A 57,671-nucleotide genomic window follows, 5' to 3' on the forward strand; every position below is an offset into this window, starting at 1 on the left:
GCCACCCGCCACTCGCCACTCGCCATCCGCCATCCGCCACCCGCCACCCGCCACTCGCCACTCGCCGCTCGCCACTCGCCGCTCGCCACTCGCCACTCGCCACTCGCCACTCGCCACTCGCCACTCGCCACTCGCCCGGCGGCCGCTGCCGCGGCCGCCGGCATGCGGTTGGTTGATCCTCGTCAAGCCGCCGGCGTCGCGGTGCGCGATGCTGGATCCGGTGCGGCCAGACGCCGATCGCCCGCCCGGCGACCGGCATGCGGCAGACGGGAGACCGAGACATGAAATCCGATGCGGCACTCAAGCAGGATGTCGAGCAGGCGCTGTTCTGGAATCCGGCGATCGATGCGCGCCGGATCGATGTCGACGTACGCGACCGGATCGTGACGTTGCGCGGCACGGTCGACAGCTGGGCCCAGAAGCTCGAGGCGCAGAAGGCGGCGCTGCATGTCGAGGATGCGCGCGCGCTGGTGATGGAACTGACCGTCACGCCGCCGGAGAGCGCCTGCGCGGATCTGGAGCTGGCGATCGCGATCACGTTCGCGCTCGGCTGGCAGGAGGCGCTGCGCGACCACCGGATTCGCGTCGAGGTCGATCACGGCTGCGTGACGCTCGACGGCGAAGTGGAGCATGCGTTCCAGAGCCGGGCGGCGGAAGCGATGGTGAGCCGGATGATCGGCGTCGTCGGCGTTGCGAATCGCATCCAGGTGCGGGCCGACCGGACGGTGCCCGACGTCGGCACCCGGATTGCCGAAGCGCTCGCGCGGCGCGCGCAGCGCGAATCCGCGGGGATCTCGATCGACGCCGACGACGGCGTCGTCACGCTCACGGGCACGGTCGCGTCGCTCGCGGAGCGGCGCGCGGCGTGCGGCGCGGCCGCGTCGGTCAGGGGCGTGCGCGAGGTCGTCGACCGGCTGACCGTCGCCTGAGCGGCCCGTCGTGCGCCGGATGCCATGAAGAAACCGTTCGACTACGCGGGGCTGCTGATCCCGCTCGCGTTCGCCGTCCTGGTCGCGTATCAGTGGCTGATGGCCCAGCCGGCGACGACCACGATCTCGTACAGCGATTTTCACCGGCTGGTCGACGCGCGGCTCGTCGACGATCTGGACATCGGCCAGGCGTCGATCTCGGGCGCGCTGCGCATGCCCGAAGCCGGCGCGCTGCTGCCGGCCGCCGACGCGGCGGCCGTGAAGAAGGCGGGGCCGCCGTGGCGCTTCACGACCAACCGGGTGGCCGACGATCGACTCGTCGCGGCGCTCGCGGCCGCCGGCATCCGCTATCGCGGTGCGCCGGATTCGGGCTGGCCCGGCGCGCTGCTGGCGTGGGGGCTGCCGCTGGTCGTCATGGTGCTGTTCTGGAGCTTCATGATGCGCCGGCCGGGCGGCATCCGGGATCCCGGCAGCATGGGGAAGAGTCAGGCCCGCGTGTACGTGCAGCAGGAAACCGGCATCACGTTCGACGACATCGCGGGTATCGACGAGGCGAAGGCCGAGTTGCAGCAGATCGTCGCGTTCCTGCGCAATCCCGAACGGTATCAGCGGCTGGGCGGCAAGATTCCGAAAGGCGTGCTGATCGTCGGCGCGCCGGGCACCGGCAAGACGCTGCTCGCGCGCGCGGTGGCCGGCGAGGCCGCCGTGCCGTTCTTCTCGATCAGCGGCTCGGCGTTCGTCGAGATGTTCGTCGGCGTCGGCGCGGCGCGGGTGCGCGACCTGTTCGAGCAGGCGCAGCAGAAGGCGCCGTGCATCGTGTTCATCGACGAACTCGACGCGCTCGGCAAGGCGCGCGGCGTCGGCCTGATGTCCGGCAACGACGAGCGCGAGCAGACGCTCAACCAGTTGCTCGTCGAGATGGACGGCTTCCAGGCCAACTCGGGCGTGATCATCGTGGCCGCGACCAACCGGCCGGAAATCCTCGATCCCGCGCTGCTGCGCCCCGGGCGGTTCGACCGCCACATCGCGATCGACCGGCCCGACGTGAACGGCCGCCGGCAGATCCTCGGCGTGCACGTGAAGCGCGTGAAGCTCGCGGACGACGTCGATCTCGGCGAGCTGGCGCAGCGCACGCCGGGCGTCGTCGGCGCGGATCTCGCGAACGTCGTCAACGAAGCGGCGCTGCATGCGGCCGAACTCGGCAAGGCGGCGATCGGCATGGCCGACTTCGACGAGGCGATCGACCGCGCGATGACGGGCATGGAGCGCAAGAGCCGCGTGATGAACGAAGAGGAAAAGCGCACCATCGCGTATCACGAAGCGGGGCACGCGCTCGTCGCGCAAAGCCGCGTGCACTGCGATCCGGTGAAGAAGGTGTCGATCATCCCGCGCGGGATCGCCGCGCTCGGCTATACGCAGCAGGTGCCGACCGAGGATCGCTACGTGCTGCGCAAAAGCGAGCTGCTCGACCGGCTCGACGTCCTGCTCGGCGGGCGGGTGGCCGAGGAGATCGCGTTCGGCGACGTGTCGACCGGCGCGCAGAACGACCTGGAGCGTGCGACCGCGCTGGCGCGGCACATGGTCATGCAGTACGGGATGAGCGCGAAGCTGGGCCTGGCGACGCTCGACGACGCATCGGCGCGGGGCGGTTCGCCCGGCGTATGGACGCCGGGCGACGGCCGCTGCAGCGAACACACGGCCCGGTTGATCGACGAAGAGGTGCGCGCGCTGCTCGAGGCGGCCCACGGGCGGGTGGCGGCGACGCTCGGCGAGCATCGCGACGCGCTCGACCGGATCGCGCAGTGCCTGCTGCAGCACGAGTCGATCGATCACGACCGGCTGGCGGCGCTCGTAGCCGCGCCGGACGCGGCGGGCGGCCCCTCCGGGCCGGTGCGGGACACCGCCGAGACGACGAGCGACGCGTCGGCTTGAACGTGCCGGCGATCGTGTCGGTCGGCGGCCGATGCGGGCGTCGCCGTCGCGCGGTTGTGTCGTGTCGTCGGCCGCGCTCGCGAGCGGGTGGACGAAGCCGTTGATCGTCGTGCCATCCGTCGCCGCGCCGGCGTGCGAGGCGAGGTGGCCGGTGACGATCGCGCCGCACTGCAGGTTCCGAAGGAACGTAAGCTCGGACGCGGCGCGCCGCTCTGCCTGCTCGGCGAGCGGCAGCGGGCTGGCCGCGCGCGGGCCGCGTACTGGCGGCGCGACGGACGACGGCCGCGCGGGACGCTTCGCCCGCGTACGCAGGGTGTTCGGCGAACAGGGCGGCGCACGGCGGCTGCTCGCCCATGGCGGCGTTCGACGATGGCGGATGTTCGGCTGCGGGAGCAAGCCTGCTCGCGTCACGGATCGAGCGCGATCCGGCGCGGTCGCGGCATGGCTTGACGGTCGTCAACGCCGTACGAACCGTCGCACGTAAGGTGGAGCCAGTGCCGGCCCATACCGGTTGCCGGAAACGGCCACGCGGGCGTTCGCCGCGCCGGCCGCGCATCTCACTGCCCATCGACCACGCACCATGACCGATATCGTTACCGTCACATTGAATCCGGCCGTTGACGTCGCGACGTCGGTCGCGCATCTCGTCGACACGCACAAGCTGCGCTGCGCGCGGCCACGGCGCGATCCCGGCGGCGGCGGGATCAACGTCGCCCGAACCGTCCACCGGCTCGGAGGCGACTGCGTCGCGTTGTACCTCGCGGGCGGGCCGACCGGCGACGTGCTGGCGTTGCTGCTCGAAGCCGAACGCGTGCCCGCCGTGCGGATCCGGATCGCCGGCGAGACGCGCGAGAACGTCTGCGTGACCGAGACCGCGACGGGGCGCGAGTACCGTTTCCTGATGCCGGGGCCGTCGGTCACGGAACGCGAATGGCGCGACTGCGCCGCCCGCATCGCGCGCCTGCAACCCGCGCCGCGCTATCTCGTGCTGAGCGGCAGCCTGCCGCCGGGCGCGCCGGACGACCTGTATGCGACGCTCGCGCGGGCGGCGGCGGCGAACGGCAGCCGGGTGGTCGTCGATGCGTCGGGCCCGGCGCTGCGCGCCGCGCTCGACGCCGGCGTCCATCTCGTGAAGCCCAGCCTCGACGAACTGAGCGCGCTGGCCGGCGAGCCGCTCGACGAAGCATCGGCGTGCCGGAAGGCGGCCGAACTTGTCGCGCAAGGGCGCGCGGACATCGTCGCGTTGACGCTCGGCGCGCGCGGCGCCTGGGTCGTGACGCGCGAGCGCGCGCTGCGCCTGCCCGGCAGGCCGGCGGCGGTCGCCAGCACGGTGGGCGCCGGCGACAGCTTCGTCGGCGGGATGGTCTGGGCGCTCGCGCGCGGCGTGCCGTTCGACGATGCGTGTCGCTATGCACTGGCGGCGTCGGCCGCGTCGGTCGAGCATCCCGGCACCGCGCTGTGCACGCGCGACGACGTCGAGCGGATTCATGCCGAACTGGTTGCGCATGCGAGCGCTGCGGCCCGTGCCGCCGGGGCGGCGTGACCTCGCGCCGGATCGTTCGCCGGCCGACGTCGCGGGGCCGGCTGCGGGCGTTCTCTTGCGTGCGACCGATGGCGTCCGGTAGATCGTCCGTATCGTGACGGCGCCCCCGGCGTAGGCGCGCCCGCGTGCGAATCGATGCGCGCTGTCGCCGCGCACCGGAATGGCAAAATATGCCAATTCATGCTGTTTTGTGGTTTTTCACGCGGATGTCACGGCGCGTCGCGATAGTGCGGTGTGGCGCAACGGCGCGGGAACGGGCGCGCCCGAAGCAGGCTCGTTCGCGCCGTCCCGGGCCATCCGGCCGCATGAGGCGGCGCGCGCCTATTCGACAGAAGGAAACTGCAATCGTGAATGTCATCCCAACGGCGGACGCCTACGACGTGATCGTCGTCGGCGCGGGCATCGTCGGCCTCGCGCATGCCTATACGGCGGCGCTCCGCGGGCTGCGTGTCTGCGTGATCGAGCGCGATGCCGCGTGCGTGGGCGCGTCGATCCGCAATTTCGGCTTCGTCACCGTTACCGGGCAGCGGGCCGGGCACAGCTGGCGGCGCGCGCGGGCGAGCCGCGAGGTCTGGGCGGACGTCGCGCCGCAGGCCGGCATCGGCGTGCTTCACGAAGGGCTGCACCTCGTCGCGCGCCGCCCCGAGGCGATGGCGCTGGTCGAGGCGTTCATGCAGACCGGCATGGCGGACGGCTGCCGGGTGATGACGCCCGGCGAGGCCGCCGCCGTGGCGCCGGCGCTGCGGCTGGACGGCGCGCAGGGCGTGCTGCACAGCCCGCACGAGCTGCGCATCGAGCCGCGTACCGCGATCGGGTTGCTGGCGTCGTGGCTGGCCGAGCGCCACGGCGTGCGGTTTCGCTACGGCGAGCTGGTGCACGAGGTGCGCACGCCGTCCGTGCGCACCTCGCGCGGCGTGCTGCATGCGGAGCGCGTGGTCGTCTGCGGCAATGCCGACAGCCGTCATCTGTACGGCGACTGGTTCGCGCGGCACGAGGTGCGGCTGTGCCAGTTGCAGATGCTGCGCGTGCGGCCGCGCCGCCCGCTGGCGCTGCGCGCCGCGGTGATGAGCGACCTGAGCCTGGTGCGTTACCAGGGCTTCGCGGCGCTGCCGGCGGCCGCCGCGTTGCGCGCGCGCCTGCAGGCGGAGGAGCCCGTCTGCCTCGGCTACGGCATCCACCTGATCGCGGTGCGGAGCGCCGACGGCAGTCTCGTGGTGGGCGACTCGCACGAATACGGCGCCGCGCCGCCGCCGTTCGCGACCGAGGCGATCGACGCGCAGATCCTGCGCCTGCTGCAGGAGACGCTCGACGTGCCGGACCCGGACATCGTCGAACGCTGGACCGGCAGCTATCCGTCCGCGGCCGATGCCGATTGCGTGATCGAGGCGCCGGACGACGGCACGCGCGTCGTCGTGGTCACGAGCGGGGCCGGGATGAGCACGGGCTTCGGGATCGCGCGCGACGTGTTCGACGCGTGGTGACGGCATGGGCGCCCGCGCCGGGCGGGCGCGACGCGGGGCGCCGGCGGCGATGACGGCCGTTGCCGCTGGCCGGCGCGGCCGGCAGGAGAGAGGCCGGTCGCGCGGCTGGCACGCGTGACGGCGGTACGGCCACGCGACCGACAGACCACGCGACCGACGGACTACGCGACCGACAGACCACGCGACCGACAGACCACGCGACCGACAGACCACGCGACCGACAGACCACGCGACCGACAGACCACGCGACCGACAGACCACGCGACCGACAGACCACGCGACCGACAGACCACGCGACCGACAGACCACGCGACCGACAGACCACGCGACCGACAGACCACGCGACCGACAGACCACGCGACCGACAGACCACGCGACCGACAGACCACGCGACCGACAGACCACGCGACAATCGTTCAGGATACCTGAGCGTACCGATTGGCCGGGTACGCGATCCCGAGATGCTCGCGCAGCGTCGCACCTTCGTAATCGCGCCGGTACACCCCGCGCTCCTGCAGGATCGGCACGACCTGCGCCGCGAATTCGGTGAAGGCGGTGGGCGTGCCGCCGCGCACGATGAAGCCGTCGGTGGCGCGCGCCTCGACCCATGCCTGCAGCCCGTCGGCCACCTGCTCGGGCGTGCCGGCGAAAGCGGGGCGCGGCGTGGCCGCCTCGAGCGCGACCTCGCGCAGCGTGAGGCCGCGCTCGGCCGCATCGCGCTTGATCGTGTCGGTGGTGCTGCGGAACTGGTTGCCGCCAAGTTCGCCGAGATCGGGGAACGGCGCGTCGAGCGCGTATTGCGAGAAGTCGTGATGGTCGAAGTAGCGGCCGAGATAGTCGAGCGCGTTGTCGATCGTCACGAGTCGCGCGGTGTCCTGGTATTGCGCCTCCGCGTCGGCGGCCGACGCCGCGACGATCACGCTCGTGCCCTGGAAGATCTTCAGGCTCCCCGGTGCGCGGCCGTGCGCCTCGAGCCGCTGCTGCACGTCCGCATAGAACGCCTGCGCGAGCGGGATCGTCTCCTGGCGCGTGTAGATCGCATCGGCATGCTCGGCCGCGACGGCCTTGCCGTCGTCGGACGCGCCGGCCTGGAACAGGATCGGGCGCCCCTGCCGCGAGCGCCCGATGTTCAGCGGCCCGGCGACCGAGAAGAACTCGCCGACGTGATCGAGCGCATGCAGCTTGTCCGGATCGAAGAACACGCCGCTGGCCTTGTCGCGCACGAACGCGTCGTCTTCCCACGAGTCCCACAGCCCCTTCGTCACGCCCAGGAATTCCGACGCGATCCGGTAGCGCAGCGCGTGCTCCGGATGGCGCTCGCGCGAGAAATTCTTCGCGGAACCTTCGAGCGGCGACGTGACGACGTTCCAGCCGGCGCGCCCGTCGCTCAGGTGATCGAGACTCGAGAACTGCCGCGCGACGGTGAACGGATCGCTGTACGACGTCGACAGCGTGCCGACCAGCCCGATCCGTTCGGTGACGAGCGCGAGCGCCGACAGCAGCGTCAGCGGCTCGAAGCGGTTCAGGAAATGCGGGATCGATTTGGCGTTGATGTGCAGGCCGTCGGCGACGAACAGCAGGTCGAATTTCGCGGCCTCGGCCTGCCGCGCGAGCGCGCGCACGAAGTTCACGTTGATGCTGGCGTCGGCGACCGCGTCCGGGTGCCGCCACGCGGACATGTTGCCGGACGCGCCCTGGATGATGGCGCCGAGATGGATCTGACGGGGCGTTGCGGAAGTCGATGAGGGCATGGCGGGCGGGAACGGGGGCGAAGAGGAATCACGCGAGCGCGGCGCGCGCGGACGGCGGGCGCGCGGCGGGCAGCGTGGGCAATGCGTCGAGCAGCGACGCGGTGTACGGATGCGACGGCGCGTCGAACACCGCGCCGACCGGGCCGCTCTCGACCACGCGCCCGCGGCGCATCACGAGAATCCGGTCGGCGACGTGATGCACGACGCCGAGATCGTGCGAAATGAACAGCATCGCGGTGCCGTGCTCGGCCTGCAGGTCGGCGAGCAGGTCGAGCACCTGCGCCTGGATCGACACGTCGAGCGCGCTGACGGGCTCGTCGGCGACGAGCAGCGCCGGATTCGGCGCGAACGCGCGCGCAATCGCGACGCGCTGCCGCTGGCCGCCGGACAGTTCGCGCGGATAGCGGTCGATGCAGCCCGCGCCGAGCCGCACCTCGTCGAGCAATTGCAGCACGCGGCGGCGGCGCGCGTCGCCGTGAACGCCGACCGCATCGAGGCTCTCGCCGATGATCTGGCCGACCGAATAGCGCGGATCGAACGAACTGTAGGGATCCTGCGCGATCAGTTGCAGCCGTGCGCGACGGGCGCGCCGCACGGCTTCGGGCACGCCGCTCCACGGCGCTCCGTCGAGCGCGACCGTGCCGCTGTCCGGCTCGATCAGGCCGAGCACGATCCGCGCAACCGTCGATTTCCCGGAACCGGATTCGCCGACGATGCCGAGCGTCTCGCCGCGCGCCAGCGCGAACGACACGCCGTCGACCGCGGCCGGCGCGTTGCCGCCGCCGTAGCGTTTCGTCACGCCATCGACGGCGAGCACCGGCGCGCCGGACGCGATCCGCTTGGGCGGCAGCGGGATGCGGGCGGCCGCGGCATCGGCCGGCGGGTCCGCCGCGAGCCGGAACCCGCGCGACGCGGGGGTCGGAATCGCGGCGAGCAACTGGCGCGTATACGGATGCGCGGGCGCGGTCAGCACGTCGCGCGCCGGCCCTTGCTCGACGACCTGGCCGGCCCGCATCACGAGCACGCGATCGGCGAGTTCGGCGACGACCGCGAGATCGTGGCTGATCAGCAGCAGCGCGTCGCCGGCCTCGCGGCGCGCGCGCAGCAGCGACAGGATCTGCCGCTGCACGGTCATGTCGAGCGCGGTGGTGGGCTCGTCGGCGATCAGCAGCGACGCGCCGCCGGCGAGCGCGGTGCCGATCAGCACGCGTTGCCGCAGGCCGCCCGACAACTGGTGCGGATACTGCGGCAGGCGCCGCTCGGGCTCGTCGATGCCGACCGCGCGCAGCAGGTCGGCGCTGCGCGCGTGCAGGTCGCGCCGCCGCGTATCGTGCAGCGCTTCGGCGACGAGGTCGCGCACGCGCCACAGCGGATCGAGCGACACGAGCGCGTCCTGCAGCACGTAGCCGATCCGGCGGCCGCGAACGGCGCGCCAGTCGCGTTCGCGATGGCGGCGCGCATCGGCGCCGGCGATGTCGAGGCGGTCGGCGTCGACGACGGCGTGCGGACCGTTCAGCCCGACGAGGCTGCGCGCGGTGACCGACTTGCCGGAGCCCGACTCGCCGACGAGCGCGACGCATTCGCCGGCATGGACGGCGAGGTCGAGCGGCCCGACGACGGGCCGCGTGCCGTGCGGGCCGCGGAAGCCGATCGTCAGGCGTTCGACGTGGACGATGGGGGCGGCGTGCGACGCCGGTGCGCGGGCCGTCATGTCGTCTCCCGGCGTTCGAAGCGGGCCTGCCAGTAGCCGCCGAGCGCATTCACGGCGACGACGGCCGCGGTGATCGCGAGGCCGGGCCAGACCGCGATCCACCATGCGTGGTACAGGTAGTTGCGGCCTTCGGCGAGCATCAACCCCCATTCGGCGGCCGGTGGCTGCGGCCCCATCCCGAGGAAGCTCAGGCCCGAGGTGCCGATGATCGCGGTGCCGAGCCCGACGGTCGCGAGCACCGGCACCTGCGCGATCGCGTGCGGCAGCACGTGGCGCCACACCAGCACCGCGGGCGCGAGGCCGAGCGTGCGCGCCTGCTCGACGTAGCCGGAGCCGGCCACGACGAAGGTCTGCGCGCGCACCACGCGGGCGAAGCGCGGCACCGACGCGATGCCGAGCGCGAACACGAGATTCACCGCGCCCGGGCCGGTAAACGCGATCAGCATCAGCGCGAGCAGCAGGTCGGGGAACGCGGACACCACGTCGAGAAAGCGCGTCACCAGTTCGTCGAGCCAGCCGCGCGCGAGGCCCGCGCACAGCCCGAGCGCGGTGCCGAACAGCGTCGCGATCGCGATCGACGCCGCGCTGATCGACAGCGAATAGCGGGCGCCGTAGACGACCCGCGCGAAGATGTCGCGGCCGAGCGCGTCGGTGCCGAGCCAGTGCTCGGCGCTGCTGCCGAGCTGCGCGGCCAGCGGATCGGCGGCCAGCGGGTCGTGGTGCGTGAGCCAGCCTGGCGCGACGATCGCGATTGCGTTGAGCAGCAGGTAAAGGGCCGCGAGCGCGAGGCCGGGATGGCGGCGCAGCCAGGCGGCCGCGTCGAGCGGCGCGCGCGGGCGCCACGACAGGTCGAGGGGCGTGGACATCGGTTTCTCCGGTTCAATGCCGCGCGCGGCGTTCGCGCAGGCGCGGATCGATGAGCAGGTAGAGCAGGTCGACGGCGGTGCTGAGCGCGACGTAGATCGCGGCCGACAGGATCGCGATCGCGAGGATCACCGGCATGTCCTTCGACAGCACCGCGTCGACGGTGATCTTGCCGAGGCCGGGCCGGCCGAACACCTGCTCGGTGATCACCGCGCCGCTCAGCAGGCCGCCGACGAGCCAGCCGGCGAGCGTGACGGCCGGCAGGGCCGCATGGCGCAGCGCGTGACGCACGCGCAGCGCGAGCCCGCCGATGCCCCACGAGCGCACCGTCAGCGCATACGGCTCGTCGAGCGCGCGCTCGATGCCCTGGCGCAGCACGCGGCCGATCACCGCGCCCTGCGCGAGCCCGAGCGACAGCGCCGGCAGCACGAGCGACGCGAAGCCGCGATCGCCGGCCACCGGGAACAGCTTCAGCGTGAAGCTGAACACGAACAGCAGCATGATCCCGAGCCAGAACGACGGCGTCGACGCGAGTAGCAGCTCGACGCCGGATGCCGCGCGCCCGGCCCAGCGGCGCCCGGCCGTCAGCACCGCGAGGCCGACCGCGAACACGAGCGTCACGACCAGCGCCGCGCCGGTCAGTTTCAGCGTCGGCCACAGCTGGCCGAGCACGAGCGGCGCGACGTCGGTGTTGAGGATGTACGAGCGGCCGAAGTCGCCGTGCAGCACCCGCCACAGGTAATGCAGGTACTGCAGCGGAAGCGGCTCGTCGAGCCCCCATTCCCGACGGATCGCGGCCTCGATCTGCGGCGTGCTCAACTGCTCGCCGATCAGGATGCTCACGATGTCGCCGGGCGCGAGATGCACGGCCGCGAACGACAGCGTGACCGCGGCCCACAGCACGAGCGCGCCGGTCGCAAGCCGCGTCGCGACCGGCGAGCGCAGCACGCGGCGCCACGCCGCGGGCGATGCCGGCGCCGGCTGCGCGGCGTCCTGGACGGAAGCGGAAACGGGAACGGCGCCCGGATGGTTCATGATCGGTTTCTCCTGCCGGTGTCGCGCGCGGCGGCCCCGGCGTTGCTTACTTCTTCACCCACACGTCGTACGGGTTCTCGGGCATCTGCGCGAACGGGCGGAAGCGCAGGCCATGGACCGCCTTCGCGGCGGCGATCTGGTCCTCCGGCTCGTACAGCGGCACCGCGTACGCCTGCTCGTTGATCGCGAAGTGCTGCAGCTCGCCGTACAGCTTCTTGCGCTCGGCCGCGCTCTGCGTGCGCGCGGCCGCCTGCAGCCAGCGCGTCAGTTCCGGCGCCGCCGCGCGGCTGTAGTTCAGCGCGCCGCCGCGATCGACCGGCAGGTAGTGGCCTTCGATGTCGATGCCGTCCGGCGGCGTGTTCGAATTCGCGATCGAGCCGAACTTGCCGCTCTTGCGCGCCTCGGCATACGTGCCGTCGTCGACGTACTGGATCTTCAGGTCGACGCCGAGCCGCTGCCGCGCCTGGGCCTGCAGCGCCTGCAGCAGCACGTCGCGCTGGTCGCGCACCGTTGCCTGCGCCTGGATCACCGCGATCGTCAGGCGTTCGCCGTTTTTCGTGCGGTAGCCGCCGCCGTCGCGCGCGCTCCAGCCGGCTTCGTCGAGCAGCTGGTTGGCGAGCTTCGGGTTGTTGCCGTAGGTCTTCTCGATGCGCGCGTCGTAGAGCGGATCGATCGGCGACGTGATCCCCCACGCGCGCGTGCGCTCGCCGCGATAGATCGACTGCACGATGCCGGTGGCGTCGAGCCCTTCGAGCAGCGCGCGGCGCACCTTCACGTCCTGGGTCGGGCCGTAGGCGACGTTCAGGAACAGCGAGTACGGTGTGCCGGTGTTCAGCGCGTGCTGGTACGTGAAGTCGGGGTTTCCTCGGATCAGCGCGGCGTCGTTGCCGGATACGCCCTCGATCACGTCGACCTGGCCGGACAGCAGCGCGCCGGTGCGCACCGACGATTCCGGCAGGAACCGGTAGACGATCCGGTCGAGATACGCGGGGCCCTGATGGCCGGCCGTCGGCGGCGCCCAGCGATAGTCGGGGTTCTTCGCGAACTCGATTTCCTGACCCTTCACGTAGCGGCGCAGGATGAACGGGCCGGTGCCGGCGATGTCGGGGCCGCCGGCTTTCACGCCGGGCCGGTCGAACGCGTTCGGCGACAGCAGCGCGAAGCGCCCGGCGAACGTCAGGAACGGCGTGTACGGCGCGTCGAGCGTGATCACGACGGTGCGCGCGTCCGGCGTCTTCACGTCCGCGACGTGCAGGATCTGCGCGGCGAGCTGGCTGCCGCCCGAGTACGCCGGGTTGCGCGCGTTCAGGAAATTGCGCGCGACGGCCTGCGCGTCGAGCGGCGCGCCGTCGCTGAACTTCACGCCGTCGCGCAGCGTGAACGTGTAGGTCCTGCCGTCGGCGGACACCTTGTAGCCGGTCGCGAGCCACGGCACGAAGCTGCCGTCGGGCCGCCGCGCGAGCAGGCTCTCGTAGACGTTGCGCAGCAGCAGTTCGACCTTGTCCTGGCCGTTCAATTGCGGATTCAGCGTGCGCGGCTCGGATTCGACGCCCCACGTCAGCGTGCCGCCCGCGACGGGCGTGGTCTGCGCGAATGCCGCGGGCGGCAGCGCGAGCGCGATCAGCAGCGTGGCCGATGCCGTGCGGCGCGACGCGCGGCGAGCGAAATCCGGAAAAGCGAATGTCATGCGGGGCAGTCCTTCACGAGAGGCGTAGCGGGTGGAATACGGTATGGCGACCGGGTTCGGGAACGGGCCGGGAGGCGGCGCGCGTCACGCGCCGGCGGCGACGCGTTCGCCGTCCGGGGCGGCATCGGCCGCCGGCGGATCGGGGTAGAGCGCGGGGATCAGGATTTTCCGCAGCCACACGAGCGGCGTGCCCAGCGCGTTCGTCGAGCGGTCGAACGCGACGTAGCCGCGCTTCTCGTAGTACGGCTGCAGCCAAGGATGGCGGGTCGCGGTCGCGAGATAGGTCGCGGGCGCCTTGACCTGCTCCGTCAGGAACCGCGATTCGACGTGGTCGATCAGCGCCTGGCCGAGCCCCAGCCGCTTGAACGCGGGCGCGACAGCGAACCAGTGCAGGAACGGATACGGCGTGCGATGACGTTCGCCGGACACCCACGGGAACCGCACGGTGAGCGTCGCCGCGAGCGCCGCGCGGCCGTCGGCGTCCGTGCGTTCCAGCACGAAGGTCGTCTCGCGCGCGACGGTCTGCGCGACGCGCTCGATCGGCGAGCGCGTGATCGTGAAGAGCACGCCCTGCTGCTCGAGCGGCGCATACGCGTCCTGCAGCAACGCATAAAGGGCCGGCACGTCGTCGGCGCCGGCAACGCGGATCGCATCGGTCATCGCGCGGCGCCTTCGAGGTCGGGTTGACGCGCGACGTCGATCGCGCGTGGCGTCGGTTCCGCTTCGCCGGCCGCGCGGCTGACGTCGCCGGCCGGTGAGCCGGCCAGCAGCCGCAGCGACGCAATCCGCGGCGCGGCGTCGGCGAGCGGCGTGTCGACGACGAATTCCGCGATGTCGTAGCGGCGATGCAGCGCGTCGAGTTCGCGCAGCACGTCGTCGCGCGTGCCGTGCACGATCCGCGTCTCGCGCGCATCGATGCGGTGCGGGCCGTTGCCCGCCTGGCGGATGTAGGCGTGCGCCTGTTCGAGGCTGCCGACGTTGACCGCCGGCGCATCGCCCACCTGCACGCGAAAGCCCTGATGGCCGCTCGCGAGCCGCGCGGCCGCGTCGCGCGTGGCGGCGACGATCACGGAGACGGCGAGCAGCGGTGCGCGGCCGCCGGACGCACGGCGATACGTGTCGAGCGCCCGTTCCAGATCCGCGGTGGCGGCGTTGAGGTGGGCGGCGTAGACGAATGCCCAGCCGAGCTGCGCGGCCAGCGCGGCGCTGTCGGCGCTCGCGCCGAGCAGGAACGGTTGCGCGGCGGCGGGCGGCAGCGGTGTCGCGTGCAGCGTGGCGGCGTCGTGTCCCGCATCGTCCGGCGGCGCGCCGTCGCCCTGCAGATGGCGCTTCAATTCGGCCGCGAGTGCGGCGAACGACGCGCGCCGCGCCGGATCGTAGCCGGCCTGCAGCGCCTGCGTCGACAGCGGCAGCCCGCCCGGCGCCTTGCCGATGCCGAGATCGACGCGATCGGGCGCGAGCGTCGCGAGCAGGTTGAAGTTCTCGGCGATCTTGTACGGGCTGTAGTGCTGCAGCATCACGCCGCCCGATCCGACGCGAATCCGCCGCGTCCGGGCGAGCACGTGCGCGATCAGGATTTCCGGCGACGGGCAGGCGAGCGCGGCCGTGTTGTGATGCTCGGCGAGCCAGTAGCGGTGATAGCCCGCGTCGTCGGCGAAGCGCGCGAGCGACACGCTGCGCGCGAGTGCGTCGGCGGCGGTTTCGCCCGGTGCGACGGGGCTCTTGTCGAGCACGCTCAGACGGAACGGGAGGGCGGACAGTGCGGCAGCGGAATGAGGGGCGTCGGACGTCATGAGGAGGCGATCGGCGCAGGTCGCCGCGGCACGATCAACAGGTTAGGCATGCCGGATTATTTTGCGTCGCCGTTCGCACGGTCAAACAATCAAGAAGAATATCGAAAGCCGAAAATATTCGTTCCGGCCCATAGGGGGCCCCGCGTTATCGTGGGTGGCTGCGCGCACCGCGGCGTGCGCATGGACCTTGCCGGACGCCCGGCGCGCGACCGTCTGCCGGCGCGCGGCGACCGACCGGAAACATCAGGAGCACGGATGAATCAGCGAAACGCTTCAATCGACCGACACGCGGCCCTTGCGGGAGCCGCATCATGAGCGGCGCCCGCAGGCGGCTGAAGACGCTCGTCGGCGCGGCGAGCGTGCTGTATGCGCCGGGCGACGCGGATGCCGCGCAAGGCGTCCGTCGCGCGGCGGCGCTCGCGCGCAAGGCGGAAGCCGAGAAGATCACCGGCCTGTTCACGGCCGACCTGCTGCAGGCCGATCCGGCCGGGCTCGCCGGCAGCACCGGCAGCCAGGAGCCGATCGTCGCGCTGGCCGCGCTGAGTCAGGCGACTTCGGCGATCGGGCTCGTCGCGACGGTGTCGACGACCTATCACCACCCGTACAACCTCGCGCGGCTGATCGGCACGCTCGATCACGTGAGCGGCGGTCGCGCCGCATGGAACGCGGTGACGTCGTCGGTCGGCGAGGAAAACTTCGGCGACGCCGCGCTGCCCGACCCGGAGCAGCGCTATGCGCGGGCCGCCGAATTCGTCGAGGTCGTCAACGCGCTGTTCGACGCGAACGATCCCGGCGCCGCACGGCGCACGGCGAGCGGCGGCGTGTCGGTCGATCCGCTCAAGCTCGGGGCGATCGGCTACCACGGCGCGCACTTCCAGGTGCAGGGGCCGCTGAACGTGCCGCCTTCGCCGCAACGGCGCCCCGTGCAGTTCCAGGCGGGACAGTCGGCGAGCGGCGTGACGCTCGGCGCGCGGTTCGCGGAAGTGGTCTACACGTCGCAGCCGACGCTCGACGACGCGCGCGCGTTCGTCGCCGAACTGCACCGGCAGGCGGCGGCGTTCGGCCGCGCCGGGCGGCTGCCGTTCGTGATGAACTCGTTCCATTCGGTGATCGGCGAATCCGATGCCGACGTCGCGCGGCGGCTGCGCGACAAGCACGAACGCATCGACTACGAGCAGGGCCGGCTGAAGCTGGCCGACATGCTCGGCGGCGGCGTCGACCTGCGCGACCTGCCGCTCGACCAGCCGTTGCCGGGATCGCTGCTGCCGGCGATCGACAGCGTGCATCGCCGGCGCGGCCGTGTCGCGATCTTCGTCGGCTATGCGCGGCAGCGGCTGACGCTGCGCGAGCTGATCGTCCGCGCGCAGGAGACCGGCCACTGGTTCGTTGCGGGCACGCCCGAACAGCTCGCCGATGCGATCGAAACGCGCTATCGCGCGGGGCTCGTCGACGTGCTGTCGTTGCACGGGCTCGGCCAGCCGGACCAGGAGGATCTGCTGCTCAACGGGTTGCTGCCGGAGTTGCGCCGGCGCAATCTGCTCGACACGGATTATCCGGGCGACGATTTCCGCGCGAACCTGGAACTGCCCGCATTGCGGCGCGAGTCGTTAGCGGCGTGAGCGTGTGAGGTCCGCGTCGCGCGGTTACGTGTTGCCGGTATCGGGGTTCCAGCGGGGAACCGGCCGGTAGGGGGACAACCCGGTGCCGTCGTCCATGCCGACGATTTCGTTTCCAAGGCATTCGATCAGCGCGACCAGACTTCCCGTTCCGCCATACGGATACGCGAATGGATGGAACGAGAGGGCGGGATGTGCGTCATCGCCGGTGACGCCCCCGATCTCGTATTCTCCGTTTGCCAGCGCGTCCACGAACGAACCGAAGTCCCACGGAGGCTGCGGCATGTCCGCCGAGTGGCGTTGCGGCAGCGGCGTGGCGAACCAGAGTGCGTTGTACCGCTTCATCTCCTCCGCGGTCAGCTTGCGGAAATACGCGCGTTGCGCCGGGGTGAAGCACGACTCGACGTCGGCCTCGTCGAGCGCGCCGCGTCGTTGCATGTCGGCGAGGCGTGCGACGCAATCGCGCGTGTTCGGCAGGGACGCCGGGTTTCGCGGCCTGAACAGGATGTAACAGTCTTGCATGCAGATTCCGGTGGGGGATCGATATGGGCCGATTCAGCGGTCCGGTCTTGAACCGGGGTGCGTTGCATTCCCTTCCCGGACCGCGAACCGGGCGCGGCGTAATCGTAGCGCCGTATCGGGGAGCGAGTGTCCGTCGTCGAGCACTCTTTTGGCGTCGGTCCGGCGTCCGGGCGGGGTGACGCCGGTTCTGCCTCCCGGGCCGGATCGCGCGGCCTTGCCTGCATTGGCCCACGGCACGGCCGCGAGTCAAAGTTAAATGAATCGTGACCCCTTGCCGCCGCAAAATTCTGCACAATGGCAGCAACGCGGCCCGTTGCCGCGATTCGCCCCGGCGAACCCGGCCAGCCGGCCCGGGGCCGGCCCGAACCGTCATTGCGCATCGGCACCGACGTGCCGCCGCCCACCGCCATGGACCAACCGAAACGCATCCTGATCGTCGAGGACGACGCCGACATCGCCGACGTGCTGAGCCTGCACCTGCGCGACGAGCGCTACGAGGTCGTGCACAGCGCGGATGGCGCGGAAGGGCTGCGCCTGCTCGAACAGGGCGGCTGGGATGCGCTGATCCTCGACCTGATGCTGCCGGGCGTCGACGGCCTCGAGATCTGCCGGCGCGCGCGCGCGATGACGCGCTACACGCCGATCATCATCACGAGCGCGCGCTCGAGCGAGGTGCACCGGATCCTCGGTCTCGAACTCGGCGCCGACGACTACCTGGCGAAGCCGTTCTCGGTGCTCGAACTCGTCGCGCGCGTGAAGGCGCTGCTGCGGCGCGTCGACGCGCTCGCCCGTGATTCGCGGATCGACGCGGGCACGCTCGACGTCGCGGGGCTGGCGATCGACCCGATCGCGCGCGAGGCGAGCGTGGACGGTGCGCGCATCGACCTCACGCCGCGCGAATTCGACCTGCTGTATTTCTTCGCGCGCCATCCGGGCAAGGTGTTCTCGCGGATGGACCTGCTCAACGCGGTGTGGGGCTACCGGCACGAAGGCTACGAACACACGGTCAACACCCACATCAACCGGCTGCGCGCGAAGATCGAGGCCGATCCGGCCGAGCCCGTGCGGATCCTCACCGTGTGGGGGCGCGGCTACAAGCTCGCCGCGCCGGGCCAGCGGGACGCATGATGAAGCTCACCCTCACCCAGCGGCTGTCGCTGGTGTTCTCGATCCTGCTGCTCGCGTGCTCCGGCGCGTCCGCGTGGCTGCAGATCCGCGCGAACGGCATGCGCGAGCAGGAGGTCGTGCAGGGGCTGTCGCGCGACCTGGCGGCGAACATCGTCAACAGCGTCACGCACGGCACGCCGCTGACCGACGCGAACGGGCTGCGCCCGGATGCCGTGCGCACGCTGTTCGGCCAGTTGATGGGCGTCAACCCGAGCGTCGAGGTGTACCTGCTCGACAACGCGGGGCGCATCCGGGGCGACGATGCGCCGCCCGGCCACGTGAAGCGCGAGCGCGTCGATCTCGCGCCGGTGCAGCGCTTCATCGCGGGCGAGCCGCTGCCGATCCTCGGCGACGATCCGCGCAGCCCCGACGCGCGCAAGGTGTTCAGCGCGGCGCCGCTGCAACGCGCGGGGCAGCCGCCGTCGGGCTACATCTACGTGGTGCTGCTCGGCGAGGCGCACGACCGGCTGGCCGCGCGCGTCGACGCCGGCAACGTGTTGCGCACGACGCTGTGGTCGATGGCGCTCGTCGCATTGCTCGGCCTGCTCGCGGGCCTCACCGCGTTCAGCTTCATCACGCGCCCGCTGCGCCGGCTGACGGACGCGATGCGCCGCTTCGACGCGAACGGCGCGCCCGACACGCAGCCGCCGGTGCCGCGCTCGCCGCCCGGCCGGCGCGGCGACGATATCGTGGTGCTCGAATCCGCGTTCGCGCAGATGGCCGACCGGATCGGCGACCAGTGGCGCGCGCTGACGCGCCAGGACCAGCAGCGGCGCGAGCTGATCACGAACATCTCGCACGACCTGCGCACGCCGCTCACGTCGCTGCACGGCTATCTGGAAACGCTGTCGCTGAAGTCCGACACGCTCGCCGAGGACGAACGGCGGCGCTACCTGTCGATCGCGCTCGCGCAGAGCGCAAAGGTCGGCCGGCTCGCGCAGGCGCTGTTCGAGCTTGCACGGCTCGAATCGGGCGGCGTGCAGGCCGAGCGCGAGCCGTTCTCGCTGGTCGATCTCGTGCAGGACGTGTTCCAGAAATTCGAGCTGACCGCGCAGGCGCGGGAGGTCGTGCTGCATGCGCGGATCCCGCCGCGCGTGCCGGTCGTGTCGGCCGATCTCGGGATGATCGAGCGCGTGCTGACCAACCTGCTCGACAACGCGCTGCGGCACACGCCCGCGCACGGCGAGGTCGAGATCGCGCTGGAGCCGCGCGGCGGCTATGTGGTCGTGACGGTGTCGGATACCGGGGAGGGCATCCCGGCGGCGCGGCGCGAAGGGCTGTTCCAGCGCCCGCAGCGGCCGATGAGCGGCGCCGCGGTGACGAGCGGCGGGCTCGGGTTGCTGATCGTGCACCGGATGCTGGCGCTCAACGGCAGCCGTATCCGGCTGGTCGACCGGGCCGGGCGCGGCGCGGTGTTCGAGTTCGCGCTGCCGGTCGTGGCGCCGGCGGGCGGCGACGGCGCGCGCTGAGCCGCGCGGCGCGGGAAATATTTAATGGGGCGCGAACCAGATGGCCGCGTGCGGCCCTCTTGGCGGGCGAGAGGACTTCTCTCGACAACCTGAAGAGGCTCCCGATGTTTTATGTGAAGAATGTTCCCGGCCGGGAACGCGCGGTGCGGATCGCGATCGGCATGGTCGTCGCCGTGCTGGCGCTGGTGTCGATCAAGGGCATTGCCGGCGTCGTCGTGGCCGTGTTGGCCGCGGGGCTCGTCGTGTCGGGGCTGGTCGGCTTCTGTCCGGCCTGCGCGATGGTCGGCCGCCGTCTCGACAAGTCGCTCAAGTCGAAGGGCTGACATGCCGACCGACGAGCAACGGCTGAGCGCGATCGAGGCCGCCCGCACGGGCGACCCGCGCGCGCTCGAACGGCTGCTGCGCCTGTGCCAGCCCGATGCGCGCCGCTACGCGCAGCGCAACTGCTTCATTTCCGATGTCGACGACGCGGTGCAGGAAGCGCTGCTGATCGTGTCGCGCAAGGTCGCCTCGGTGCGCACGCTCGCGGCCTTCTCGGGCTGGCTGTTCAGCGTCGTGCGCCGCGAATGCCGCCGGCTCGGCCGCAAGGCGCTGCACTACGATCCGTACGACGAGGAGACGGTCGACCGGTGGCTGGCAAGTCGCGATACGGACGCGTTGCGGCGCGAGCTGGTCGACGCGCTGGAGTCGCTGCCGCAGGACTATCGCGACATCCTGCTGATGCGCGATTTCGAGGCGCTGACGATTGCGGAGATCGCGGCGCGCACCGGCGTGTCGCCCGCCGCCGCGAAAAGCCGCCTGCATCGCGCGCGCACGCTGGCGCGCGAGTATCTGCTCGCGTAGCCGCGCACGGGGCGGTGCGGCCCGTGCGGCCCGTGCGGACCGCTACCCGCCGTGCTTGCGCCGCACCTCGCTCGGCGTCATGCCGGTCCAGCGCTTGAACGCGTGGCGAAAGCCCACCGCGTCGCTGAAGCCGAGCGTCAGCGCGATGTCCTCGGTGCCGAGCGTGGTCGTGGTGAGGTAGTCGATCGCGAGCGCCTTGCGCACGCTCGTCAGCAGTTCGCTGTACGACGTGCCTTCGGCTTCGAGCTTGCGGCGCAGCGTGCGCGACGTGATGCACAGGATCGCCGCGATCGCGTCGATATCCGGAAACTGCCCGGGCGTGCGCGTGAGCTCCTGATACACGCGCCGCGTGACGCCGCTCTGGCTGCGCAATGCGTCGAGCAGGCTCGCGCAATGCGACGACACCTGCGCGGCGGTGATCGGGTTCGCGAGCTGCGGCGCGCGCGCGAGCCACGCGGCCGGATAGCTGAGCACGTGATGCGGCTGGTCGAACGCGATCGGGCATTCGAGCGCGGCGGCCAGCATGGCCGCGTGCGCCGGCTGCGGTTGCGCGAACTGCGCGCGCGCCGGCACGCACCACGCACCCATCACGTCCTTGATGATCGTCACGTGCAGCGCGAACTGCATGTCGACCAGGAACCGGTACAGCGGCACGTCGAGATCGGGCAGCCCGACCTCGTGCCGGTCCGGAAACAGCCACGATGCGGTGTCGCCCTGTTCGACCCACCGGATCGCGAGCATGCCGTTCGCGAGCCGGTGATATTTGACGGCGGAATCGAACGCCTGCGCGAGCGACTCCGAGCACAGCATCGCGTAGCCGTACATCCCGTAGCTCGACGCGTGCAGCCGGTGGCCGACGCGCACGCCGAGATCGGCGCCGTCGTACCGGCCGACCGCGTTGCGCGCGGCCGTCAGGAACTGCAGCGGCGACGTGAGCGTGAACGGGTCCGCGACGGCGGCCGGCGTGAGGCCGGTGCCGTCGAGCACGGCGAGCGGATCGAGGCCGGCCTGCGTCGCCACGTCGAGCAGCACGGCGAGCTTGGCCGGCGTGAAGCGTTCCTCGCGCAATGCGTGGGCGGACCACGCGTCCGGCAGGCGGGCTGCGCGGGCGGCCGTCGGGTTCAAGAGCGCACTGCGCGGCATGGGAGAGTCCTGCGTCCGAATCGATATCGTTTACGGCACGCAATTCTGCGCGGGAACGGTTCCGTGCGCCATGGGGTTCACCCTGATAGGCGAGCGGGCATCGTCCGGCGCGGCCGGCGGCCGGAATCGCCCGGTTCCGGCCGTTGCCCGTGCGGGCAGGACGATACGCGATCCGCGCGTGCGTCAGCCGCGAGCGTCGTCGCGCGCGCGCAGGATCGCGTCGGCGAACTCGACGAATCCGCTGCCGCCCGGGCCTTGCGTGATCCAGCGCGGCGGGACCGGCAGGTGCCGCAGATAGTCGACCACGGTGCTCATGCCGGCCGTGTGCGTGAAGTAGCCGAACATCGGCGCGTCGTTCGTGGAATCGCCGGAATAGGCCACGCATCCGGTCGCGGCGTCGGCGTCGATGCCGAACGCGTCGGACAGCACGCGCAACGACATCGACAGCTTGTCGTACCCGCCGACCCAGCCGATGATCCACAGGTTGTTGATGGTGGCGTCCGCGCCGGCCTCGCGCAGCGCGTCGCGGATCCGGTCGTCCTGCTCGCCGCCGGTGCGGGCGTACGCGAGCGACGTCAGCCTGAAGTCCTGGTCGTCCGCGTGGCGTGCGGCGGGCACGGCCGTCGCGACCTGCCGCGCGATGCGCCGGAGTGCGTCGTGCGCATCCGCGCGCGCATCGTCCGCATGCCAGTAGCGGCGTTCGACGCCGTGCCCGTCGGGGCTGCGCCGGAGAAACAGCCCGCCGTTCTCCGCGATCACGCCGTCGACCGGCCACATGCGCGCCATCTGGTCGCACCAGCCCGCCGGCGCGGCGGTCACGGGAATCACGCGGATGCCGCGCGCCTGCAGGCGTTCGAGCGCCGCGTAGGTTGGCGCGGCCAGACGGCCGCGATGGGTCAGGGTCTCGTCCATGTCGGTCAGCAGGAAGCGGACGGACGAGAAGCTGTCGGCGGGGGCCAGGGCAAGCGGCTGCATCGTGATGGCGAATCAATGACGATCGTCGATTATGAAGAACGGCGCGGGGCCGCGCCACGCTGCTTTCAGCTTAGCAATTCGCGCCGGGGAATATGCGTGCGCCGCGCCGGCGGGCGAAGTTGTCTGGACAAGTGTGTACGCGCCTGTCCGTTTCGATCATCTTTTCGGCCACCGGGATCATTTGCAACGCGCGCCGCGCGGGCGATAGTCACCGGTCAGGCGACGGTCCGCGCCCCCGGGCGTGCAGACCGCCGTGCGAACGGCGCGCGGCTGGCGTGCCGTCCCCCGAGGAGTGAGACATGACACAGAGACACTGGACCGGGTCGTACGGCTCGATCCCCGCCGAGATCGACCCCGATCGCCATCCTTCCGTAACCGCGCTGCTGGAAGACGCGATGCACCGCTTCGCCGATCGTCCGGCGTTTCATTCATACGGCCGCACGCTGACCTATGCCGACGTCGATCGCCTGTCGACCGCGCTGGCCGCTTATCTGCAGCAGGTCGTGGGGGTCCGCAAGGGCGATCGCGTGGCCGTGATGCTGCCCAACGTGCTTGCGTTTCCGGTCGCGTTCGTCGCCGTCGCGAAGCTCGGCGCCATCCAGGTCAACGTGAACCCGCACTACACCGCGCGCGAACTCGAGCATCAGCTCAACGACGCGGGCGTCGAAGTCGCCGTGGTGTGCGGCGGGTCGATGGGCACGTTCGCCGAGGTGGTCGGCGGCACCCGCGTGCGTACCGTGCTGAGCGTGGGGCGCGGCGATCTCGGCGTGGTCGATGCGCCGGCCGGCGCGTGCGACGCGCTGCCGCCCGGTTCGATCCCGCTCGCGGAAGCCCTCGCCGCCGGCGCGTCGCTCGCGTGCGAGCCGGTCGTGCTGGACGGCGCGGACCTGCTGCTGCTGCAGTACACGGGCGGCACGACCGGCCTGTCGAAGGGCGCGGCGCTGTCGCACCGCAACCTCGTCGCGAACATCGAGCAGTTCTCCGCGATCGTGCCGGGCGCGCGGCGGCCGGGCGAGGAGGTGGTCGTCACGGCGATCCCGCTGTATCACATCTTCGCGCTGACGGTGAACTTCCTGTCCTACTTCGCGATCGGCGCGCAGAACTGGCTCGTCGCCAACCCGCGCGACATGGACGGCTTCATCGACGTGCTGAAGGCCGCGCGGCCGACCGTGTTCGTCGGCGTGAACACGCTGTACGCGGGGCTCGCCGGCCATCCGCGCCTGCCGGAAGTCGACTGGTCGCGGCTGAAGCTGTCGGCCGGCGGCGGCGCGGCGGTGATCGACGTGATCTCGGCGCGCTGGAAGGCGGTGACCGGCAGCTTCATCCGCGAAGGCTACGGGCTGTCGGAGACGTCGCCGGTCGTGTCGTTCAATCCGCAGTCGATCGACGCTTTCACCGGCACCACGGGCTTGCCGGTGCCGTCGACCGACGTGAAGCTGCTCGACGAGCAGGACAACGAGGTGGCGATCGGCGGCGCGGGCGAGATCTGCGTGAAGGGGCCGCAGGTGATGCACGGCTACTGGCAGAAGCCGGACGCGAACGCGGCCGCGTTCACGGCCGACGGCTATTTCCGCACCGGCGACGTGGGCGTGTTCGACGAAGCCGGTTTCCTGCGGATCGTCGACCGCAAGAAGGACATGATCATCGTGTCGGGCTTCAACGTGTACCCGAACGAGGTGGAAGCCGTCGCGACCGCCGTGCCGGGCGTGGCCGAATGCGCGTGCATCGGCGTGCCGGACGCGCGCACGGGCGAGGCGGTCAAGCTGTTCGTGGTGCTGGCGCAGGACGCGTATGTGACGGAGGCGCAACTCGTCGCGCACTGCCGCGAGAGCCTCGCGGGCTACAAGGTGCCGAAGCTGATCCGCTTCGTCGACCGGCTGCCGAAGTCGACCGTCGGCAAGATCCTGCGCCGCGAACTCAGCCGCACCGACTGATGGCCGCCCCGCGCCGCGCGGCCCACGCGGCGCGGCCGGCCCCGAAGGCTCCGCGCGGGCCGCTCAAGTACAATGCGAGCGGTTCGATCGACGGGGACGCGATGACCGGTTCAGATTCACCTTCCGCCCGGCCCGGGCGTGCGCTGCCGTCGCCGAGCGCGACGGTGCCGATCTCGCTCGTCAACGGCTTTCTCGCGAGCGCGGGCGTGCAGCGCGACGTGGTCGAACGCTACCTGCGCGGGGCCGGCATTCCGATCGAGCTGCTCGGCGAGCCGCATGCGCGCGTGACGGAGGAGCAGTTCTCGACGCTGTACCGCACGCTCGCGATCGATCTGGACGACGAGATGCCCGGCATCTTCTCGCGCCCGCTGCGCGGCGGCACGCTGAAGTACCTGTGCCTGAGCCTGCTCGACGCGCGCAACCTCGAGACGGCGCTGCACCGTTTCGGGCAGTTCTTCCATATCCTGCTCGACGATTTCTTCGTCGAATCGAGGCGCGACGGTCTCGTCGCGCAGGTGCTGCTGCGCCCGAACGACGCCATCGGCCCGATCGGCGCGCTCGGCCAGGAACTGATGCTCAAGCTCGTGCACGGCGTGTGCTCCTGGCTGATCGGGCAGAAGATCCCGCTGCTGCAGATCGAGTTCGCGTGCCCGCGGCCGCGCCACGCGGTCGACCACCTGTACTTCTTCACCGGCGCCGTGCAGTTCGATTGCGAACGCACGCTGATGCGTTTCAGCGCGGATTATCTCGAAGCGCCGATCCGGCAGAGCAAGCGCAACCTGCGCAAGTTCCTCGCGCGCGCACCCGGCGACTGGATCTTCGAATCGTTCAGCGAACAGCTCGTGTGCCACCGCGTGCGGCAATACCTGTCGGCCGCGTTGCCCGACCTGCCCGTGATCGACCAGGCGGCCGAGCACCTGCATTGCTCGGTGCGCACGCTGAGCCGCCACCTGGCCGCAGAAGGCACGACGTTCCAGGTGCTGAAGGACGAGTTGCGGCGCGACATCGCGATCCAGCGGCTCACCGATACGCCCGACACGATCGCGGCGATCGGCGCGGACATCGGCTTCGACGATCCGAGCGCGTTCCATCGCGCGTTCCGGCACTGGACGGGGAGCACGCCGGGGACTTACCGGCGGCGCGCGTAGCGCGCGGTTTCGGCGCGGCCGGCTCCCATGGCCGGCTACCCGTGCACGCGTACGTGGCCGCCGTGTCCGGCCGCACGCCGCTGACGACGCCCCGGGATGCGGCGACACATGCGGCGACGCGTGCGTCGGGCCGCCCGGGCAGCGGCGAGGCCGGCCGTCGCCGGTGGCAAGCGACGGCCGGCGGTCGGCGCGCGATCAGCGCCAGTGAGTCTCCACCCATTCGCGCACGCGCTGCCACGCGGCGGAATTGATGTACGCGCGGGTTTCCTGCTCCATCTCCGGCACCTTCTCCCACTCGTCCAGGCCGATCGGTTGTCCGAGCAGGAAATTGCCGCGCTGATAGCCGCCGCCCAGTATCTGTTCGACCTGGTTCGCGGCGATCGCCGCCGTGGTGTCCATCGTCAGCCCGAGCAACGCCGCGGCCGGCACGTTCCCGCTCGCGAACGGCCACAGCCACGTCGAGACGCCCCAGTTCAACGGATTGCCGACCGCATCGGGCGGAATGCCCTGCGGGCTCGTTCCGGTGCCGAGCGACAGCAGGCGCACGTCGTTCAGGCTGCCCGCGAGCCCGTTGCCCAGTGCTTCGGCAATGGCGGCCACCGACGGGTTGTTCGCGAACACGCCGCCGTCGGCGAAGTAGCCGAGGCCGGCGATTTCGTAGGGCGGGAAATAGGTCGGCGCGGCCGACGTCGCAAGCGCGGCATCGGACAGGCGGATGTTCCGGTACGGGTTCCTGGCGCCGTTGGAGAACGTGCAGGGCGTCCAGCTTTTCGTGGACGGATCCCACAGGCGCGCCGAGTTGATCGCGACGAAGCGGGACAGGTCGGTCAGCGTGGCAGTGCCGAGCAACTTGTTCGCGATCTGCTGAACCCCGGTGTTGACATACTCGCACGCGCGCAGGCCGGGCCCGGCCTGCACGGCGCCCTGCTCGAACGCTTGCTGCTGTTCCAGCCACACGCCGTTTTTCTTGAAGATCGTCGCGCCCTGCGTGCGGTAGATGTCGACGATCTCCGCAATGGGCGCGCCCCGCGCGAGCCCCAGGGCGATCAGGCCGCCCGTGGACGTGCCGGCGAAGCCGTCCGCTTTCGCGACGATCCCGCTTCGCTTGTCGAGGTCCTGGATGAGCAGCGCGGTGATCAACCCGCGAATGCCGCCGCCGTCGCAACTGAGAATCCTGAAGGTCATCGTGTTTCTCCTGGTCCTGGTGGAAGTGATACCCGTGCCGCTTCGCGTCGGGTCGCGCACATCGCGCGACCGCTTACTGGTGTTCCTTTTTCCAGGTGACGTCGTGAACCTTGCGCCCGCTGACCCATGTCTGCCGCACGCTGATATCGCGCAACTGATAAGGATTGCCGGGTACGACCTGCAGCGGATCGCGCTCCAGGATCACGAGGTCGGCCTGCTTTCCCTCCTTCAGGGAACCGACCTGATCGTCGAGGTGGCATTGCCACGCCGCGTCGATGGTCACCGCGCGCAGCGCCTCGGGCGCGCTCAGGCACTCGGCCGCGTTGAGCGTCGCGAGTTCCGGGTCGGCTTCCATCGCCCGCCACATGGCCTGGTCCATATAACGCAACGGCCCCAGCGGCGAGACGAAGTGATCGCTGTGCAGGCTCACGCGCAGGCCCTCGCGCAGCGCCGACTTGCATCGGTCGAGCTTCTGCGCGCGGTCTGCGCCGAGAATGGTGTTCCGGAACGCGCGCCCCCAGTAGCCCACGTGGCCGATCAGGAAACTGGGCGAGATGCCCAGCCGCTTCATGGTGCGCAGATCGTCGTCGTCGAGCAGCGATGCATGCTCGAGCCGATGGCGCAACGGTTCCGGTTGCGCATCCGGCGCGGGCGCGGACGAAGCGGGCTCGGGAACCTTGCTCAGCACCAGCTGGTAGGCGGCCAGTACGTTGGCGATCCCCTCGTCGCCGTTCGCATGGACCAGGATCGGCCAGCCCGCGGCATCCACCTGCTGCATGATCTGCGCGAGCGAATCGATCGGCGTGAAATTGAACAGGCCGTTGGGCCCGACGCCGGGCACGCTGTGCTCGGCGCAGCACTTGTACGGCGCGCTTTGCAGGCCGGTCAGGCCCTGGTTGGAACCATCGGCGATCAGCTTCATCGCGCGGATGGTGAACAGCGATTCGGGCGGGCTGTTCAGTTGCGGCTTGAACTGGTTGAGCCACAGCGGCGCGAGGTCGTTGTTGCCGAACAACGCGCCACCCATGCGCACCGTCATCCACGGCGTGCTCGCCAGCGCCTGCAACAGGACCACTTCATAGAACCCCAGCCCCATTCCCACGCCGGCATCGAACAGGGTGGTGATGCCGCGCTCGTTCGCATTCGACATCACCTTCCGCAAGGCGGACAGCAACGCGATCGGCGTCGGGCGCGGGACGGTGTTCGTCATCAGCGTGACCTGCGATTCGGTCAGCACGCCCTTGGGGAAACTGGCCTCGAGGCCGGCGGCCTTCAACGCGGCGCCGTTGGCATAGCCGAGATGCCCGGAGGCATTGATCAGGAACAGGCATACATCCGTGCTGATCTGGTCCAGCCATTCGCGGTCGATATCCACCCACTTGACCATCAGCGACGGGTCGACGCCGCTGCCGCACACCCACTTTTCGCCATTTTTTCCATTGGGCAGCGCTTGGTCGGCCAATTTCCTGAGCTTCTCCCCGATGGCCTCGGCACTGTAGGCAGGATCCAGTTTCTGTTCGACGAACGGCGACAGTGCGTGCCACGGCTCGGTGAGGAACACGGCGCTGGGCAGCAGATGCGCGTGCGGTTCGATCAGGCCGGGCAGCAAGGTATGGCCCGAATCGAGCGCCTGCTCGCGCGCGTGGGGAATGCGCCGGCGCACCTCGTCGAGCGTACCCGTGGCGACGACCTTGTGGTCGGCGATACCGAGCGCTTCGACGCGCGTGTTGCAATCCTCCGGGTCCGGGTAGATCAGCCCGCCGTGAAAGATGACGGCCTCGGGCGCGCCGGGCGCTTCGAGCTGGCTCAATTCCTTGAGCAGGTCCTGCCATTCGGTCTCGCTCTGGCCGAGAGCGCCTGCCAGCAAATGCGGGCTGCAGCATGCACATCCGAGCTGGTTTCGATGGAACATGGTCCGATCCTTTTCAGTTTTTATTGCATTGATCGCGATTGTTTTAAAAAGGAACATCAGGTCGACCGGCGAGGTCGTACACGGAATCCGTGAATCGTGATGATGCGCAGGCAGCCGCGAAGCCGATGCTTGCGTGCGGATCGGTTTCGCGGGGATCGCGGTATGGCGTCGCCGTCGATATCCGCTGCGGATCGTTTCGGAAATCAAAACGCCGCGCGGGATAATGCGTCGAACAACGTGATACGGGAATCGTGAGGCTGGCTTCATGAAACGATGCGGCGGCATGATGCGGATGCCGAATCGATGCGACGGTGCGAATCGGGTGAAACGTCCGGGCGCAATCCAATGTATATGCGCTGCACGGAGCGGGTGCAAGCCCGGAATCCGGAGGAAAGTGACGTGAGTCAATCCGTCGCGAAACGTCGCGAAAGACGATTCATGCCGGACGCATGAACGCATCCGGCAAGCGATCGACGGCCCGGCGAGACCAGACCGGCCGAGAACCGTTACCGCGAGGTCCGGGTGCCGCGCACCAGTCCGGCGAGATCGACGAGCGCCCGAACCAGTCCCGCGAGCAGCAGCGCCGCGAGCACCAGGTAGTCCGGCGTCTCGCGGATCACGGCGGCGAGCGTGTGGTCGTTGACGGCGGACGAGACGATCGCGACCAGCCCGTAGACGACGAACCCGCCAGCCGCGATCGTCAGCGCGACGGCGGCCGTCAGCAGGCCGAATACCCGCGCCGCGCGCGGCCGCGCGTCGCGACGCGCATTCATCGGCTGCTGCGCAGCCGGTAGCCGATGCCGCGCATCACTTCCGGCGTTCCGGACGCGCCGGCGCCTTCGAGTTTCTTGCGCAGCCGGCTGATATGGCTGTCGACGGTGCGTTCCAGCGCATCGACGTCGGCGAGGCACGCATCGATCAGTTCGCCGCGCGTGAACACGCGGGTCGGCGAGCCGGCCAGGTGCGCGAGCAGCCGGAATTCGGTCAGCGTCAGCGAGACGATGGTTTCCCCGGTGTCCGTGCGGACCGTGGTCAGATAGCTTTGCGTATCGATTTCAAGGTTGCCGACCTTGATGAAGCGCCCCGACGTGGCCGTTTCGAAGCGGCGCAGGATCGCCCGGATGCGTGCGACCACCTCGGCCGGATTGAACGGCTTCGTGATGTAGTCGTCCGCGCCGAAGCGCAGCCCCTGCAGGCGATCGATTTCGCGGTCGAGCGCCGTGATGATGACGATCGGCGTGTCGCCGCGGCGTCGCAGTTCGACCAGCACTTCCCAGCCGTCTTTCTTCGGCATCCTGACGTCGAGCAGGATCAGGTCGGGTTTCAGCACCGGCTGCACGTCGAGCACGGCCTGGCCGTGGTCGACGCGATAGGTGCGGAAACCGTCGTGCGCGAGATAGGCGTCGAGGATCTCGGCGATTTCGGGATCGTCTTCGGCGATCAGTATCAAAGGGTTCATGGGTTTCACCGGAAGTGAACGTGGCCTGTCGGCGGGCCGGCGGCGCGACACCTGCGCCGCCGGCCCCGGCCGTGCTTTCGGTCGTCGCGCGCGCAGCGGCGGCGACGCCGGGGCTCAGGGTGCCGCCACGCTGCTGGCGGGCGGGACGTCGGTGTCGACCAGGCCGCCGCCGAGCGCCTTGTAGAGCGCGACCGCGTTGCCCAGTTCGGCGCTGCGCAGATCCAGCAGCGACTGGCGCGCGGCGTACAGTTGCCGCTGCGAGTCGAGCAGTTCCAGCCGATCCTCGATGCCGGCGCGATAGCGCAGGTTCACGAGATCGGTGCGGCGCTCGGCGCTCCTGACCACGCGGTTTTGCGCATCGATCTGGCGGCTGAACGTCTCGCGCCCGGCGAGGCCGTCGGCCACTTCGCGGAACGCGGTCTGGATCGCGCGTTCGTACTCGACGACCGCGCTGGACTTGCGCACTTCCGCGAGGTCCAGCTCGGAGCGCAGCCGGCCGCCCTGGAAGATCGGCAGCGTGACCTGCGGCGCGAAGCTCCACACGTTCTGGCCGCCGGCGAACAGGCTGCCCAGCCCCGGGCTCAGGAAGCCGATCGACGAGGTCAGCGACAGGCGCGGGAAGAACGCCGCGCGCGCCGCGCCGATGTCCGCGTTGGCGGCGACGAGGTTCTGCTCGGCCTGCTGGATGTCCGGCCGGCGGTACAGCAACTCCGACGGCAGGCCGGCCGGCAGTTGCGTCATCACCGGCTGGCGTTCCAGCGACAGCGGTTCGGGCAGGTCCTTCGGCAGGTCGGTGCCGACCAAGAGCCGCAGCGCGTTGCCCGCCTGCTCGACGGCGCGCGAACGCGCTTCGAGATCGGCGCTGGCGCTCGCGACCTGGCCTTCGGCCTGCGCGATGTCGACGCCGCTCGCCTGGTCCGCGAGCTTGAGCCGGCGCGCGAGATCGAGCGACTGGCGCCAGTCGTTCAGCGTGCGCTCGGACAGCGCGCGCTGTTCCTGCGCGAGCCGCTCGGCGAAATACGCGTTGGCCACGGAGCCGACGAGCGCGATCTGCACCGCGCGGCGGCCGTGATCGGTCGCGAGGTAACGCGCGAACGCCGCGTCGGACAGCGACTTCACGCGGCCGAACAGGTCGATCTCGAACGCGCTCACGCCGACGTTCACGCCGTACTGGTTCTGCGTCGTCTCGAACACCGGCGGGTTCGACTGTGAATCGGCCGGCGTGCGCTGGCGCGTGAAGCTCGCGCCGGCGCCGATCGACGGCAGGCGCGCGGAACGCTGGATGCCGTACTGCGCTTCGGCGGCCTGCACGTTCAGCGCGGCCAGGCGCAGGTCGCGGTTGTTCTCGAGCGCGAGCTCGATCAGGCGCTGCAGGCGACGGTCGCCGAACATCGTGCGCCAGCCGAGATCGGCCGCGTTCGCATGCTGGTCGGCCGCGGCAGCGGTCGTATAGGCGGTCGGCACCGGCATCTCGGGCTTGACCAGCTTCGGCGCCATCGAGCATGCCGACAGCGCGAGCGCGGCGGAAACGGCCGCGGTAAGAATGAGCAATCGCATGGCGTCAACCTTGTTGTTCGTGAGTCACGGTGGCGGGCTTCTTGCGGGATGCCTGCCAGGCCGCGATGCGTTCCTGGATGCTCATCACGAACACGAAGAAAACCGGCACGAAGAAGATGGCCAGGACGGTGGCGGTCACCATGCCGCCGAACACGCCGGTGCCGATCGCGTGCTGCGTCTCGGCGCTGGCGCCGGTCGCGATCATCAGCGGCACGACGCCGAGGCCGAACGCGAGCGAGGTCATCAGGATCGGGCGCAGGCGCAGTTTCGAAGCCTGCACTGCTGCTTCGATGAGCCCCTTGCCTTCCTCGCGCAACTGCTTCGCGAACTCGACGATCAGGATCGCGTTCTTGGCGGACAGGCCGATCACGGTGATCATCCCGACCTTGAAGAACACGTCGTTGGGCAGGCCGCGCAGCAGGACCGCACCGATCGCGCCGATCAGGCCGAGCGGCACCACCAGCATCACCGACAGCGGGATCGACCAGCTTTCGTACAGCGCGGCGAGCACCAGGAACACCACGATCATCGACAGCGCCATCAGCATCGGCGCCTGCGATGCCGACTGGCGTTCCTGCAGCGACTGGCCGGTCCACTCGACCGCGAAGCCCGGGGGCAGTTGCGCGGCCAGACGCTCCATCTCGGCCATCGCGGCGCCGCTCGACTGGCCGGGGGCGGCCGTGCCCGAGATCCGCGCGGACGGATAACCCTTGAAGCGCACCATCTGCAGCGGCGTCTCGGTCCACACCGGGCGAACCACCTCGGACAGCGGCACCATGCCGCCGGCCGCGTTGCGCATGTACAGCTTCATCACCTTGTCGATCTGCATGCGCGCCGGCGCATCGGCCTGGATGATCACCTGCTGCATGCGGCCCGCGTTCGGGAAGTCGTTCACGTAGGTCGAACCCATCGCGGTCGACAACGTGTCGCTGATCGTCGTGAACGAGACGCCGAGCGCCTGCGCCTTCGCGCGGTCGATCTCGAGCCGGATGCTCGTGCCGGCCGGCAGGCTGTCCGGGTACACGCCGGTCACGACCTTGCTTTGCGCGGCGAGTTCGAGCAGCTTCGCTTCAGCCGCCTTGAGCGCCGCCGTGCCCTGGTTGGCGCGGTCTTCCAGGCGCATCGAGAAGCCCGAGCTGTTGCCGAGTTCGTCGATCGCCGGCGGCAGCAGGCTCATCACCGTGCCTTCGGTCACACCGGCCATCGCCTGCTGGGCCAGCATGCCTTCCTCGAGCGTCGACGAGTCGCCGCGGTCCTTCCAGTCCTTCATCACGGACCAGTTGATCGCCGCGTTCGGGCCCTGGCCCGAGAAGCCGTAGCCGATCACGGAAATGCTCGACCGGATTGCCGGACGCGAAGCAAGATGCTTCTCCAGCGTTTTGACCACGTCATGCGTACGCTCGGCGGTAGCGTCTCCGGGCAGCAGAAAGCTGGTGATGAAGTAGCCCTGGTCCTCGTCCGGCAGGAACGACGACGGCAGGCTGCGGAAGCCGAATACCAGCGCGCCCGAAATCGCGACGAACACGAGCATCACGCGACCCGTGCGGCCGACCAGGCGGCCGACGCGCGTTTCGTACCATTTCGTCAGGCGATCGAAGCGGCGGTTGAACCAGCCGAAGAAGCCGCGCTTCTCGTGGTGGCCCGGTTCGAGCGGCTTGAGCATCGTCGCGCACAGGGCCGGCGTGAGCGTCAGCGCGAGCAGCGCCGAGAACAGGATCGACACGGCCATCGACATCGTGAACTGCTTGTAGATCACGCCGACCGAGCCGCTTGCCATCGCCATAGGCAGGAACACCGCGGTCAGCACCAGCGTGACGCCGACGATCGCACCGGTGATTTCCTTCATCGCCTTCGACGTCGCGTCCTTCGGCGACAGTCCTTCCTCGGCCATCAGGCGCTCGACGTTCTCGACGACCACGATCGCATCGTCGACGATGATGCCGATCGCGAGCACCATGCCGAACATGGTCAGCACGTTGATCGAGAAACCCGTCAGCAGCATCACCGTGAACGTGCCGAGCATCGCGACCGGCGCGACGATGGCCGGGATCAGCGTATAGCGCACGTTCTGCAGGAACAGGTACATCACCAGGAACACCAGCACCATCGCTTCGAGCAGCGTGTGCAGCACCTTCTCGATCGAGATCTTCACGAACGGCGACGTGTCGAGCGGGATCGAGTAGGTCATGCCCGACGGCATCGACTTGCTCAGTTCGGCCATGCGAGTGCGGATCGCGTCCGCGGTCTTCACCGCGTTGGCGCCCGGTGCGAGCTGCACGCCGACGAGGGTGGCCGGCTTGTTGTTCTCGCGGCTCACGAACGTGTAGTTCTGCGAGCCGAGTTCGACGCGCGCGACGTCGCCGAGCACGACCTTCGAGCCGTCCGCGTTCGCACGCAGCACGACCTTCGCGAACTCTTCCGGCGTCGTGAGCTGGCCCTGCGCGGTGAGCGGCACGGTCACGCGCTGGCCCTTCAGCGCGGGCAGCGCACCGAGGCTGCCCGGCGCGATCTGCACGTTCTGCTGGCCGATCGCGGTCGTCAGGTCGCTCATCGACAGCCCGAAATTGATCAGCTTCTGCGGATCGACCCAGATGCGCATCGCGCGTTCGGAGCCGAACTGCAGCACGCGCCCGACGCCGTCGACGCGCCGCAGCTCCTCGGACACGCTGCGCGCCATGTAGTCGGCGAGCGCGCCTTCGTCGAAGCGGCCGTTGTCGGAGCGCAGGCTGACGATCATCAGGAAGCCGGACGACGCGGATTCGACGATCAGCCCGTTCTGGCGCACGGCCGCGGGCAGGCGCGGCTCGACCGACTTGATCTTGTTCTGCACGTCGACCTGCGCCAGCGCCGGATCGGTGCCGGGCTTGAACGTCACGGTGATCTGCGCCGAGCCGGACGTATCGGCCGACGATTCGAAGTACAGCAGGTTCTTGACGCCGGACAGCTCGCGCTCGATGAGGCTCAGCACGCCGTCGTTCATCGTCTGCGGCGTGGCGCCCGGGTAGTTCGCGGTGATCGTGACGGACGGCGGCGCGACCGACGGGTAGCGCGCGACCGGCAGTTGGGGGATCGCGATCAACCCGGTCAGGATGATGAAGAGCGCGATCACCCAGGCAAACACCGGGCGGCGGATAAAGAATTCAGCCATGACTGGATGCTCCTCGTGGCTCAGTGCGCGGACGCGGTGGCGGCCGCGTCAGGCGACTTCCAGTCGGTCGCGGCGGCCGGCGCGCCGTCGACCAGGCGTTCCATGCCTTCGACGACGACCTTCTGGCCGGTCTGCAGGCCCGACTTGATGCGGTAGCTGCGGTTCGTCAGCTCGCCGACTTCGACGGCCTTCAGGTGCGCCGCGCCCTTCGCGTCGAGCACCCACACCTGCGGCTTGCCGCCGGCGCGCACGACGGCCTGTTGCGGCACCATCAGCGCGTTCGCGTAGTGCGCGCGCGGAACGCGGGCGCGCACGTACATGCCCGGCAGCAGCTCGCGCTTCGGGTTGTCGACCAGCACGCGCAGCAGCACGTCGCCGGTGCCCGGATCGACGTTGACGCCCGAGAACAGCATGCGGCCCTTCACGTCGTAGCGCGTATCGTCGTCGCGCAGCACGTCGACCGGCAGGCCGTTGCCCGCGGTGTCCGGCTTTGCCGCGAGCGCGCCGCGCAGCGATTCGAGCGACGCGGCCGGCTGGCGCACGTCCACGTAGACCTGGTCGATCTGCTGGATGCGAGCCATCGGCTGGCTGTCGCTGCTGGCGACCAGCGCACCCTCGGTCACGAGGGCCTGGTCGATGCGGCCCGCGATCGGCGCTTCGACGGTCGCGAACTTCAGGTCGAGCTGGCGCCGTGCGAGCGTCGCGCGGGCCTGCGCGACGTCGGCGGCGGCCTGGTCGCGTTGCGATACCGAATCGTCGTAGACCTGCCGGCTGATCGCGTCGGCTTCGACCAGCGGCTTCAGTCGCGTGGTCTGCACCTTGGCCCGTGCGAGCGCGGCTTCCGCGCGTTGCAGAGCCGCCGCTGCCGTATCCATGTCGGCCTTGAACGGCGCCGGATTGATCTGGAACAGCGGCTGGCCGGCGCGGACTTCGGTGCCTTGTTCGAACAGGCGGCGCTGCACGATGCCGCTGACCTGCGGCCGGATTTCGGCGATCCGCACGGCCGCGACGCGGCCAGGCAGGTCTTCGCTCACGTCGAGCGGCGTGGCGGCCACGGTCATCGCCGCAACCGGGATGGCCGGCGCGGCGGCCTGCTGTTCGGTGGGCCCGCAGCCCGCCAGCATCGCCGCCACCAGCGCACACACGGCGCTGGTGCAGGCTCGTTTCTGATTCTTCATGTGGACTCCATCGGACGCAGGCTCCCAACGGCCCGCATTGTCGGAACGCAGTGTGCGTGCGCCCGATGGAGGTTTTTGTATGGAAAGATGGAGATTCGATGGAGGGAGAAAGACGGGAGCGATGCGCGAGCGGGGTGGATGCCGGTCTGGGCGCTCCCATGGCCGGCAACCTTTGCGTGCTCCCATGAACGGCTCCCTTCGGCGATTCCGGGGGCGGGAAGCGCCGCGGCGGGCAATGTGTCGCGTGCTGCGTGCTACGTGCGGGCCGTGACGCCTATCCGGTCGTGACGCAGGCTGACGCGCCGCGCGCCGCCGTGGCCTGCAGGTGCCGGTCCCGGTCGGCCAGCCAGTGATCCCGCTCGCCGCGCCAGCCGACCGCGTGGATCCGGTCGATCTGGCGCGCGGCAATGGTAGCCGCGCAGGCCGCGCCGGAAAGCGGGATGTCCAGCAGATGCCAGTTGCCCGCATGCGGCGTCTCGACCGCACGGAACGGCCCCGCGGCCGGCGCCAGCGACGCGGGCGTGGCGCCGTGCCCGGCTCCGCATGCGTTCGAGAGGCTGTCCAGCCGAAGCCGGTCGCGGAACGCCGGATCGGCGAGGGTGCCGGTCTGCGCGATGCCCAGCCCGAGCGGGCCGGCGGCGATCGCGATGACGATCCAGATGCCGGCGTGGCCGACCACGACGTCGAGCCCGTCCAGCAGATCGCAGTCCGCGATCGCGAGATGGCTGGCGTCGCGCTCGATCAACGTCAGTGCGTCGGCCGCGCGGCCGGCCAGCGTGCCGAGGATCATGCGCAGGGCCGATCGGCTGATCGCGAACCGGCGGCCGTGCGCGCGATTGGGATGCGTCCTGGCGCGCCGCAGTTCCGACTTCGACAGGCACAGATGGCCTTGCTCGCTGGAGAGGAGCTGCCATTCGCCGCGCAACCGCCACAACAGGATCTCGCCCGGATCGGGGCGGCGCGACGGACAGGACGCGAGCGTGTGCGAGCTCGCGATCGTCAGGGATGGGTAGCGCATGCCGGCCCTCGTGTCGGTGGCGGATGCAGCGCGGGCCGGGTCATGCCTGCCGGCCGGCCTGCGCTGCGTCGCTGCCCGGGTGCGGCCGCGTGAGCCGCTCGGCAAGCGACACGGCCTGCTCGAACGACGCCACCGCATGATGCGGAATCCCGAATGCCTTGACGGCGACCTCGCCGTGCTCGGCCACTTCCGCGCGCCGTTCAGGATCGGGTTCGACGCTGATGAGCGCCTTGCATACGGCGCCCAGCTCGGCCTTGTTCTGCTTGAGCCAGATCGCGCGGTGCTTGCGGTCGTCCTGCGATTCGTCGGTAGCGAGTTCGACGTAGACGACGACAAACGGTTCGCCGTGGCGCATCAGCGTGTCGATCTCGCGTTCCCAGCGGAGCGCGTAGCCCGGCGTCGCGTGTTCGGCGCGGAACACGCAGACGGGAAAGCGCTGGATGTCGTGTAACGCGAAGGCGTTCGGATCGAGAGCGGGCATCGAGGTATCTCCAGTGGATGAGCGACGCCGAAGCGTCGCGGCGTCGGGGCGGGGTTCAATGCGGGGCCGCCGGCGGTGCGTCGGCCTGCGCGACCGGCGGCGCGGCGCGCCAGCCGACGCCGAGCGACTTGTAGAGCGCGATCGCGCCTTGCACCTGCGCGAGCCGGCTGAGCGCGAGCGCATCGCGGGCGCGGTACGTCGCGCGCTGCGCGGTGAGCACCGACAGGTATTCGCCGAGGCCGTTGCGGTACAGCCGCGTCGCGCGCGATTGCGCATCCTGGCTGCTGTCGACCGCCGCGGCGAGCATGGCCTGCCGGTCGCGCGCGGCGCCGATCGCGACCAGCGCGTCCTCCACCTCGCGAAACGCGATGCGGATGCGCTGCTCGTATGCGAGCCGTGCGGCTTCGGCCGCCGCGCGCGCGGCGTCGACGCCGGCTTTTGCGCGGCCGCCGTCGTACAGCGTCTGGGTGCCCTCGAGCGCGATCGACCACGCGACGCTCGCGCCCGAGAACAGGTCCTGCACGAGGCTGGCTGTCGTGCCGAGACTGAGCGGAATCGCGAAATGCGGAAACTGTTCGGCGCGCGCGACGCCGATTTGCGCGGTCGCGGCGGCGAACCGCCGTTCGGCGGCGCGGATGTCGGGCCGCTCGCGGATCACGTCCGACGGCAGCGTGACGGGCAGCGCGGGCGCGACCGGCAGTGTCGCGCCGGGCGCGCCCAGCGTGTCGCGCAGCGTCTCCGGGAAGCCGCCGACCAGCACGCCGATCGCATGCGAGAGTTGCGCGACGTCGCGCTGCAGCGGCGGCAGCGTCGCCTGCGCGAGCTGCAGTTCGGCACTCGCCTGCGCGACCGCGAACGACGTGCCGAGGCCGCGCCGGTTCGAGCGCTCGGTGAGCTGCCGCGTGGCGTCGAGGCTCGCGACGTTGTCGGTCGCGATCCGCAACCGCTCCTGGGTCGCGCGCAGCTCCGCGTAATCCGACGCGAGCTCGGCCAGCAGGCTCACGAGGATCGCGTGGCGATCGTCGTCGAGCGCATCGAGCTGCGCGTCCGCCGATTCGATCGCGCGCCGTGTGCCGCCGAACAGGTCGAGTTCCCACGACGCGTCGAAGCCGAGCCGGTAGGTGCGCGACTGCCCGATCCCGGGCGGCCACTCGAGCGAGCGCGACGAGCGCAGCGCCTCGGCGTTCCCGCCCGCGGTGGCGGTCGGGCCGAGGCGGCTCGCGATCTGGTCGCGTTCGGCCCGCGCCTGCAGCAGCCTTGCCTGCGCGATCGCGAGATCCTGGTTGTGCGCGATCGCCTGGGCGACCAGCGCGTCGAGCTGCGCGTCGCCGAACGATCGCCACCAGTCCTGCAACTGCGCGGGATCGGCCGGCACCGTGTTGCGCGGCGCGGCCCAGGCGGGCGGATGCGCGGGCTGCGGTTTCACGTAATCGGGGCCGACGGTCGTGCACGCGGCGAGCGCGCACGCGCAGGCGACGACGAGGGCGGTGGCGCGGCGCGGCGCGCGCAACGGGGGAAACGGGCGTCGCATCGTCGCCTCCCTCACATCCATCCGTGCAGCCAGGCCGCGAGCCGGCCGCGCGGCGTGCGCTCGCGCCCGTGTTCGCCGACCTCGACGCTGCACGTCATGCCCGCCGCCAGCAGCACGCCGGCCGGCACCCGGTCGATCTCGATGCGCACCGGGATGCGCTGCGCGAGCCGCACCCAGCTGAAGGTCGGGTTGACGGCCGGCAGGCCGAGCTCGTCGAGCGTGCCGTTCTCGTCCGCGATGCCGCGGCCGATGCTCGTCACGTGCCCGCTCAGCAGCGGATCGAAGCCCATCAGCCGGATCGTCGCGGGGGCGCCCGTCGCGATGCGGCGCAGCTTGGTCTCCTCGAAATAGCCGGTGATCCAGAAGCTGTGCGCGTCGAGCACCGAGATGCCGGGCTTGCCCTCGACCGCGTAGTCGCCGTGACGCAGGCGCAGCTGCGTCACGTAGCCGTCGACCGGCGAACGCAGCGTCGTGCGCTCGAGGTCGAGCTTCGCGACGTCGAGCGCGGCCAGCGCCTTGCGATGCTCGGCCTGCGCGATCGCCACCGCGCGGCTCGAACGCTGGATGTCCTCGCGCGGCACGAGATCGTCGAGGCCGGTGCGCCGCCGCGCTTCGTCCTGCTTCTGGCGCACCGTCTCGGCGGTCGAGGCGACCTGCGCCTCCGCCTGTTCCACCGCCAGCGAGAAGCGCTGCGGATCGATCCGGTACAGCACGTCGCCTTTCGCGACCCGCTGGTTGTCGACCACGGCGACTTCGACGACGGTGCCGGACACTTCGGGCGCGATCCGCACGACGTGCGCACTGACGCGCGCGTCGCGCGTCCACGGTGCGAGGACATAGGCATGCCAGAGCGCGGCGACCAGCACGATCGCGACGGCCACCGTGGCGAGCGTCAGCAGGGAGCGGGTGAGGGGTTTGAGCGACATGACGCGATACGTTTCGACGTGAAATTACACATAGAGGATGAGCGTGGCGACAAGCACGAGCGAAATCGCGAACTCGAACAGCGCCGGGTGCCACACGCGGCGCAGCACGCCGAGCCGGGCGAGCAGCGCGCGCACGGCCAGGTAGAGCGGCACGGTGGCGCACGCATAGACGAAGAACGGCGGCAGGTAGATGCCGGCCAGCGGGAATTCACTGAGCATCGCGGGCGCGCTCCGGAACGGCGGTGAAATAGGCGGCGTACGTGTGCAGCAGCACATGGACGTCGGCAAAGGCGGCCATCAGCCCCTTCAGGTCGGTGTTGCCCGGCTGCGCGGCGGCGAGGCCGGCGAGGGCGTGCGCCGCGCGCCGCGCATGGCGGGCCGCGCGCGCGGGGGCGGCCGCGTGCCGCGCGAGGCCGGCGAGCCCCGCGCGCACGCGCTGCTGCGCGGTGGCGGGCAGGCCGTCGCGCGCGGCGCCGCGGCGGATCCGCAGCAGCTCCTTGCCGACGTGCAGCGCCGCGAGCGCCTCGATGCTCGCCTGCGTCATCGCGGCCGGCTGGCCGGCGAGCAGCGCGCCGAGCTGGGCAATGCGGTGCTGCTGGCGCTGCTGCCAGCCCGCCGCCGCGACCCGCTTGCCGGCCATGAGCGCGAGCGTGTCGTCGCGGATCGTGCGGCGCAGGCGCGTCGCGTCGGTGGCCAGGTTGCGCGGCAGGATCAGCCGGAACGTGAGCAGCGTGAGGAACGTGGCGAGCACCCACGCGACCGACTGGTTGAGGAACAGCGCGAAGTCGGGGCGGAACGGATTGGTGGCGCCGGTGAGCGTGTTGAACGCGACGAGATAGGCGAGCCCCGCGAGCGCGGTGCGCGGCACGCTCGTCGCGTAGATCCCAGGCATCCAGAACAGCGCGAGCGCGACGACGAGCAGCGGAAAGCCCTCGATGCGCGGCAGGATGCCGAACGCGCACACGAACGCGGCCGGCACGGCCAGGATGGTGCCCTTGATGAACGCCTGCGCGCCGGCGGCCGGGTTGCCGGCGGTCGCGAGCAGCGCGCAGTAGGGTGCGACGACGAGCAGCATCATGTCGCCCTGGTTCCAGCCGGTGACGAGCCAGAACGCGCCCGAGATCAGGATCGCGCAGGCCGAGCGCACGCCGTTGCGCACGGCCGCGCCCGTGTCGCGATGAAAGCGCACCCGCGCGGGTCGATAGCCCGGCCTCGGGCGCTGCAGTTCGACGAGGCCGTCGAGCGCGGCGCGGTAGTCGTCGATCTGTTCGATCAGCCGCTCGCCGGCGATCAGCAGGGCCGCTTCGTCGCGCGGATCGCCGAGTGCGATGCCGTCGAGCGCGGCGCGCAGCCGGTCGCGCGCGTCGCCCAGCAGCGCGTGCGCGCGGCCGGCGCCGCCGGGGCCTTCGCCCAGCGCGTCGGCCGCGGCCTGCCACGCGGCCGCGAGCTGCGGCTGCAGCGCCGCGACCGCACGCGCGCCGGGGCTGTCGGCCGGCAGCGGCGGCATGCCGCCCGCGAGCGCGCCGAACAGCGATGCCATCCCGTGCCGCACGGCGGCCGCGCGCTGCGCGAGATCCTCCGATTCGGCCTTGCCGAGCGCGAGCAGATCGTCGATGCCGTAGATGCCGGTGAACAGCGCGTGCCGCTTGTCGTCGGCGGGCGCCGCCGCGAGGCCGTTGCGCTGCGCGGCGATGACGCGCGCGACGTCGGCCGCGACGCGCGCCACCAGCGTCTCGAGTTTCGCGTGCACGTCGCGCGTGCCGAGCAGCATCGACACGAGGCTCAGGCACAGCACGCCGATCGCGACCGTCGAGCCGCGTCCGATCACGTGTTCGAAGGTCAGTTCGGGATGCAGCATCGCGCCGTAGGTCGCGAGGCCGATCGTGTAGCCGGCCACCACGGTGCCCGACGCGCGGAAGTGCCGCAGCAGCGTCATGCCCGCGACGCACACGCCGAGCCAGAAGGCGAAACCGAGGATGAACAGCAGCGGCTTCTGCGCGAAGCAGGCCATCAGCACGAACGCGACGACCATCCCGGCGATCGTGCCGACCACGCGCCAGACGCCCTTGCCGATCACGGCGCCCTGCACCGGATTGACCACGAGCAGCACCGTCGACGCCGCCGAGTACGGCGTTTCCAGTTCAAGCAGGTACGCGACGCCGAGCGCGAGCGCGGCGGCGATGACCGAGCGCGCGACATACGCGCCGCGCGGCGTGAAGATGTCGATGCGCGCGATCAGCGCCGCGGCCGCGCGATTCAGGCGGCGGGTCGGCGACGCGACGGCGCGCGTCTGATCGGCTGCTTCATGCACTGCGCTCGCTCCGTGAGAAAGGATGAGGCCAGTCTACGGTCGAGCCATGCGTGCGGAACAGTGATGTCTTTGCACTCGACGAGTGTGCGTGACGCATGCGTCACGCATGCGCCGGATGCAGCGCCGGCTGCCCGATGCACAGCCCGCGCACGACCCGCCGCAGCCACTGGTGCGCGGGGTCGCTCTGGAAGCGCGGATGCCAGGCCTGCGTGATCAGCACGGTTTCGAGCGGCACGGGCAGCTCGAACATGCGCACGCCGATCCCGGAGCGCACCGCGCCGCGCGCGAGATGCTCGGGCAGCGGCAGGATCAGGTCGGACGCCTGCAGCGAGAAGATCGCCGCATAGGGCGTCGGCACGACGAGCAGCACGTGCCGCGCGAGGCCGCGCGCGGCCAGCGCGTCGTCGATCGGCCCCGCCGACTTGCCGCGCCGCGACACGCCGATGTGCGGCCAGCGGGCGAACCGCTCGGGCGTGATGTCGTCGTCGAAGATCGGGTGGTCGTGGCGCGCGAGGCCGACGAAGGTGGTCGTGAACAGCGGCTGCACGCGGATCTCCGGCCCGAGGCGGCGCGACGCGCTGATGAACAGGTCGATGCGGCCGCTGCGCAGCGCGTCGTCGTCGATGTCGTCTTCCTCGGGCATGAAGCGCAGCATCGCGCGCGGCATCCCGCGCGCCATTTCCTCGAGCAGGCGGCTGCTGTGCAGGCCGACGAAGATGTCGTTCGCGCGCACGTTGAACTGTTTGTCGAGCGTGCCGAGATCGATTTCCGCGGACGGCGCGAGCAACTGCGACGCGCGCTCCACGGTCTCGCGGACGACGCCGCGCAGCTCGAGCGCGCGCGGCGTCGGCACCATCTTGCGGCCCGCCTGCACGAAGATCGGGTCGCCGACCGTTTCGCGGATGCGTGCGAGGGTGCGGCTCATCGCCGGCGGGCTGAGGTTCATGCGGCGTGCGGCGCCGACGACGCTGCCCTCTTCGAGCAGCGCGTCGAGCGAAATCAGCAGGTTCAGGTCGGGTGCCATCGGCTTCTCCGTTTCATCGCGTGCATGCGGCGCAATGGTAGTGCGGGATACGCGCGCGCGGCGTAACTGCAGCGCACGCAACGATTGCGCGCGGCATCACGCGTGACGCACGCATCGAGCGGGTCATCGCCCGGCGCCGGCATCGTGCGGCAGCGAGCGGACGGCGGCGAACGCGCCGTTGACGTACATCAGCGGGTTGACGTCGTCGGACATCGCGACGCGCGTGACCCGTCCGACCAGGATCGAATGCGAGCCGACCTCGACCTGCTCGAGCGTGTCGCAGAAGAACGAGGTCTGCGCGTTCTCGAGGTAGGGCAGGCCGGTCGCCGCGTCGGTGCGCCACGCATCGTGCGCGAAGCGCGCGTCGGAGCCGGTCGTGCTGCACGCGAGCGCGAGCGGCACGTGGCAGCTTCGCAGCGCGTTCACGCAGAAGCGCCGGCGGCCGGTGATCGACGCATGAATGCTGGCGCGCCGGTTGATGCACACCAGCACGGTCGGCGGATCGAGCGCGACCGACGTGAACGAGCTGGCGGTCAGCGCGTACGGTGCGGCGTCGGCGTCCGCGCCGCCGGTCGTGACGATCGTGACGGTGGCGGCGACGCCGCGCATCGCCTGTTTCAGTTGCTGCGCAATGTCCACGGTGTTCTGCATGATGCGGTCCTGTCGCAAGAAGGGGCCGGCGCCGCGCGGCGATCCGCGCGGCGCCGGGGCGGGCGTCAGCGCGGATAGGCGTCGGCCCAGGTCCACTGGTAGGACTTGAAGTCCGCGCGGCGCGACTTGAGCTCGGCGTCGCGCGCCTGTTGCTCGGGGCCGTCCGGCAGGTGGAACACGCCGCCGTTGCCGGCCGAGGCAAGCTGGATGCGCGCGCTGCGGTCGATCCGCAGGCGCTGGTACTCGACGAGCGCCGCGCCGAGCGCGTCCTTCGACGCGAGCCCGGTCACGCACCGGCCGAGCACCACCGCGTCCTCGAGCGCCTGCGCGGCGCCCTGAGACTGGTACGGCAGCATCGGATGGCAGGCGTCGCCGAGCAGGCACACGCTGTCCCATACCCAGCGCGTGAGCGGCTGGCGGTCGTGCAGCGACCAGCGGCTCAGGTCCGACGCGCAGCGGATCAGCCCGACGAGGCGCGGATCCCAGCCGTCGAGCTCGGCCTCGAGCGTCGCGCGGTCGCCCTTGCTGCTCCACGATTCGCGCGTGCTGCCGTCGCCGGGCACGATCACGACGAGGTTCAGCAGTCGGCGGTCGCGCACCCAGTAATGGATCGCGTGCCGCCCGGGCCCGAGCCAGATCGTCACCTGCGGCTCCGCGACGATCTCGTGGACGGGCGAGCCCGGATCGATCGCGTCGGCGTCGATCAGCGCGCGATACGCGTCGTCGCCGCTGTAATGCGGCGCGTCGTCGCCGAGCAGCGTCTGGCGCAGCGTCGAATGGATGCCGTCCGCCGCGACGACGAGATCGGCGCGCCAGCGCGTGCCCGCCGCATCGACGACCGTCGCGCCGTCCGGCCCGCAGGCGTCGAGCCCGCGCACCGCGACGCCGCCGAGTACGACGGCGGGCGGGCCGGCCGTGAGCGGGTCGCGCACGGCGTCGAGCAGCACGGCGTGCAGGTCCGCGCGATGCGCGTTCCAGTACGGCGCGTCGAAGGCGGCCTCGACGTCGGCGCCGAGCGGGAACGTGCCGAGCAGGCTGCCGTCCTGCCAGCGGCGGCGGATCGTCGCCGTCGGCGCGACGGCCGCCAGCCGCTGCCGGTCGAGCACGCCCAGCGCGCGCAGCGCGCGCGTGGCGTTCGGCACGACCTGCAGGCCGGCGCCGACTTCCCGAAAGGCCCGGCTCTGCTCGAGGACGGTGACCCGATGGCCGGCGCGGCGCAGCGCGAGCGCGGCGGCAAGGCCGCCGATGCCGGCGCCGACGACGATCGTGTCGAGCGACAGGGACGGTGTCATGGGCGGGTTCGCGGTAGCTCCGGAATCGATCGGCATGGCGTCACAGCCCCGGCAGCACGTCGCGGGCGAACACCTCCAGGTTGTTGCTCATCAGCTCGTACGGCTGTGCGCCGTAGTCGATGTGCCACAGGATCGTGTCGAGGCCGAGATCGGCTTCGAGCGCGCGGATGCGCTGGCGCACGGTCTCGGGCGTGCCGAGCACGGCGGTCGCGTCGAGGTCGGCCGTGTCCATGCCGCCCATCTTGTTCTTCATCGCCTCGTTGTAGCCCTGGTACGCCGACGACTGCACCTGCTCCCAGGATTTCGCGGCTTCCGCGAAATAGCGCCAGTGATGGCGCAGGCGCGGCTCCGCGAGCGCCAGCGCGTGCGCGTCCGAGGTGCCGATCATCAGCGGGATGCTGATCGCGACCTGCGGCTGGCGGCCGGTGTGGCCGTGGTGACGCGCGAACGTGTCGCGATAGAGCGCCACCATCTCCTGCGTCTTCGCGAGCGCGGCCTTGCGCGGCGGCGCGGCCATCAGCAGGTTGAAGCCGCGTTCGCCGATCCACTCGAAGCTCGACGGCGTGAGCAGCGCCGCGACCCAGACCGGCGGGCGCGGCTGCTGCGTCGGGCGCGGCAGCGAGTGCGCGTCCTGGTAGCGGAAGAACGGCGTGTCCTCGCTGACCGATTCCTCGGACAGGAGCCGCACCGTCGCGTCGATCGTCTGCTGGAACCGCGCCTTGCTCGAGTCGAGATCGATGCCGAACGCGTCGAACTCGTACGGCAGGAATGCGCGCGCGAAACCGAGTTCGAGCCGCCCGTTCGAGATCGCGTCGAGCTGGGCGGCCTCGGCGGCGAGCTGGATCGGATGGTGGAACGACGCCTGGATGCCGCCCGTCATCAGGCGGACCGATTCGGTCCGCGCGGCCGCGGCCGCGAGGAACATCAGCGGCGACGGGCTGTAGCCGCCGTACGGCTTCAGGTAGTGCTCGGTCATCTTCACGTACGTGTAGCCGAGCCGGTCCGCCAGCGCGCTGAGCTTCAGCGCGTGCGCGTAGTAGTCGGCCGCTGAGCGGTCGGCCGGGCCGGTATCGGGCAGAAAGGACACGCCGAACTTCATAGACACCTCACAGGTTGATGTGCTGCCGTTGTCTGCAAAGGGGAAACGATGCCGCGTCGAATGCGTCCCCTGGTCGGGAAACAGGATCGCTCGCAATGTACTTGCAAGGATGATCCAATCATAGGATGATTGGGTCTATGCAAGTCTTACACGTTGCAAGAGTTGCTGCAAGCGTTGCTCGGTTGTTGCTCCAGTTCCGCCCGCAAGCGGGCACCCCGGGGGCAGGCTGAAGTCGAACGGGCCGGCCTCTCCATTTCTGGCGAGGAATCACGGATGAACTCTCTTCTATCGGTTTCTGGCAAGGCGCTCAGGATGCGGCGCGTGGTGCGCGCCGCGTCGGGCAAGTGTTTGATGGTGCCGCTCGACCATTCGCTCGCGGATGGCCCGATCGCCCATCCGCAGCAGTTGCGGCAGCTCGTCGGCGACATCGCCGCGCACGGCGGCGACGCGATCGTCGTGCATCGGGGCCGCGCGCGTTTCCTGTCGCCCGAGGTGCTGAGCGATCTCGCGCTCGTCGTGCACCTGAACGGCAGCACGCGTTACGCGGAAGACGCGAATGCGAAGACGCTGTTCGCGAGCGTCGAGGACGCCGTGGCGAGCGGCGCGGATGCGGTCAGCGTGCACGTGAATCTCGGCTCCAGGACGGAAACCCAGCAACTGCTCGACCTGAGCCGCATCGCGACCGAGTGCGCGCGCTGGTCGATGCCGTTGCTCGCGATGATCTATCCGCGCGGCCCGGGCCTCGGCGATCGTCCGCAAACCGAACTGATCGCCCATGCGGCGAACGTCGCGGCGGATCTCGGCGCCGACATCGTCAAGCTGCCGTACAGCGGCGATGCCGCGAGCATGGCCGACATCATCGCCGGCTCGTCGCTGCCGGTGCTGGTCGCGGGCGGCGCGAAGCTGCCGGAGGACGAGTTCGTCGCGTTCACGTCGCGCGTGATGCATGCGGGCGCGCTCGGCATCGCGGCGGGCCGCAACGTGTTCGCCGCGCCGAAGGCCGCACCGCTGATCCGCCGCCTGTCCGATGCCGTGCACGGCGTCGAGCGGCGCGCCGCGCACCTGGCGGCCTGATCCGGCACGCCGGGCCGTCGCGCCCGGTTTCTTTCGATCATCGAGGGTTTCCATGCTTCGCTATCCGTGGATCGACCTGCGCGCGCTCGGCGCGCAGGCAGGCGCCGTCGCGGCCGATGCGGCGAGAGCCGGCGCGCGCCGCTTCGTGGTGGCCGAGGCCGACCGCGACGCATACGCGGCCGGCGCGGCCGCGCAACTGGCCGTTTCGCCGGCGGGCGTCGTGACGCTGGCCGACGACGCACATGCACCGCTCGCGGGCGTTTGCGTGCGGATCGGCGGCGCGGCCGACTTCGAGGCCGCGCGCGCGGCGATCGCGCGGCATGCGCTCGTCCTGCTCGACTATGCACTCGCGACCACGGTGCCGCTCGAGCGGCTGCTCGCGCAGGCCGGCGCCGCCGCATGCCGCATCGTCGTCTCGCTGGCCGATCCGCACGCCGCGGCCTATCTCGCGAGCCGGCTCGAGCAGTCGCCGGTCGACATCGCGTTCGCGCCGCATGATGCGGCCGCGCTGCGCGGGATGCTGGCCGCGTGCGGCGAGCTGCGCCCGCGCGAGCCGCTGAAACTGAAAACATTCGAGGTACAGAGTGTCGAGCCGCTCGGCGTCGGCCTGCACGCGGTGATCGACGGCTGCTCGCAGCTCGACGGCGACGAATGCGTGCTGGCCGGCGCGAGCGCGACCGGCCTGCTGCTCGTCGCCGCCGGCGCCGCACGCGCGCCGGGCCGGCCGCTCGCGTTCGGCATCGACGCGGGCTCGGCCGAATCGTTCGTGTTCTGCGGCGGCGACCGCACCCGCCAGCTGTCACGGCTGCGTTCGGGCGAACGGATCCTCACGGTCGACCCGGCGGGCGATACGCGCGCGATCGTGGTCGGCCGCGTGCGGATCGAATCCGCGCCGCTCGTCGCGCTGCACACGCGCAGCGCGTCCGGCGCGAACGTGCGCGTCGTGATGCGCGGCGACGGCGCGGTACGGGTGCGAACCGACGACGGCGCCTGCGTCGGTCTTGCCGATGTTGCGCCCGGCTTCCGGCTTGCGGGCCATGAGCCGGGCGTCGGCTGGGTGGATTGCCGGATGAGGGCCGCCGCGTCGCGTTCGGCCGTCTCCGTCAGCCGCTAGTTTCATCCTTGTCTTGTCCCTCAACCTGCGTTATCCCCATCGAAGGAGATTGGCCTTGAAGAAGCTTTCCTGGATTGACCTGCGCAACATCGGCGAGCTCGCGGACGAGATCACCGAGGAGGCGTTGCATGTCGGCGTGTCCGCATTCGTCGTGAAGGATGCGGAGCAGGCCGGGCGGTTGCCTCCGAGCGCGTGCAAGGTCGCGGTCGTCGATCGCCAGCCGGTCGACGCTGCGCTGCTCGAGCAGGTGCAGATCGTCCTCGTGAAGGACGGCTTGCCGGTCGATTTCGCGGTGCCGGACGGTGTCGAGCTTGGCGTGTTCATCGAGGTGACGGGCGAGACGACGCTCACGCGCGCCTGCGAGCTGTCGACGGTCACGCCGTGGCTGCTCGTCGAGTTCCTGCAGGATCCGAGCAAGATCCCGCTCGAAATCCTGCTGGCCGCCGCCGATCGCGCGTCGGGCGAACTGATCACCGTCGTCGCCGACCTCGAGGACGCGGAAGTGACGCTGAACGTGCTGCAGCGCGGCCCCGAGGGCGTGCTGCTCACGCCGACGCAAGTCGGGCAGGCCACGCAGCTCGTGTCGATCTGCAGCGACACGGTCGAGGACCTGCAACTGGAGGAAATCGAGATCGTCGGGCTCACGCACCTCGGGCCGGGCGAACGGGTGTGCGTCGATACGTGCTCGCGTTTCGAACAGGACGAGGGCATCCTCGTCGGCTCGTACTCGACCGGCATGATCCTGATCAGCAGCGAGACGCACCCGCTGCCGTACATGCCGACGCGCCCGTTCCGCGTGAACGCGGCCGCGCTCCATTCGTACGTCGTCGCACCGGACAACCGGACGCGCTACCTCGCCGAGCTCGAATCGGGCGCGGAAATTCTCGCGGTCAACGCGCAGGGCAAGGCGCGCCGCGTGGTGGTCGGGCGCGCGAAGGTCGAGACGCGGCCGCTGCTGCTGATCGAGGCGAAGAACGCCGCCAACCGCGCGATCAACATCATCGCGCAGGACGACTGGCACGTGCGCGTGCTCGGGCCGAAGGGCAGCGTGCACAACATCACGGAGCTCAAGCGCGGCGACCGCATCCTCGGCTACACGCTCGATGCGCAGCGCCACGTCGGCTACCCGATCCGGGAATTCCTGCACGAGCAGTGATCCGCGTGCTGCGTTGACGATGCGATCGCGCGGTGCATCACGCACCGGCGCGATCGGAACATGTTGAGGAGTGCTTTATGGAAAATGCGGCAAAACAGGTGCTGGATACGCTGTTCGGACGATGGCGCAGCCGGATCCTGTATGCGGGCACGCGGCTCGGCGTGTTCGATGAGGTGACGACGGATACGCCGGTCTCGTCGGCCGCGCTCGCGGCGCGGCTCGACGTGGACGAGCCGCTGCTGTACCGGCTGCTGCGGGCGCTCGCGTCGCTCGGCCTGCTCGACGAGGATGTGCGCCGCGGCTTCAGGGCCACCGAGTCGGGAGCGCTGCTGCACGCGGACGCCGCGAGCACGCTGCGCGACTTCGTGCTGTTGCAGGAGGGCCCGGAGCACTACGCGATCTGGGCGCACCTGCCCGACATGGTGCGCGAGGGGCAGCAGAACGGCTTCGTGCGCGAGTTCGGCGCGATGGCGTTCGACTATGCGAAGGATCACGCGCGCTACCGCACCGATTTCAAGCGCGCGATGTCGAGCTTCTCGACCGTGCAGTCGGAACAGGTCGTCGATGCGCTGCGCGACGTGACGTTCGCGCCGGGCGCGCACGCGTGCGACATCGGCGGCGGCCAGGGGCACATGCTGTGCACGCTGCTGCGGCGGTTCGGGGCGCTGACCGGCGTCGTGTTCGACCTGCCCGAGGTGATCGAAGGCGACGCCGACGGCTGGGCGCAGCGGATGGGCGTGAGCGCGCGTTGCAGCAAGGCGGGCGGCAACATGTTCGAGGCGGTGCCGGCGGCCGACGTCTACCTGCTGAAGCTGATCCTGCACGACTGGAACGACGACGAGTGCGTGGCGATTCTCAAGCGGGCGCGTGAAAGCGCCCGGGAAGGGGCGCGCGTGTTCGTGATCGAACGGGTCGTGCCGGCCCCGGGCGTCGCGCATTTCTCGAAGCTCTACGATATCCACATGATGTGCTGGGGCAGCGGCCGCGAACGCACGCGTGACGAATACGAGGCGTTGCTCGGCGCCGCCGGCTGGCGTCCGGCCGGGGTGCGCTCCGCGCCGGACGGGCAGATCGACGTGATCGAGGCGGTTGCCGCGTAGCGCCCGCCGCGCCCGTCGTCAGGCGGCGGGCGTCTCGCGGGTCTCGAGCCAGGTCATCTGCGGCTTGAGGATCGCGAGGGTCGCGCGCACCGCCTTGTTCTCGTCGCGCTGTTCGATCGCATCGAGCACCGCCTGGTGCGCCTGCATGTCGGGTTCGGGAATCTCGGCCTCGTCGAGTTCGACGAGGACGTCTTCCACGTTCGCGAGGATCGAGCCCGAGAAGTAGCGGTACAGCGCTTCGAGCGCGTGATTGTGCGATGCCGTGGCCACGGCGATGTGGAACGCGCGGTCGCGCTCGACGAACTTCTTCACGTCGCGCGCCGCCTCGCGCTCGCCGCGCGCCTTCAGCAGCTTGCGCAACGCGGCGAGATCCTCGTCGGTGCGCCGGCGCGCCGCGTAGCGCGCGCATTCCGTTTCGAGCATGCATTGCAGTTCGAGGTGGTCGCTGCGCGCGGCGCGATCGACGTTGCGCATCGTCTCGGCCGGATCGACGTTGCGCCGCACGTAGGTGCCGTCGCCCTGGCGCACTTCGAGCACGCCGGAATACGCGAGCGTGCGCACCGCCTCGCGCACCGTGTTGCGCCCGACCTCGAGCTGCTTCGCGAGATCGAGTTCGGTCGGAATGCGCTGACCGACGCGCCAGATACCCGACGTGATATTGGACTTGAGGATCTCGATTGCCGAATCGACGAGGGAGTGCCGGGTGGCCGGGGGCAGGCTGGACATTGCGTGGGTCACTTTAAACTTGAGAGTGACACTATCCTATCATCGGATCATTTATTTGGTCGTTCAGGATAACGACATTCATACATGACATTTTGTTAACGTCAGACGAATAGCGGGGCGATTCATTCATGCGCGCCGCACATTCGTCGATTGCGTCTACCGGCATTTACCCGCGCCGCTACGGCGTAAATGATTCCCATTTGCTGTTCAGTCGAGGCCGCCGTTGCAACGGTGGCCCTTCTCCCTACCCGCGGGCGCGGTGGATTCGCCGACGTCCGTCCCCGATTTTCGGATAACCCGATATGAGTCAATTACACACCGGCCGCCGTGCGCGGCCTGGAATTCCGTTGTCGCGCGCGGCATGGCGGCGTGCGCCGGGCTGGGCGGTCGCGCTGGCCTGTGCGGCCGCCATGCCGGTTGCCGTGGCGGCGCGGGATGTGCAGGATGCGCAGGACGCAGGCGAGCCCGCGGAGGCGCCGTTGCTCGCGCCGATCGTCGTCGACGGGCGGCGCGAGACGGGCGACGGCCCGGTGCGCGGCATCGCGGCCGACGTCTCGCGCGCGGGCACCAAGACCGACACGGCGATCGTCGAGGTCCCGCAGGGCCTGTCGGTCGTCACGCGCGAACAGATGGACCAGCAGGACGTGCACAGCGTCGGCGACGCGCTGCGCTACACGCCGGGCACCTACTCCGATTCGCGTCCCGGCGGCGTGCTCGAGAGCGTGTTCCTGCGCGGCTTCGGCGGCTTCGCGGCGGCCGCGATCAATCCGCAGATGCTCGACGGCCTGCCGCTGCCGAAAGGCATCAACTGGGCCGCGAGCGTCGTCGATCCGTGGACGCTCGAACGCATCGACGTGCTGCGCGGCCCCGCGTCGGTGCTGTACGGGCAGGCGAGCCCCGGCGGCATCGTCGACATGGTCAGCAAGCGGCCGACGCGCGACGCGCAGCACCTGATCGCCGTGCAGACCGGCAACCGCGATCGCGGGCAGCTCGCGTTCGACTTCAGCGGGCCCGTGACGCAGGACGGCACCTGGCGCTACCGGATCGACGGCCTCGCGCGCCGCGCGGACGAGCAGATCGATTACTCGAAGCAGCAGCGCATCGTCGTCTCGCCGTCGCTGACGTGGCAGCCGAACGCCGACACCAGCCTCACGCTGCTCAGCTCGTTCCAGCGCGATCCGCACAACAACTTCGCGGGCTGGCTGCCGGCCCTCGGCACGCTGTGGGAGGACGGAGGCCGGCGGCTTCCGACGCGCTTCTATCCGGGGCTGCCGGGCTTCGACACGTACGACCGCACGCAGGCGATGATCGGCTATGCGTTCGAGCATCGTTTCGATTCGACGTGGAAGGTCCGGCAGAACGTGCGCTATACGCACCTCGACGTCGACTTCGAGGGCGCGGCCGTCAATTTCTTCATGCCTTATCTGTCGCCGGGCGTACTGAACCGTTCGCTGTCGTGGTCGCGCGAGCACGTGAACCATCTCGCGCTCGACAACCAGGCCGAGATGCGCGTGATGACGGGGCCGGTCGAGCATACGGTGCTGGCCGGGCTGTCGTACGAGCATGCGGTGGCGAACCTCGTCGGCTCGGGCTTCGGCGCGGCGCCGCCGCTCGATACGCGTGCGCCCGACTACGGGCAGCCGTTCACGGTGCCGCCGGTCTCGCAGCAGACCCGCCAGACGCCCGACCGCATCGGCGTCTACCTGCAGGACCAGGTGCGCTGGAATCGCTGGGTCTTCACGCTCGGCGGGCGCCAGGAATGGTCGCGCACGACCACCGACGACCTGCTGCACGCGTCGAGCGTGCAGCAGAGCGCGCGCGCGTTCACCGGCCGCGCGGGCGCGGTCTACCTGTTCGACAACGGCTTCGCGCCGTACCTGAGCTATTCGACGTCGTTCGAGCCGGCGCTCGGCACGCGCTTCGACGGCCAGCCGTTCACGCCGACGAGGGCGAAGCAGTTCGAGCTCGGGCTGCGCTACCAGTCGCCGGACCAGTTGCACACCGCGTCGGTCGCCGCGTTCGACATTCGCCAGCGCAACGTGCTCACCGCCGATCCCGAGCATCCGTTCTTCAACGTGCAGACGGGCGAAGTGCGCTCGCGCGGCATCGAACTGGAGGGCCGCACGCGCGTATGGAAGCAGCTGGACGTGATCGCCGCGTATACGTATCTCGATACGACGGTGCAGGCCGACACCGATCCGACCGTCGTCGGCAAGCGCGTGGCGGCCGTGCCGCGCCATCTCGCGTCGCTGTGGCTCGACTACGCGGTCGACCGGCCCGGGCTGCGCGGGCTGAAGGTGGGCGGCGGCGTGCGCTACATCGGGCGCAGCGCGGGCGACAACGTCAACACGTTCGACGTGCCGGCCGTCGTGCTCTTCGACCTCGGGCTGTCGTACGACCTGGGCGTCGAGCGGCCCGCGTGGAAGGGGTGGCGCATCGGCGCGCACGTGAACAACCTGTTCGACCGGACCTATGTGTCGTCGTGTTTTTCGGCGGGCGGATGCTTTTACGGCACGCGGCTGACGGTGACGGGCGACCTCAGCTACCGGTGGTGACGGCGGGCGGCGATCGCGATCGCGGTGCGGCCGCGTAGCCGCCCGGATACACTATCGGCTTCGCCGCGCGCGTGACGGCGGCAGGCATCCCGGGATTCGTGGAGAGATCGCTCATGAGCATCGCCGTTCGTCGAAGCCGGATCGCCGCCCGCCTGTGCGGGTGGCTGGTCTCGGGCGCGCTGGTCGTTTTCGTCGCGGGTTGCGCGTCGACGGCGACCGAAGATACGTCCATCGCCGCCGATCTGCACGAAACCGTCGTCAGGGTTCCACTCGGCGAAGAGGCGGGTTCGCGCGAGATCGTCGCCACCACCTACATGCCGGACGGCCCCGGGCCCTTTCCGCTGATCGTGCTGAGCCACGGCAGCCCGCCCGATCCGGGCGACCGGCCGAAGGTGGGCCGCTACCGCGCGCTGCCGCAGATCCGGACGTTCGTGCAGCACGGCTTCGCGGTCATCGTGCCGATCCGCCGCGGGTACGGGGCGACGGGCGGCATCGACGAGGAGGACGCCGGTTCCTGCCGGCACCCGGATTACCTCGCCGCGGGCCAGCAGGCCGCGCGCGACGTGCTCGCGGCAGTCCGGTACGCGCAGGCGCTGCCGCAGGTGGACCGGAACCGCGTCGTGCTGGTCGGTCAATCGGCGGGCGGCTTCGCGTCGCTGGCGGCGGCAAGCCATGCGCCGCCGGGGGTGGTCGGCGTGGTGAACTTCTCGGGCGGCCGGGGCGGGAACCCGACGACCCATCCCGGCCAGCCGTGCGATCCGCAGCAGATGGCCGACACGATCGCGCACTTCGCGGGCACGACGCGTGTGCCGGTGCTGTGGCATTACGTCCAGAACGACAAGTATTTCGCGCCGGAAGTCGTGGCGACCTGGTTCGCCGCGTTTCAGGCGGCGGGCGGCCGCGGGCAGATGATCGTCGAGCCGCCGTTCGGCAAGAACGGTCACGGCATGTTCTCGGTCGAGACGGCGATCCCGATCTGGCTGCCGCACTTCGAGCAGTTCGTGGGGCCGCTGGTGGCGACGAAGCAGGGGAGTTGACGCCGGCGCCGCATGGCGTGAGCTTCGGCGTGAAGGCGTGAAGGCGTGAAGGCGTGAAGGCGTGAAGGCGTGAAGGCGTGAAAGCGTGAAAGCGTTACGGCGCGCAGGCTCAACCGCGCAAGCCGCCGGACTGCTCCACCAGCCAGTCGATCAACACCCGCACTTTCGGCGGAAGCAGCCGGTTCGGCGGATACAGCAACCAGACCGGCCCGCTGTAGGCGCGCGGCTCGAACAGCCATTCGGGCAGCAGGTGTACCAGCGTGCCGGCGCGCAGGTCGTCCCCGATCGCGAACTCCGGCAGGCTCGCGACGCCCCAGTCCTCCAGCGCGGCCTCGCGCCGGGCACTCACGTCGTTCGCGATATAGCGGCCTCTGACTTCGACGGTTTCCACGCGGTTGCCTTGCCGGAACGTCCATTGATGGTCGTCCGGCGTATCGCCGAGATACAGGCAGTCGTGCCGCGCAAGATCGCCGGGCGCGGCGGGCAGGCCGCGTGCGCGCAGATAGCCGGGCGACGCGCACGGCATCCACCGTACCGTGCCGAGCTGCCTCGCCACGAGGCCTTGCGGCGGTGTCGGGGTGGGCCGCACGACGAGGTCGACGTGATCGCGTATCGGATCGACCTCCCGGTCGTCGAATACGACCTGCACCTCCACTTCCGGGTAGGCGCGCAGGAAGCCGGGAATTTTCGGATGAATCAGGCTTTTCGCGAGCGAAATCGGCGCGCTGATGCTGACCCGCCCGTGCGGCTGCGCGGTCAGCTGGCTTGCCGCGTCGACGGCGCCGGACGCCGCGTCCAGCATGTCCCGGCAGTGGCGATACACCTGCATGCCGGACTCCGTCAGCCGGATGCGCCGGGTCGAGCGTTCGAACAATCGCACGCCCAGCGCCCGCTCGAGCCGCTGCACTTGCCGGCTGACCGTCGAAGGCGTCGTGCCGAGCGGGCGCGCGGCCGACGAGAAGTTGCCGGCTTCGACCACCTGCACGAAGGTCGCGAGATCCGGCAGCAACGGGATGAGTTCGGTCGGTGTCATGGGGGAGCGGGGCTGATCCGGGTGTCGCGTCTATTTGTGCGCCGGGCGCACAGGACGTATTCCCTGCGACCGGATTATCGCCGCCAATGCACTATCGGACAATCTGGACCTTTCGTAGGGGAGGTTCGTCATGCGCTTCCGGTCCGGCGTTTCCGCCGATCTGCTGCTTCTCGTCGTGGCTTTCATCTGGGGCACCAGCTATGCGGTGGTGAAAAGCGCGCTGCTCGTCTATCCGGTGCTGGGCCTGCTTGCGTTGCGCTTCGGCATCACGTTCGTGCTGCTGTCGCCCGCGCTGTGGTCGCTGCGCGGCTTGTCGCGTTCCCAGTGGGGCAGGATCGTCGGCGCCGGGTGCGTGCTGCTGGGGATTTTCCTGGCCGAGACGTTCGGCGTGAGGATGACGAGCGCATCGAATGCCGCGTTTCTGATCAGCCTGTGCGTGGTGATGACGCCGCTGGTCGAATGGGCGTGGCTCGGACGTGCGCCGGCCGGTGTCGAGTGGGCGGCGACCGGGTTGTCCGTGCTGGGCGCCTTTCTGCTCGGCGGCGGCCGATTCCATCTCACGCCGGGCGATGCGCTGGTGGTGCTGGCCGCGCTGTTGCGCGCGATCAACGTGTGCGCGACGAAGCGCGTCATGCAGGTGAACGCGGTTTCCCCGCTGGCGATGACGGCCGTGCAGGCCGGCGTCGTGTCGCTGGGCTGCGCGCTGCTCGCGCTGAGCGTCGCGAGGTCGGAATGGCAGCCGCTGCCGGCGTTCGCCGGGAACGCGCGTTTCTGGATGATCGTCGCCTATCTGGTCGCGGGCTGCACGTTGTTCGCGTTCTTCGTGCAGAACTACGCGGTCAGCCGCAGTACGCCGACACGCGTCGCGCTGCTGATGGGCAGCGAGCCCGTGTTCGGCGCGTTGTTCGCATACGCATGGCTCGGGGAGCGCGTATCCGTGCCGGCGTCGATCGGCGGCGGGCTGATCGTGCTTGCCTCCCTGCTGGCGTCGATGCACGGAAAGGCAGGGCGCGGCGGGGAGGGCGTCATGGAGGTCGAGGAGCCGAAACGGCTGGCCGCCTGACGACGAGCGGCCGCGTGCGTGCGCGAGCCGGCGCCGGAACCCGGCAGGTTCGCCGCCCGACGCGGCCGGCCGTAGCCGCCCCCGCTATCCGCACGGTCGCGTTCGGGCGTCGGTCGGTTCACACCGGAAACCGGCCACGCCGGCCGAGGCTGGCCTGCTCGCTCCGTTGTCCGCGACGCATCAGGAAGCCATTCCCGCCGGTCCGCCGTGCGCGGCAAACGCGCCCGGCCAAGCGGCGGGCATCGACGCTTCATCCGGCCAACCGCCGCTTGATTTGCCGATACACGGCACAAATGTTGTATTCGCACTCAACTCTTGCCGGAACCTGTCGTTAACTCAGGGCGGCTGCCCCCGAGAGGGCGGTGCTCCGGCGTGTGGATCCGCCGGACGAGGGAGCGTCGAACGCGGCACCGGGGCCCATGCGCCCTGCCTGCCGCCGCGATGCCTCGAGCGATTGGTCAATTCCCCGTTTGCGCATTCGATGAGGACGCAACCATT

Annotated in this window: 47 protein-coding genes; 18 read left to right on the forward strand and 29 right to left on the reverse strand. The window is 70.4% G+C overall.

The annotated features are described in order from the left end of the window. The first annotated feature begins 281 nt into the window (after positions 1-281). The 4 genes from GQ56_RS0126615 to GQ56_RS0126635 all read left to right on the forward strand — a co-directional run bounded on the left by GQ56_RS0126615 (position 282) and on the right by GQ56_RS0126635 (position 5,885). Positions 282-929 (forward strand): BON domain-containing protein, encoded by a 648-nt coding sequence (locus GQ56_RS0126615; RefSeq protein WP_031401542.1) that lies wholly within the window; start codon positions 282-284, stop codon positions 927-929. A gap of 24 nt (positions 930-953) precedes the next feature. Next, positions 954-2,861, forward strand: coding sequence for an ATP-dependent zinc metalloprotease FtsH (gene ftsH, locus GQ56_RS0126620; protein WP_031401543.1), 1,908 nt, complete (start codon positions 954-956; stop codon positions 2,859-2,861). 580 nt (positions 2,862-3,441) lie between these two features. Then, positions 3,442-4,404 (forward strand): 1-phosphofructokinase family hexose kinase, encoded by a 963-nt coding sequence (locus GQ56_RS0126630; protein WP_031401545.1) that lies wholly within the window; start codon positions 3,442-3,444, stop codon positions 4,402-4,404. 347 nt (positions 4,405-4,751) lie between these two features. After that, a complete protein-coding gene (locus GQ56_RS0126635) occupies positions 4,752-5,885 on the forward strand; it encodes a TIGR03364 family FAD-dependent oxidoreductase (protein WP_031401546.1) in 1,134 nt (377 codons plus the stop codon). A 416-nt stretch (positions 5,886-6,301) separates the two neighbouring features. Here GQ56_RS0126635 and GQ56_RS0126640 read toward each other — a convergent pair whose 3' ends face one another. The 7 genes from GQ56_RS0126640 to GQ56_RS0126670 form a co-directional block, all read right to left on the reverse strand. Next, on the reverse strand, positions 6,302-7,636 hold the full coding sequence (locus tag GQ56_RS0126640) for an LLM class flavin-dependent oxidoreductase (RefSeq protein WP_031401547.1): 1,335 nt from the start codon (positions 7,634-7,636) through the stop codon (positions 6,302-6,304). A gap of 28 nt (positions 7,637-7,664) precedes the next feature. After that, positions 7,665-9,347: a dipeptide ABC transporter ATP-binding protein gene (locus tag GQ56_RS0126645; protein ID WP_031401548.1), complete on the reverse strand. Its 1,683-nt coding sequence runs from the start codon at positions 9,345-9,347 to the stop codon at positions 7,665-7,667. Continuing rightward, positions 9,344-10,213, reverse strand: coding sequence for an ABC transporter permease (locus GQ56_RS0126650; protein WP_031401549.1), 870 nt, complete (start codon positions 10,211-10,213; stop codon positions 9,344-9,346). The genes GQ56_RS0126645 and GQ56_RS0126650 overlap by 4 nt, the downstream gene beginning before the upstream one ends. A 13-nt stretch (positions 10,214-10,226) precedes the next feature. Then, positions 10,227-11,246, reverse strand: coding sequence for an ABC transporter permease (locus GQ56_RS0126655; protein WP_031401550.1), 1,020 nt, complete (start codon positions 11,244-11,246; stop codon positions 10,227-10,229). 46 nt (positions 11,247-11,292) lie between these two features. After that, positions 11,293-12,933 (reverse strand): ABC transporter substrate-binding protein, encoded by a 1,641-nt coding sequence (locus tag GQ56_RS0126660; protein WP_031401551.1) that lies wholly within the window; start codon positions 12,931-12,933, stop codon positions 11,293-11,295. Positions 12,934-13,017: 84 nt separating this feature from the next. Beyond that, a complete protein-coding gene (locus tag GQ56_RS0126665) occupies positions 13,018-13,593 on the reverse strand; it encodes a GNAT family N-acetyltransferase (protein WP_031401552.1) in 576 nt (191 codons plus the stop codon). After that, positions 13,590-14,726, reverse strand: a complete 1,137-nt coding sequence (locus GQ56_RS0126670; protein WP_052007338.1) for an MsnO8 family LLM class oxidoreductase — start codon at positions 14,724-14,726, stop codon at positions 13,590-13,592. The genes GQ56_RS0126665 and GQ56_RS0126670 overlap by 4 nt, the downstream gene beginning before the upstream one ends. A gap of 311 nt (positions 14,727-15,037) precedes the next feature. Here GQ56_RS0126670 and GQ56_RS0126675 point away from each other — a divergent pair, with 311 nt between their 5' ends. Next, the gene (locus GQ56_RS0126675) at positions 15,038-16,345 is read left to right on the forward strand and encodes an NtaA/DmoA family FMN-dependent monooxygenase (RefSeq protein WP_031401554.1); all 1,308 of its coding nucleotides are present in this window, start codon (positions 15,038-15,040) and stop codon (positions 16,343-16,345) included. Between the two features lie 24 nt (positions 16,346-16,369). Here GQ56_RS0126675 and GQ56_RS0126680 read toward each other — a convergent pair whose 3' ends face one another. Then, positions 16,370-16,780: a type 2 periplasmic-binding domain-containing protein gene (locus GQ56_RS0126680; protein ID WP_152601865.1), complete on the reverse strand. Its 411-nt coding sequence runs from the start codon at positions 16,778-16,780 to the stop codon at positions 16,370-16,372. A gap of 492 nt (positions 16,781-17,272) precedes the next feature. Between GQ56_RS0126680 and GQ56_RS0126685 the strand changes: the two genes are divergently transcribed. The 4 genes from GQ56_RS0126685 (at position 17,273) to GQ56_RS0126700 (ending at position 20,343) form a co-directional block, all read left to right on the forward strand. Continuing rightward, the gene (locus GQ56_RS0126685; RefSeq protein WP_031401556.1) at positions 17,273-17,992 is read left to right on the forward strand and encodes a response regulator transcription factor; all 720 of its coding nucleotides are present in this window, start codon (positions 17,273-17,275) and stop codon (positions 17,990-17,992) included. Continuing rightward, positions 17,992-19,500, forward strand: a complete 1,509-nt coding sequence (locus tag GQ56_RS0126690; RefSeq protein WP_031401557.1) for a sensor histidine kinase — start codon at positions 17,992-17,994, stop codon at positions 19,498-19,500. The genes GQ56_RS0126685 and GQ56_RS0126690 overlap by 1 nt, the downstream gene beginning before the upstream one ends. 104 nt (positions 19,501-19,604) lie before the next feature. Next, entirely contained in the window at positions 19,605-19,823 is a 219-nt protein-coding gene (locus GQ56_RS0126695; RefSeq protein WP_031401558.1) for a YgaP family membrane protein, read from the forward strand. Position 19,824: 1 nt separating this feature from the next. Next, the gene (locus GQ56_RS0126700) at positions 19,825-20,343 is read left to right on the forward strand and encodes an RNA polymerase sigma factor (RefSeq protein ID WP_031401559.1); all 519 of its coding nucleotides are present in this window, start codon (positions 19,825-19,827) and stop codon (positions 20,341-20,343) included. 42 nt (positions 20,344-20,385) lie between these two features. Here GQ56_RS0126700 and GQ56_RS0126705 read toward each other — a convergent pair whose 3' ends face one another. Together GQ56_RS0126705 and GQ56_RS0126710 are read right to left on the reverse strand one after the other, a co-directional pair. After that, the gene (locus tag GQ56_RS0126705; protein ID WP_031401560.1) at positions 20,386-21,486 is read right to left on the reverse strand and encodes an AraC family transcriptional regulator; all 1,101 of its coding nucleotides are present in this window, start codon (positions 21,484-21,486) and stop codon (positions 20,386-20,388) included. Between the two features lie 183 nt (positions 21,487-21,669). Then, positions 21,670-22,461 (reverse strand): HAD-IIB family hydrolase, encoded by a 792-nt coding sequence (locus GQ56_RS0126710; RefSeq protein WP_031401561.1) that lies wholly within the window; start codon positions 22,459-22,461, stop codon positions 21,670-21,672. Positions 22,462-22,760: 299 nt separating this feature from the next. Here GQ56_RS0126710 and GQ56_RS0126715 point away from each other — a divergent pair, with 299 nt between their 5' ends. Both GQ56_RS0126715 and GQ56_RS0126720 read left to right on the forward strand, forming a co-directional pair. Beyond that, positions 22,761-24,395 (forward strand): AMP-binding protein, encoded by a 1,635-nt coding sequence (locus GQ56_RS0126715; protein WP_031401562.1) that lies wholly within the window; start codon positions 22,761-22,763, stop codon positions 24,393-24,395. After that, a complete protein-coding gene (locus tag GQ56_RS0126720; protein WP_031401563.1) occupies positions 24,395-25,543 on the forward strand; it encodes an AraC family transcriptional regulator in 1,149 nt (382 codons plus the stop codon). Before GQ56_RS0126715 ends, GQ56_RS0126720 begins: the two co-directional genes overlap by 1 nt. A gap of 195 nt (positions 25,544-25,738) precedes the next feature. Here GQ56_RS0126720 and GQ56_RS0126725 read toward each other — a convergent pair whose 3' ends face one another. The 17 genes from GQ56_RS0126725 to GQ56_RS0126805 form a co-directional block, all read right to left on the reverse strand. Beyond that, positions 25,739-26,728 carry a patatin-like phospholipase family protein gene (locus tag GQ56_RS0126725; RefSeq protein WP_031401564.1) on the reverse strand — a complete coding sequence of 330 codons (990 nt, stop codon included), beginning with the start codon at positions 26,726-26,728 and terminating at the stop codon, positions 25,739-25,741. A gap of 73 nt (positions 26,729-26,801) precedes the next feature. Continuing rightward, entirely contained in the window at positions 26,802-28,925 is a 2,124-nt protein-coding gene (locus tag GQ56_RS0126730; RefSeq protein WP_235212766.1) for an amidohydrolase, read from the reverse strand. Between the two features lie 221 nt (positions 28,926-29,146). Beyond that, a complete protein-coding gene (locus GQ56_RS0126735) occupies positions 29,147-29,413 on the reverse strand; it encodes a hypothetical protein (protein WP_031401566.1) in 267 nt (88 codons plus the stop codon). Beyond that, positions 29,410-30,099, reverse strand: a complete 690-nt coding sequence (locus GQ56_RS0126740) for a response regulator transcription factor (RefSeq protein WP_031401567.1) — start codon at positions 30,097-30,099, stop codon at positions 29,410-29,412. Before GQ56_RS0126740 ends, GQ56_RS0126735 begins: the two co-directional genes overlap by 4 nt. Before the next feature lie 114 nt (positions 30,100-30,213). After that, positions 30,214-31,656, reverse strand: a complete 1,443-nt coding sequence (locus tag GQ56_RS0126745; RefSeq protein ID WP_031401568.1) for an efflux transporter outer membrane subunit — start codon at positions 31,654-31,656, stop codon at positions 30,214-30,216. 4 nt (positions 31,657-31,660) lie between these two features. Further along, positions 31,661-34,804 (reverse strand): multidrug efflux RND transporter permease subunit, encoded by a 3,144-nt coding sequence (locus GQ56_RS0126750; RefSeq protein ID WP_031401569.1) that lies wholly within the window; start codon positions 34,802-34,804, stop codon positions 31,661-31,663. 20 nt (positions 34,805-34,824) lie between these two features. Then, complete coding sequence (locus GQ56_RS0126755; RefSeq protein ID WP_031401570.1) at positions 34,825-35,982, reverse strand: efflux RND transporter periplasmic adaptor subunit; 1,158 nt, start codon at positions 35,980-35,982, stop codon at positions 34,825-34,827. A 274-nt stretch (positions 35,983-36,256) separates the two neighbouring features. Beyond that, positions 36,257-37,000 (reverse strand): 4'-phosphopantetheinyl transferase family protein, encoded by a 744-nt coding sequence (locus GQ56_RS0126760; RefSeq protein ID WP_052001342.1) that lies wholly within the window; start codon positions 36,998-37,000, stop codon positions 36,257-36,259. Positions 37,001-37,040: 40 nt separating this feature from the next. Beyond that, on the reverse strand, positions 37,041-37,481 hold the full coding sequence (locus tag GQ56_RS0126765; RefSeq protein WP_043301670.1) for a hypothetical protein: 441 nt from the start codon (positions 37,479-37,481) through the stop codon (positions 37,041-37,043). Positions 37,482-37,536: 55 nt separating this feature from the next. Continuing rightward, positions 37,537-39,012 carry an efflux transporter outer membrane subunit gene (locus GQ56_RS0126770; protein WP_031401573.1) on the reverse strand — a complete coding sequence of 492 codons (1,476 nt, stop codon included), beginning with the start codon at positions 39,010-39,012 and terminating at the stop codon, positions 37,537-37,539. A gap of 11 nt (positions 39,013-39,023) precedes the next feature. Further along, positions 39,024-39,938, reverse strand: coding sequence for a biotin/lipoyl-binding protein (locus tag GQ56_RS0126775; protein ID WP_031401574.1), 915 nt, complete (start codon positions 39,936-39,938; stop codon positions 39,024-39,026). A gap of 24 nt (positions 39,939-39,962) precedes the next feature. Beyond that, entirely contained in the window at positions 39,963-40,157 is a 195-nt protein-coding gene (locus tag GQ56_RS0126780) for a DUF1656 domain-containing protein (RefSeq protein ID WP_031401575.1), read from the reverse strand. After that, on the reverse strand, positions 40,147-42,249 hold the full coding sequence (locus GQ56_RS0126785; protein ID WP_034198422.1) for an FUSC family protein: 2,103 nt from the start codon (positions 42,247-42,249) through the stop codon (positions 40,147-40,149). Before GQ56_RS0126785 ends, GQ56_RS0126780 begins: the two co-directional genes overlap by 11 nt. Positions 42,250-42,349: 100 nt before the next feature. Next, the gene (locus GQ56_RS0126790) at positions 42,350-43,273 is read right to left on the reverse strand and encodes a LysR family transcriptional regulator (protein ID WP_031401577.1); all 924 of its coding nucleotides are present in this window, start codon (positions 43,271-43,273) and stop codon (positions 42,350-42,352) included. A 123-nt stretch (positions 43,274-43,396) separates the two neighbouring features. Beyond that, positions 43,397-43,924, reverse strand: coding sequence for a flavin reductase family protein (locus GQ56_RS0126795; protein ID WP_031401578.1), 528 nt, complete (start codon positions 43,922-43,924; stop codon positions 43,397-43,399). Positions 43,925-43,989: 65 nt separating this feature from the next. Further along, the gene (locus GQ56_RS0126800) at positions 43,990-45,216 is read right to left on the reverse strand and encodes an FAD-dependent monooxygenase (RefSeq protein ID WP_031401579.1); all 1,227 of its coding nucleotides are present in this window, start codon (positions 45,214-45,216) and stop codon (positions 43,990-43,992) included. A 40-nt stretch (positions 45,217-45,256) separates the two neighbouring features. Continuing rightward, positions 45,257-46,303: an LLM class flavin-dependent oxidoreductase gene (locus GQ56_RS0126805; protein WP_235212767.1), complete on the reverse strand. Its 1,047-nt coding sequence runs from the start codon at positions 46,301-46,303 to the stop codon at positions 45,257-45,259. 285 nt (positions 46,304-46,588) lie between these two features. Between GQ56_RS0126805 and GQ56_RS0126810 the strand changes: the two genes are divergently transcribed. The 4 genes from GQ56_RS0126810 (at position 46,589) to GQ56_RS0126825 (ending at position 50,759) form a co-directional block, all read left to right on the forward strand. After that, the gene (locus tag GQ56_RS0126810) at positions 46,589-47,389 is read left to right on the forward strand and encodes a 2-amino-3,7-dideoxy-D-threo-hept-6-ulosonate synthase (protein ID WP_031401581.1); all 801 of its coding nucleotides are present in this window, start codon (positions 46,589-46,591) and stop codon (positions 47,387-47,389) included. Between the two features lie 52 nt (positions 47,390-47,441). Further along, positions 47,442-48,503, forward strand: a complete 1,062-nt coding sequence (locus GQ56_RS0126815) for a 3-dehydroquinate synthase II (RefSeq protein WP_031401582.1) — start codon at positions 47,442-47,444, stop codon at positions 48,501-48,503. Positions 48,504-48,558: 55 nt separating this feature from the next. Next, positions 48,559-49,659, forward strand: a complete 1,101-nt coding sequence (locus GQ56_RS0126820; protein ID WP_031401583.1) for a 3-dehydroquinate synthase II family protein — start codon at positions 48,559-48,561, stop codon at positions 49,657-49,659. 77 nt (positions 49,660-49,736) lie between these two features. Then, the gene (locus GQ56_RS0126825; protein ID WP_031401584.1) at positions 49,737-50,759 is read left to right on the forward strand and encodes a methyltransferase; all 1,023 of its coding nucleotides are present in this window, start codon (positions 49,737-49,739) and stop codon (positions 50,757-50,759) included. Positions 50,760-50,777: 18 nt separating this feature from the next. Here GQ56_RS0126825 and GQ56_RS0126830 read toward each other — a convergent pair whose 3' ends face one another. Next, positions 50,778-51,485, reverse strand: coding sequence for a FadR/GntR family transcriptional regulator (locus GQ56_RS0126830; protein ID WP_031401585.1), 708 nt, complete (start codon positions 51,483-51,485; stop codon positions 50,778-50,780). A gap of 302 nt (positions 51,486-51,787) precedes the next feature. Here GQ56_RS0126830 and GQ56_RS0126835 point away from each other — a divergent pair, with 302 nt between their 5' ends. Both GQ56_RS0126835 and GQ56_RS0126840 read left to right on the forward strand, forming a co-directional pair. Continuing rightward, positions 51,788-54,040, forward strand: a complete 2,253-nt coding sequence (locus GQ56_RS0126835) for a TonB-dependent siderophore receptor (RefSeq protein WP_235212768.1) — start codon at positions 51,788-51,790, stop codon at positions 54,038-54,040. Between the two features lie 113 nt (positions 54,041-54,153). After that, positions 54,154-55,077: an alpha/beta hydrolase family protein gene (locus GQ56_RS0126840; protein WP_052001344.1), complete on the forward strand. Its 924-nt coding sequence runs from the start codon at positions 54,154-54,156 to the stop codon at positions 55,075-55,077. A 109-nt stretch (positions 55,078-55,186) separates the two neighbouring features. On the opposite strand, the gene GQ56_RS0126845 is transcribed toward GQ56_RS0126840, so the two are convergent. Then, positions 55,187-56,110: a LysR family transcriptional regulator gene (locus GQ56_RS0126845; RefSeq protein ID WP_031401588.1), complete on the reverse strand. Its 924-nt coding sequence runs from the start codon at positions 56,108-56,110 to the stop codon at positions 55,187-55,189. Between the two features lie 130 nt (positions 56,111-56,240). On the opposite strand from GQ56_RS0126845, the gene GQ56_RS0126850 reads away from it, so the two are divergent. Next, positions 56,241-57,173 carry a DMT family transporter gene (locus GQ56_RS0126850; RefSeq protein WP_063962870.1) on the forward strand — a complete coding sequence of 311 codons (933 nt, stop codon included), beginning with the start codon at positions 56,241-56,243 and terminating at the stop codon, positions 57,171-57,173. Positions 57,174-57,671 lie beyond the last annotated feature (498 nt).

This window comes from Burkholderia paludis (assembly GCF_000732615.1).
Taxonomy (GTDB): domain Bacteria; phylum Pseudomonadota; class Gammaproteobacteria; order Burkholderiales; family Burkholderiaceae; genus Burkholderia; species Burkholderia paludis.

Coding starts and splice junctions, on each gene's coding strand:
- GQ56_RS0126615 (WP_031401542.1), top strand. CDS start 282: ATGAAATCCGATGCGGCACTCAAGCAGGATGTCGAGCAGGCGCTGTTC.
- ftsH (WP_031401543.1), top strand. CDS start 954: ATGAAGAAACCGTTCGACTACGCGGGGCTGCTGATCCCGCTCGCGTTC.
- GQ56_RS0126630 (WP_031401545.1), top strand. CDS start 3,442: ATGACCGATATCGTTACCGTCACATTGAATCCGGCCGTTGACGTCGCG.
- GQ56_RS0126640 (WP_031401547.1), bottom strand. CDS start 7,636: ATGCCCTCATCGACTTCCGCAACGCCCCGTCAGATCCATCTCGGCGCC.
- GQ56_RS0126645 (WP_031401548.1), bottom strand. CDS start 9,347: ATGACGGCCCGCGCACCGGCGTCGCACGCCGCCCCCATCGTCCACGTC.
- GQ56_RS0126650 (WP_031401549.1), bottom strand. CDS start 10,213: ATGTCCACGCCCCTCGACCTGTCGTGGCGCCCGCGCGCGCCGCTCGAC.
- GQ56_RS0126655 (WP_031401550.1), bottom strand. CDS start 11,246: ATGAACCATCCGGGCGCCGTTCCCGTTTCCGCTTCCGTCCAGGACGCC.
- GQ56_RS0126660 (WP_031401551.1), bottom strand. CDS start 12,933: ATGACATTCGCTTTTCCGGATTTCGCTCGCCGCGCGTCGCGCCGCACG.
- GQ56_RS0126665 (WP_031401552.1), bottom strand. CDS start 13,593: ATGACCGATGCGATCCGCGTTGCCGGCGCCGACGACGTGCCGGCCCTT.
- GQ56_RS0126670 (WP_052007338.1), bottom strand. CDS start 14,726: ATGACGTCCGACGCCCCTCATTCCGCTGCCGCACTGTCCGCCCTCCCG.
- GQ56_RS0126675 (WP_031401554.1), top strand. CDS start 15,038: ATGAGCGGCGCCCGCAGGCGGCTGAAGACGCTCGTCGGCGCGGCGAGC.
- GQ56_RS0126680 (WP_152601865.1), bottom strand. CDS start 16,780: ATGCAACGACGCGGCGCGCTCGACGAGGCCGACGTCGAGTCGTGCTTC.
- GQ56_RS0126685 (WP_031401556.1), top strand. CDS start 17,273: ATGGACCAACCGAAACGCATCCTGATCGTCGAGGACGACGCCGACATC.
- GQ56_RS0126690 (WP_031401557.1), top strand. CDS start 17,992: ATGAAGCTCACCCTCACCCAGCGGCTGTCGCTGGTGTTCTCGATCCTG.
- GQ56_RS0126695 (WP_031401558.1), top strand. CDS start 19,605: ATGTTTTATGTGAAGAATGTTCCCGGCCGGGAACGCGCGGTGCGGATC.
- GQ56_RS0126700 (WP_031401559.1), top strand. CDS start 19,825: ATGCCGACCGACGAGCAACGGCTGAGCGCGATCGAGGCCGCCCGCACG.
- GQ56_RS0126705 (WP_031401560.1), bottom strand. CDS start 21,486: ATGCCGCGCAGTGCGCTCTTGAACCCGACGGCCGCCCGCGCAGCCCGC.
- GQ56_RS0126710 (WP_031401561.1), bottom strand. CDS start 22,461: ATGCAGCCGCTTGCCCTGGCCCCCGCCGACAGCTTCTCGTCCGTCCGC.
- GQ56_RS0126715 (WP_031401562.1), top strand. CDS start 22,761: ATGACACAGAGACACTGGACCGGGTCGTACGGCTCGATCCCCGCCGAG.
- GQ56_RS0126720 (WP_031401563.1), top strand. CDS start 24,395: ATGGCCGCCCCGCGCCGCGCGGCCCACGCGGCGCGGCCGGCCCCGAAG.
- GQ56_RS0126725 (WP_031401564.1), bottom strand. CDS start 26,728: ATGACCTTCAGGATTCTCAGTTGCGACGGCGGCGGCATTCGCGGGTTG.
- GQ56_RS0126730 (WP_235212766.1), bottom strand. CDS start 28,925: ATGCCGCCGCATCGTTTCATGAAGCCAGCCTCACGATTCCCGTATCAC.
- GQ56_RS0126735 (WP_031401566.1), bottom strand. CDS start 29,413: ATGAATGCGCGTCGCGACGCGCGGCCGCGCGCGGCGCGGGTATTCGGC.
- GQ56_RS0126740 (WP_031401567.1), bottom strand. CDS start 30,099: ATGAACCCTTTGATACTGATCGCCGAAGACGATCCCGAAATCGCCGAG.
- GQ56_RS0126745 (WP_031401568.1), bottom strand. CDS start 31,656: ATGCGATTGCTCATTCTTACCGCGGCCGTTTCCGCCGCGCTCGCGCTG.
- GQ56_RS0126750 (WP_031401569.1), bottom strand. CDS start 34,804: ATGGCTGAATTCTTTATCCGCCGCCCGGTGTTTGCCTGGGTGATCGCG.
- GQ56_RS0126755 (WP_031401570.1), bottom strand. CDS start 35,982: ATGAAGAATCAGAAACGAGCCTGCACCAGCGCCGTGTGTGCGCTGGTG.
- GQ56_RS0126760 (WP_052001342.1), bottom strand. CDS start 37,000: ATGCGCTACCCATCCCTGACGATCGCGAGCTCGCACACGCTCGCGTCC.
- GQ56_RS0126765 (WP_043301670.1), bottom strand. CDS start 37,481: ATGCCCGCTCTCGATCCGAACGCCTTCGCGTTACACGACATCCAGCGC.
- GQ56_RS0126770 (WP_031401573.1), bottom strand. CDS start 39,012: ATGCGACGCCCGTTTCCCCCGTTGCGCGCGCCGCGCCGCGCCACCGCC.
- GQ56_RS0126775 (WP_031401574.1), bottom strand. CDS start 39,938: ATGTCGCTCAAACCCCTCACCCGCTCCCTGCTGACGCTCGCCACGGTG.
- GQ56_RS0126780 (WP_031401575.1), bottom strand. CDS start 40,157: ATGCTCAGTGAATTCCCGCTGGCCGGCATCTACCTGCCGCCGTTCTTC.
- GQ56_RS0126790 (WP_031401577.1), bottom strand. CDS start 43,273: ATGGCACCCGACCTGAACCTGCTGATTTCGCTCGACGCGCTGCTCGAA.
- GQ56_RS0126795 (WP_031401578.1), bottom strand. CDS start 43,924: ATGCAGAACACCGTGGACATTGCGCAGCAACTGAAACAGGCGATGCGC.
- GQ56_RS0126800 (WP_031401579.1), bottom strand. CDS start 45,216: ATGACACCGTCCCTGTCGCTCGACACGATCGTCGTCGGCGCCGGCATC.
- GQ56_RS0126810 (WP_031401581.1), top strand. CDS start 46,589: ATGAACTCTCTTCTATCGGTTTCTGGCAAGGCGCTCAGGATGCGGCGC.
- GQ56_RS0126815 (WP_031401582.1), top strand. CDS start 47,442: ATGCTTCGCTATCCGTGGATCGACCTGCGCGCGCTCGGCGCGCAGGCA.
- GQ56_RS0126825 (WP_031401584.1), top strand. CDS start 49,737: ATGGAAAATGCGGCAAAACAGGTGCTGGATACGCTGTTCGGACGATGG.
- GQ56_RS0126830 (WP_031401585.1), bottom strand. CDS start 51,485: ATGTCCAGCCTGCCCCCGGCCACCCGGCACTCCCTCGTCGATTCGGCA.
- GQ56_RS0126835 (WP_235212768.1), top strand. CDS start 51,788: ATGAGTCAATTACACACCGGCCGCCGTGCGCGGCCTGGAATTCCGTTG.
- GQ56_RS0126840 (WP_052001344.1), top strand. CDS start 54,154: ATGAGCATCGCCGTTCGTCGAAGCCGGATCGCCGCCCGCCTGTGCGGG.
- GQ56_RS0126845 (WP_031401588.1), bottom strand. CDS start 56,110: ATGACACCGACCGAACTCATCCCGTTGCTGCCGGATCTCGCGACCTTC.
- GQ56_RS0126850 (WP_063962870.1), top strand. CDS start 56,241: ATGCGCTTCCGGTCCGGCGTTTCCGCCGATCTGCTGCTTCTCGTCGTG.